We start from the raw sequence: 56,780 nt of genomic DNA, 5'->3' as shown, positions 1-56,780 counted from the left end.
CGCACCCAGGACGGCATCGTCATGGGGCTCAGGCACCGCGAACTGCCGGTCGAGGGCGTGCAGTTCCACCCGGAGTCGGTGCTGACCGAGCACGGCCACCGGATGCTGGCCAACTGGCTGGCGGAGTGCGGGGACGAGGGCGCGGTGGCGAGGTCGGCCGGGCTCGCCCCGGTGGTGGGCAGGGCCACGGCGTGACCGCGCTGCGCCCCGAGCGCGAGTCCGACACCTCGTACGGGCAGCAGTCGTACGGGGCGCCGGGCGCGTTCGAGGAGTGGCCGGGGCAGCCGGCGTACGGGAGTGCTCCGCAGGCGGGGCCGCAGCCGTACCCGCAGGGGCCCGGTCCGGGGCGCGGGCCGTTCCCGCCCGGGGCGCGGCAGCCGTATCCGGCGCCGTACGCACCGGGCCCGGAGGAGTACCAGCCGCCACCCGTGATCGACGAGGAGACCGTGGCGCTGCGGATGCCGGATCCGCCGCCCGCGGAGGACTTCAGGGCGGGCTCTGCGGGCGCCGGCGGGGCGCCGGGGACCGGATCCGCCTCCGGCGGCCGTGCGGCCCGCAGGAAGGCCGCCAAGCGCCGCCACGGACGCCATGGGGACGCCGCCGAGGCCCCGTCGGGCCGGCGGGCGGCACGAGGCAACGGGCAGGCGGTCCGGGAGGGCGCGCGGGCGCCGCTGTCCCGGGTCGAGGCGCGGCGGCAGGCGCGGGCGCGCAAGCCGGGTGCCGCGGTCGTGGCGAGCCGGGCCATCGGCGAGGTGTTCATCACCACCGGCGTGCTGATGCTGCTGTTCGTCACCTACCAGCTGTGGTGGACGAACGTCCGGGCGCACGCGCAGGCCGGCAAGGAGGCCAGCAGCCTCCAGAACGACTGGGCCAGCGGCAAGCGCAACCCGGGCACCTTCGAGCCGGGGCAGGGGTTCGCCCTGCTGCACATCCCCAAGCTGGACGTGGTCGTGCCGATCGCCGAGGGCACCAGCAGCAAGGGCGTCCTGGACCGGGGCATGGTGGGCCACTACGCGGAGGGCGCGCTCAAGACCGCGATGCCCGGCGACAAGACCGGGAACTTCGGGCTCGCGGGCCACCGCAACACGCACGGCGAGCCGTTCCGCTACATCAACAAGCTCTCCCCGGGTGATCCGATCGTCGTGGAGACGCAGGACGACTACTACGTCTACAAGATGGCCTCGATCCTGCCGGTGACCTCGCCCAGCAACACGAGCGTCCTGAACCCGATCCCCCAGGGCTCGGGATTCACCCGGCCCGGCCGCTACATCACGCTGACCACGTGCACCCCGGAGTTCACCAGCAAGTACCGGATGATCGTCTGGGGCAAGATGGTCGAGGAACGGCCGCGCAGCAAGGGGAAGCCGGATGCGCTCGTCAGTTAAGGGCAGATGACCAGTGGCAGCGACCACCGACACGAGTTCAGAAGAGCACACCGGCAGGGGGGCCCGGCCGCCCGCGGCACGACGCCGTCCCGGTCCGATCGGGATGGTGGTCAGCTTCTTCGGCGAGCTCCTCATCACCGCGGGCCTGCTCCTCGGCCTGTTCGTCGTCTACTCGCTGTGGTGGACGAACGTGGTCGCCGACCGCGCGGCCGGCAAGCAGGCCGACCAGGTCCGGGACGACTGGGCCCACGGCAGGGGCGGTCCCGGCGCGCTCGACACGAAGAACGGCATCGGCTTCCTGCACGTGCCGACGATGACCAAGGGCGAGGTGCTGGTCGAGAAGGGCACCACGAACAAGATCCTCAACGACGGTGTCGCCGGCTACTACACGGACCCCGTCAAGGCGGCCCTGCCGATGTCCGGCAAGAACGGCAACTTCTCGCTGGCCGCCCACCGGGACGGCCACGGCGCCAAGTTCCACCACATCGACAAGATCGAGAAGGGCGACCCGATCGTCTTCGAGACGAAGGACAAGTGGTACGTCTACAAGGTCTACGGCATCCTCCCCGAGACCTCGAAGTACAACGTCCAGGTCCTCGCCCCGGTCCCCAAGGAGTCCGGCAGGAAGAAGCCGGGCCGCTACATCACGCTGACGACGTGCACGCCGGTGTACACGAGCACGTACCGGTACGTCGTGTGGGGCGAGCTGGAGCGGGTCGAGAAGGTCGACGGGGAACGCACCCCGCCGAAGGAACTGCGTTGAGCTGAGCGCAGAGAGCCCGGCAACCGGAGGGGCCCGGCAGCGAGGGCCTGACGCCGAGACGGCCCGGCAGCGAAGCGCCCCGGCACTCGTGGAGTGCCGGGGCGCTTGCCGTTCACCTGCTCGGTGAGGTGGTCAGTCTTCCTCGCCGCGGCCGGTGATGCCGCCGAAGATGCCGCCTCCGCCGTTGTCACCGCCGCCGTTGTTGCCCCCGCCGCCGCCACCGGCCGTCGTCAGCGTGATCGTCTGGCCGCCGGGGTTGTCGACGTCGGTGCCGGGCTGCGGGTCCTGCTGCGTGACGATGGCGTTGTCGTCCTGCGGTCCGGACACCTGGATGTTGGTGAAGCCCTGCTGCTGCAGGATCTGCTTGGCCTGGCCCAGGGGCCGCAGCCGCACCTCCGGCACCTTCACCTTCTCCTGCTTCTTGGCCTTGCCGACCACCATCTGCACGGACGAGTTCTTGTCGACCTGCTGGTTGGCCTGCGGGGTGGTGGAGATGACCTTGCCGACCTGGTTGGGGTCGTCGGTCTCCTGCTCGGTGCAGTTGCCGACCAGGTCGTTGGCCTGCATCTGGGCCTTCGCCGCGTCACAGCTCTGGCCGACCACGTCCGGGACGGTGGACTTCTTCTCCGCCTTGGCGATGGTGAGGGTGATCGTCGACCCCTTCTCCACCTCTTCGCCGGTCGTCGGGTTCTGCTCCAGCACCGTGCCCGGGTCCTCGGGGGACGTCCGGGTCTCCGTCTTGACCTCGAAGGCGTACTTGTCGCCCTCCAGCTTGTCCTTGGCCTCGTCGATGCTCAGGCCGGTGACGCTGGGGACGCTCACCTTCGGGGCGCCGGTCGAGACGACGACCTCGATCGTGGAGTTCTTCTTGACCGTGGCCGGCGGCTTCGGGTCCTGCGAGCAGATCTTGCCCTTGCTCTCTTTCTCGCAGGGCTTGTTCGTCGTGGTCAGTTCCAGCTCGCTGTTGGTCGCCAGTCTCCTGGCGTCCTCCAGCTTCTGCCCGACCAGGTTGGGGACGGGGACCGTGTCGTTGGCCACGCCGTCGCCGCCGAACGCCCAGCGCCCGATGAGGATCGCGCCGACCAGGACGAGGATGCCGGCCACGACCAGCAGGATCGTCGAGGTGCTGGACTTGCGCTGCTGGTTGCGGCGCCGGTCGGGGCGGTCGTCGTAGCCGTAGCCGCCGTCGTCCGGGTTCATCGGGGGCAGCATCGAGGTGGCGGCCGCGCCGGAGTCCGCGCGCAGGGCCGTCGTCGGCTGGTCGTCGGGGTAGCCGCCGTAGCCGACCGAGCCCATGGCCGCGGCCGCGGCGACGGGCTGGCCGTCCAGGCAGGCCTCGATGTCGGCGCGCATCTCGTCGGCCGACTGGTAGCGGTAGTCGGGGTCCTTCGTCAGGGCCTTCAGCACGATCGCGTCCATCTCGGGCGTGATCTCGGGGTCGAAGACCGACGGGGCCTGGGGCTCCTCCCGCACGTGCTGGTACGCGACCGCGACCGGGGAGTCGCCGACGAACGGCGGGCGGACGGTGAGCAGCTCGTAGAGCAGGCAGCCCGTGGAGTACAGGTCCGAGCGGGCGTCCACCTGCTCGCCCTTGGCCTGCTCCGGGGAGAGGTACTGGGCGGTGCCGATGACCGCGGCCGTCTGCGTCATCGTCATGCCGGAGTCGCCCATGGCGCGGGCGATGCCGAAGTCCATCACCTTGACCTGGCCGTTGCGCGTCAGCATGACGTTCGCGGGCTTGATGTCGCGGTGCACGATGCCGCTGCGGTGGGCGTACTCCAGGCCCTGGAGGATGCCGATCGTCATCTCCATGGCGCGTTCCGGCAGCAGCTTGCGGCCGGAGTGCAGCAGCTCACGGAGGGTCGAGCCGTCCACGTACTCCATGACGATGTACGGGATCGACACGTTGTCGATGTAGTCCTCGCCCGTGTCGTAGACCGCGACGATCGCGGGATGGTTGAGCGAGGCGGCCGACTGGGCCTCCCGGCGGAACCGGGCCTGGAAGGAAGGGTCACGCGCGAGATCGGCGCGCAGCGTCTTCACCGCCACGGTGCGGCCGAGGCGGGTGTCATGCGCGAGGTAGACCTCCGCCATGCCACCACGCCCGAGCACCTGGCCCAGTTCGTACCGGCCGCCGAGGCGACGCGGCTCTTCCATAGCTACCTACCAGCCCTCTCCGTCGGTCCCGACCGGAAGCGTGTGCGGTCGGAGGCTGCCGTCCGGGCCTACCGTACCCGGCTCGATTTGTGTGACCTGGCCAAGCCCGTCAGCCGATACCGGACCGGTACCGCAACGTGCACCGATGTGAAGCAGACGTGAGCGGGGTCACTTCTTGCCGTTGATGACCGCCTCCATCACGCTCTTCGCGATGGGGGCCGCGAGGCCGCCGCCGGAGATGTCGTCACGCACCGCGTTGTCGTCCTCGACGACGACCGCCACCGCGACCGGCGCGTTGTCGTCGGCGTCCTTGGCGTAGGAGATGAACCACGCGTAGGGGTTCTCGCTGTTGTCCACACCGTGCTGGGCGGTACCGGTCTTGCCGCCCACCTTGACGCCGTCGATCTTGGCGTTGGAGCCGGTGCCCTTGTCGACGACGGTCTCCATCATCGACTGCAGGATCTGCGCGTTCTCCGGCGACAGCGGCTGGCTCAGCTCCTCCGGGTCGGTCTTCTCGATCGGGTCGACACCGGACGACTGGAGCTCGTCGACCATGTACGGCTTCATCAGCTTGCCGTCGTTGGCGACGGCCGAGGCCACCATGGCCATCTGCAGCGGGGTCGCGGCGGTGTTGAACTGGCCGATGGAGGACAGCGCCGTCTGCGAGGGGTTCATGTCGTCGGAGAACACCGAGGCGTTGGCCCGGACCGGCGTGAACTGCTCCTCGCCGAAGCCGAACTCCTCGGCCTCCTTCAGCATCTTCTCGTTGCCGAGGTCGGCGCCGATCTTGCCGAAGACGGTGTTGCAGGAGTACTGCAGGGCGACGCGCAGGGACGCGTTCTTGCAGGGGATGTTGCCCTCGTTGGGCAGCTTGGTGGTGGTGCCCGTCATGACCCACGGGTCCGGCGAGTCCGTCTTCTGGTCGGCGCTCGTGTAGAGCCCGTCCTCCAGGGCCGCGGCCGCGGTGACCACCTTGAAGGTGGAGCCGGGCGGGTAGGTCTCGCGCAGCGCCCGGTTGAGCATCGGGTCGTTCGTGTTGTTCTTCTTCTGCAGCTTCTGCCAGGCCTCGGTGTCCGTCGTCGTGGAGTTGCCGGCGAAGGACGACGGGTCGTACGACGGGTAGGAGGCCAGGGCCAGGATCTTGCCGGTCGACGGCTCCAGGGCGACGACGGCGCCCTTGCCGCCCTGCCGCTTCAGCCCGTTGTAGGCGGCCTTCTGGGCGGCGGCGTTCAGCGTCGTGACGACGTTGCCGCCCTGCTGCTTCTCACCGGTGAGCATGTCGAGGGTGTTGCGGAAGAACAGCCGGTCGTCGTTGCCGGTGAGGATGCCGTCCTCCAGGGACTCCAGCTGGGTCGCGCCGAAGGCCTGGGAGGCGTAGCCGGTGACCGGCGCCCACATGGGGCCGTTCTTGTAGGTCCGCTTGAACTTGAAGTCGCTGCCCGACGTCTCGACGGAGCCGGTGACCGGCTTGCCGTCGACGATGATGTCGCCGCGGGGCGAGGCGTAGCGCTCGATGGTCACGCGGCGGTTGTTCTTGTCGGACCGCAGCTCGTCGGCCTGGACGTACTGGATCCAGTTGTCGCGGATCAGCAGGGCCAGGACCAGCAGGCCGCAGAAGATCGCGATCCGGCGCAGGGGCTTGTTCATGACGGGCGGACCACCTGGGTCATCTCGACGTCGGGGTTGGCGGCGGGGGCGGGGGCCGGGCGGCGGGCGGTGTCGCTGATGCGCAGCAGGATGCCGATCAGGGCCCAGTTGGCGATCACGGACGAACCGCCGTACGCCACGAAGGGCAGCGTCATACCGGTCAGCGGGATGAGGCCCATGACACCGCCGGCCACGACGAAGACCTGGAGGGCGAAGGCACCGGACAGGCCGATGGCGAGCAGCTTGCCGAACGGGTCGCGGGCGGCGAGGGCGGTGCGCACGCCGCGCTCCACGATCAGCCCGTACAGCAGCAGGATCGCCATGACGCCGGCGAGGCCCAGCTCCTCGCCGAAGGTGGCGAGGATGAAGTCGGAGTTGGCGGCGAAGCCGATGAGGTCCGAGTTGCCCTGGCCGAGGCCGGTGCCCAGGGTGCCGCCGGAACCGAAGGCCCACAGCGCCTGCATGGCCTGCTCGGAGTGGACGATGCCGTCCTGGACGCCGGCCCGGGAGAGCTCGAACTCGCGCATCGGGTCGAGCCAGGCCTGCACACGCGTCTGGATGTGCGGCTCGAAGCTCGCCACGCTGACCGCGCCGACCGCGGACATCAGCAGACCGAAGACGATCCAGCTGGTCCGCTCGGTGGCGACGTACAGCATGATCACGAACATGCCGAAGAACAGCAGCGAGGTGCCGAGGTCGGTCTCGAAGACCAGGATGAGGATCGAGAGCACCCACACCACGAGGATCGGGCCGAGGTCGCGGCCGCGCGGCAGGTACAGCCCCATGAAGCGGCGGCTGGCCAGCGCCAGGGCGTCTCTCTTGACCATGAGATAGCCGGCGAAGAAGACCGCCAGCACGATCTTCGCGAACTCACCGGGCTGGAGCGTGCCGAGGCCGGGGATCTTGATCCAGATCTTGGCGCCGTAGATGTTCGCGCCGAGTCCCGGCACCAGCGGCAGGATCAGCAGGAACAGCGCACCGGCCATGGAGATGTACGTGTAGCGCTGCAGGACGCGGTGGTCCTTGAGGAAGATCAGCACCGCCACCAGCAGGGCCACGCCCATCGCGGAGTACAGCAGCTGCCGGGGCGCCGCCTCGACGAACGTCTTGGACGCCTGGAGCTTCTTCGACTGGTCCAGCCGCCAGATGACCACGAGCCCGATGCCGTTGAGCAGGGTCGCCAGCGGCAGCATCAGCGGGTCCGCGTACGGCGCGAACTTCCGCACGGCCAGGTGGCCGACGCCCGCGAGCAGGCCGAGTCCGAGGCCGTAGCTCAGCAGGCCGGGCGGCACCGAGCCGTTGATGGCCAGACCGACGTTGGCGTAGGCGAACACCGGGATGACGACGGCGAACGCCAGCAGGGCCAGCTCGGTGTTGCGGCGGCTCGGGGCGCCGATCGCGCCGATCGTGGACGTGTGGTGCGTCGGCGAGTGCGATGCATTCGTACTGCTCATCGTGTGACGGGGCCTCTCACGGCTTGCCTACTGCTTACCGCACAGCGAGACGACCTTCTGCTCTTCCTCCGAGAGGCTGGGGCCGGGGCTGGGAGTGGGTGCGGTCGTGGTCGGGGGCGTGGACTTCGAGGGCGCCGACGGCGAGCCCGAGGGGTTCGACGGGTTCGGCGTCGGTGTGGCTGTGGCCTTGGACGTGAAGGAGGCGGGTGTGGTTCCCGTGGTGCCCCCGGCCTCGCCCTCACCGGTCTTGGCGTTCTTCTGGCTCTCGGCTTCGCGCCGCTGCGCCTGCTTCTTGCACGCGGAGGCCTGCACCGACAGTTCCTGGATCTTCGCCCGGGCCTTCTTCAGGTCGCCCTCGGCGATGGTCGCCTTGACCAGCTTCTGCTGGTAGGGCGGCAGGTACTTGAGTTCGATCTCGGGGTGGTCCTTCTCGACCTTCGACAGCGACACCCAGGCCAGGTCCTGGCTGATGCCCCGGTACAGCGCGACGTGCTCGTCCTCGGCACCGACGTAGTACTGCGTCTGGGTCCAGCGCCAGCCGCCGTACAGGCCGCCGCCGACGACGGCGAGGGCCAGGGCGATGTAGAAGGACCTCTTGAGCCAGCGGCCCTTCCTGCGGGGCTTGTCGAAGTCGCCGTCGCCGTAGTCGAACCCGGCGGCCGGGATGTAGCCGGTGGTGTCGCCCGAGCCGGGCGGGCCGAACTCGCCGCCTCCGCCGTGTCCGCGGCCCTGGCGGCCGAGGCCGGAGGCGCGGCCGGCGGGGGTCTGCATGATGCCGTTGTCGTGCAGCTGGTGCTGGTTCTCCGCGACGGCGCCGACCACCACCGGGGTGTCGGACAGCTGCCCGGCGAGGGTGTCACCGGTGTCCAGGTCCAGCACGTCGGCGACGATGACCGTGATGTTGTCGGGCCCGCCGCCGCGCAGCGCCAGCTCGATCAGGTTCTGGACGGTCTCCTGCGGGCCCTGGTAGCTGGCGAGCGTGTCCTCCAGCGTCTGGTGGGACACCACGCCGGACAGGCCGTCGGAGCAGATCAGGTAGCGGTCGCCGGCGCGCACCTCGCGGATGGACAGGTCCGGTTCCACGTGGTCGCCGGAGCCGAGCGCGCGCATCAGCAGCGAGCGCTGCGGGTGCGTGGTGGCCTCTTCCTCGGTGATGCGGCCCTCGTCGACCAGGCGCTGCACCCAGGTGTGGTCCTGGGTGATCTGCGTCAGCACGCCGTCGCGCAGCAGGTACGCGCGCGAGTCGCCGACGTGCACCAGGCCGAGGCGCTGGCCCGTCCACAGCAGGGCGGTCAGGGTGGTGCCCATGCCCTCCAGCTGCGGGTCGTCCTCGACCATCGAGCGCAGCTGGTCGTTGGCGCGCTGCACCGCCGTGCCGAGCGAGGTGAGGACGTCGGAGCCGGGCACGTCGTCGTCGAGGGCGACGATGGTGGAGATGGCCTCGGAGGAGGCGACCTCGCCGGCGGCGGCGCCGCCCATGCCGTCGGCGATGGCGAGCAGGCGCGGGCCGGCGTATCCGGAGTCCTCGTTGCCCTCCCGGATCATGCCCTTGTGCGATCCGGCGGCGAAGCGCAGTGACAGACTCATGCGCACCTCGCCCGTCGGCTCCGGGTACAGCCGGTCGTGTCGAGCCACACTGCCCACCCTCCGGTCGGGAGCGCGCCGGGGGCCGGGGTGGGGCCCGCCGCTGCGTGCTCGCTCCGCTCGCGCCTATCCATGATGTAGCACTACTTCCGCAGCTCGATGACGGTCTTGCCGATGCGGATCGGCGCGCCCGGCGCGATCGGTGTGGGAGTCGTCAGCCGCGTCCGGTCCAGGTACGTGCCGTTGGTGGAGCCGAGGTCCTCGACGATCCACTGGCCGTCGCGGTCCGGGTAGATCCTGGCATGCCGGCTGGAGGCGTAGTCGTCGTCCAGCACGATCGTCGAGTCGTGCGCCCGGCCCAGGGTGATGGTCTGCCCCTGGAGGGCGACCGTCGTGCCGGTGAGGGTGCCCTCGGTCACGACGAGCTTGGTGGGGGCGTTGCGGCCGCGCCGGCCGCCCGTGGACTGCTGGCGCTGCGGCGGCGGCGCCTGCCGGGCGGCCTGCTGCTGCCGCCCGGCTTCGCGGCGCGATCCGCGCTGGGTGACCCGCGTACCGAACAGGTCGCTCCGGATGACCTGCACGGCCACGATCACGAACAGCCACAGAACGGCCAGGAACCCCAGCCGCATGACCGTGAGGGTCAGCTCTGACATTGCCCCCGCTTCACCCTTCGGCTTGCCTATAGATAACGGTGGTGCTGCCCACGACGATCCGCGAGCCGTCGCGGAGCGTAGCGCGGGTGGTGTGCTGCCCGTCCACCACGATGCCGTTGGTGGATCCGAGATCCTGGATCGTCGAGGGCGTTCCGGTCCGGATCTCGCAGTGCCGGCGCGAGACGCCGGGGTCGTCGATCCGCACGTCGGCTTCGGTGCTGCGACCCAGCACCAGCGTCGGGCGGGAGATCTGATGGCGGGTGCCGTTGATCTCGATCCAGTGGCGGGTGCGTCCGCCGGCGGCCGGGGCGGCAGGGGGCCGCTGGCCGCCCGCGGGCTGCGGATAGCCGTACCCGCCGGGGCGACCGCCGGGGGGCGGCGCGGCCGGCATGGGCGGGGCGCCGGCGGGCGAGGCGGCCGGCGGGTAGCCGTAGCCGCCCGGACGCGCGCCCTGCGGACCGGCGGGCGCGCCGCCGGCTCCCGGGCCGCCCTGCTGGCTGCTGGAGGAGGCGAGCGTACGGCTGCGCACCCGGTACAGACCGGTGTCCAGGTCGTCCGCCTTCTCCAGGTGCACCTTGATCGGGCCCATGAAGGTGTAGCGCTGCTGCTTGGCGTAGTCGCGCACCATGCCGGCGAGCTCGTCGCCGAGCTGCCCGGAGTAGGGGCTGAGCCGCTCGAAGTCCGGCGTGCTCAGCTCCACGATGAAGTCGTTGGGGACGACCGTCCGGTCGCGGTTCCAGATGGTGGCGTTGTTGTCGCACTCGCGCTGCAGCGCGCCCGCGATCTCCACGGGCTGGACCTCGGACTTGAAGACCTTGGCGAAGGTGCCGTTGACCAGACCTTCGAGACGCTGCTCGAACTTCTTCAGGACTCCCATGGGGCACCTCCTCCGTCGCTGCCGTCCTGTGTACCGCCCTGCGGGCCACTTGCCTGGTACTGCTTACTGATCGTATCCACGCGCCGGTCGATCGGCTGGTTCCCCCTGTCGGCCCCGCCGACAGGTGTCGACGCATGACGAAGTTCCCTGTGGAGCTCCTCTTCGAACTCCTGCTGGAGTACTGGTGCGCGCAACCGCCCGGGGTACTCCTGCCATGGATCGTAGAGGCGGCGGGAGACCAGTGTCCCGCACCCGGCTGTGGACTCGGACCCCCTCCTGGGGAGACCCGGGGTACCGGTACGAGGTTGATACGTGAACAGGTTCGCGCTGATACGTGGCAGGGACATCGATGTCTGGCACCGTCCCCGCCTGCGACGGAAAGGGATGTGAACCCACCCTCTCCAGCGTGCTAATGTTCTGGGTGTCGGAAGGCGCCGGCCCGAAAAGGACGGAGCCCAGGACACACCCAATGCGCGGGTGGCGGAATAGGCAGACGCGCTGGATTCAGGTTCCAGTGCCCGCAAGGGCGTGGGGGTTCAACTCCCCCCTCGCGCACCGTCGGAACGGGCGGCATCGATCAGATGCCGCCCGTTCGTCGTTTTCGTGGGGTGTGACGGTCCTCTCGTCGTGGCGGTCCCCTCGCGGGGATCGGGGCCTCGTTCGGAGCCGTACCGCGATCCTCGTTCGGAAGCCGTACCGCGATCCGTTGCCGTGTGAGGAAGGTCTCAGGGCCGCCCGGGGCGGGCCTGGCCCAGGGTGCGGCCCGGGGCGAAGCGGTCCTGGACGGCGGGGTCGTCCAGGAGGCGGGCCGGGTAGCCCGGGCCGGTGCGGGCGGTGAGGTCCCGGTGGTCCAGGGGGTCCCCGCAGGAGGAGCAGACGACCCGGGCCTCGGTGTCGTGACCGCAGGACGTGTGGTGCAGGACCACCGGGACGCCCTCCTCGCCGGCCAGCCAGCGGTCGCCCCAGGCGCCGAGCGCGGCCAGGACCCCGAAGAAGTCGCGGCCCTTGTCGGTCAGCAGGTACTCGTGGCGGACCGGCTCGGCCTGGTAGGCCCGGCGGTGCAGCAACCCCTGCGCCTCCAGGCGCCGCAGCCGGTCGGTGAGGGTGTTGCGGGCGATGCCGAGCGTGCCGATGAACCCGTCGAAGCGGGACTCGCCGTAGAAGACCTCGCGCAGGATCAGCAGCGTCCAGGCGTCGCCCAGGAGGTCGGCGGTGCGGGCGATGGAGCAGGGCCAGCCGTCGAACGAGGTCCGTCTCATGCGCCCCACTGTAGGAGGCCGGTCCCCGGTGGGTCTCATGATGAGATCCGAGGGACGGCCGGGGGCCGGGGCGTCACTCCCGCACGCCCGCCAGGTCGGCCGGGCGGCGGCGCAGCGCCGCCGCCGCGGGGATCAGCGCCGAGGCCACGGCCAGGGCGGCGCACGCGGTCACCGTCACGCCCAGGGCCCGCCACGGCAGGGCGACGGCGGGCGGGGCGGACAGCAGTGCCAGGGCGCCCCACAGACCGGCCAGGTGGACGGCGGTGACCAGCAGGCCGAGCAGGGCGCCCGCGGCCACGACCGTGAGGGACTCGGCACCGGTCACCTTCAGCACCTGCCACCGGGTGGCCCCGGCCAGCCGCAGCACCGTGAGGTCGCGGAGCCGGCCGGACGCCGCCATGGCCGTGGTGTTCGCCACGGAGATGCCGGTGTACAGCAGGGCGAGGCCGAGGACCAGGAGGAGGCCGAGCCGGGTGGTGCGGTCGGTGCCGGGCCGGGTCTCGCGCAGCCAGGCCTCCCGGGTGAGGACCCGGTCGGTGCCGGCGGCGCGGTGCAGGGCGGTGGACACGGCCCCGGCGTCCGCGCCCCGGGCCAGTGCCACGTCGACCCGGTCGACCGGGGCGCCGGGGGCGTTGCGCGGGGTGACATGGACGCCGTGGTCGCCGGTGCCGGTGGGCATGACCGCGGCGATCCGCAGGGTCCGCCGGGTGCCGTCGCCCAGCCAGACCGTGACGCGGTCGCCGACCCGGTGCCGCTGCCACTCCTCGTTGACGATGATCGAGTCGTCGTCGAGGGCGCTCACCGAACCGGCGGTCAGCGGCAGGCGCGACGTCGCGGCCAGGGCGCCCGGGGCCGTGGCCCGGGCTTCGGAGCGGATCAGGGCCACGCCGTCCTCCAGGACGTGCACGGCTGTCGCGGAGGAGGGCGCCACCACGGTGCCCGGCACCTGCCGCAGCCTGCGCAGGGTCGCCTCGTCGAAGCCCGCCCGGCCGCCGGGCAGCACGACGAACGCGGCGGTGGTCCGCGCACGCGCCTCGTCCGCCCCGGCCCGGTTCAGGGTCGCGGTGGTGCCGAGCAGGCAGCCGGCGAGGGCGACCGTGACCAGGACCGGGGCGGCCAGCGCGGCACTGCGGCGCCCCGCGGAGGCCGTGCTCTCGCGGACCAGCAGGGCGCTGACGCCGGGCAGTGCGGTGAGCAGGCGGGTCAGGGGCCGCAGGAGGAGCGGTGAGAGCAGGGCGGCCGCGGAGATCAGCAGCATCGGCCGGCTCACGTAGGTCTTGCGGTGGAGGAGGTCGCCCGGGTCGGTGCCCAGCGCGAGGGCCAGGGTCACCACGGAAGCGAGGAGGAGGGCCGCGCCGCACAGCAGACGGCCGCGGGTGAGGCCGCCGGTGTCGGCCGACGCCTCGCGCAGGGCCTCGGCGGGCGTGATGCGGCCGGCCCGCCAGGAGGCCGCCGCCGCCCCGGCCAGGGCCACGAGGAGACCGGTCCAGAAGGCCGCGTGGTACGGCCAGGTGTGGGTGCCGAGGGTGAACCAGGCGGGAGCCAGGTCCTCCTCGACGGCCCGGGCGACCAGGCGCGGTGCCGCCCAGGCGCCCAGGGCGCAGCCGGTGGCCGAGGCGAGGACACCCACGGCCAGGGCCTCGGCCAGGACGCCGCGGCGGATCTGGCCCGGGGTGGCGCCGGCGGTGCGCAACAGGGCGAACTCGCGGCGCCGTTGCGTGACCGCGAAGGCGAACGTGGACGCCACGACGAAGACCGACACGAACGCGGTCACGCCTCCGGCGGTGCCGAACAGGGCGTGGAGGGCGGTGAGCGCCTCGCGGTCGCGCTCGCGCGCGGGGTCGCCGAGCCGGCGCGCGTCCCCGGTGAGGACCCGGGCCGCGCCGCCCACGATCCTCCGTACGGCCGCGGGGTCGGCGTCGGTCTCCAGGCGCAGGACGTGGGACGGGCGGGGCCGCCCGTCGATCCGCACCGGGCCCAGCGCGCGCAGCTCGGCCACGGTGGCGGGCGGGATCGGGCGGGGGTGGGCGAGGCGGGCCGTGCGGACCCCGGCCGGGGTCGGTACGGCCAGGGTGTCGCGGGCCTGGACGACGACGGAGGCGGCCGGTGCGCGGTCGGGCGCGGCGGACAGGGAGGCGGCCAGGGCCGACCCCGTCACGGTGAGCAGGGCCACGCCCAGCGCGAGCGCGACGAAGCTGCCGGTGAAGACGGACCGGTGGGCGCGCAGCATGCGCAGGGTCGTGCTCAGCACGGGCGGGCTCCCGGGTGGGTCGTGCGGGGCTCCGGGCGGGGCGTACGGGGGGCGATGGCGGTGGTGACGGCGAGGCTCAGCACGGCAGGGCTCCCGGGGTGGGTCGTGCGGGGGGCGAGGGTGGTGGCGTCGGCGCCGGTCAGGTCCTCGCTGACACGGCCGTCGACGAGCACGACGACGCGGTCGGCGGACGCGGCGGCGACCGGGTCGTGGGTGACCATCACGATCGTCATGCCCTCGCGGTCGGCCAGGGCGCGCAGCAGCGCGAGCACCTCGCGGCCGGTGCGCGTGTCCAGGGCCCCGGTCGGCTCGTCGGCGAACAGCACGTCGGGCCGGGTCGTCAACGCCCGGGCGAGGGCGACGCGTTGCTGCTGGCCGCCGGAGAGCTGGGCCGGCCGGTGCCCGGCCCGGTCGGCGAGACCGACCTGCCGCAGGGCCTCACGCACCCGGTCCCTCCCGACGCGTAGGCCGGCCAGGCGCAGCGGCAGGGCCACGTTCTGCTCGGCGGTCAGGGAGGGCAGCAGGTTGAACGCCTGGAAGACGAACCCGACGCGCTCGCGGCGCAGCAGGGTCAGCCGGCGTTCGCTCAGGCCGGTCAGCTCGGTCCCGCCGACGGTGACCGAGCCCGACGTGGGCCGGTCCAGTCCGGCTGCGCACTGCAGCAGCGTGGACTTGCCGGAGCCCGAGGGCCCCATGACGGCGGTGAAGGACCCGGCCGGGAACGCGAGCGAGACCCCGCCGAGTGCGGTCACCGGCCCGTACGTCCTGGTGACGGAGTCGAGCCGGACGGCGTCGTGCGCCATGGGAACCCCCTGGTGTCGGTGTCGTTCCCACGAAACCGGGCCGGAGGGGGCCGGCGCAGTGCGGCGGGGCCCACACCCGGGGTGGGGCCAGGCATACCCCCGGCGCTCCGGCCAGGGCCATGGCCGCCGCCGCGACCGGCTCCTACGGTGATCCCCATGCACCCTCGCAACGTCTGGCAGGCCATGTCCCGCCCCGGCTACCTGCTCTCGGCGTGGCCGTGGCGGTCGGCCGCCTACCTGCTGACGGGCGCGGTGCTCGGCGCGGTGGTGCTCGTGTGCCTGGTGACCTCGCTGGTGGCCGGCGGGGTGCTGGCGGTCGTGCTGGTCGGGCTGCCGCTGCTGCTCGGCGCGGCCCTGGCCGGTGTGCCGGTGGCGGCCCTGGAGCGGTACCGGCTGCGGCTGGCCGACGCGGAGCCCGCGCGGGACCCGCACGAGCCTCCCGGCCGGCCCGGGCTGCGGGCCTGGCTGTCGGCCCGGCTGCGCGAGCGGACGACCTGGCGCGAGCTGGGCCACGCCCTGCTGTTCGCGGGCGTGCTGTGGCCGGTCGACGCGTTCGCCCTCGCCGTCTTCCTGCTGCTGCCGCTGTCCGTGGCCGCGACCCCGCTGCTCCTGGCCGTGACGGGCGAGGCGAAGGTGCTGAAGGTGTGGCTCGTCACCGACTGGACGGCCGCTGCCGGCTGGGCCGCGGCGGGTCTGGTCCTGCTCGCGGCGGGGGCCTTTCCGCTGGGCGCGGCGGCCGGGGCGCGTGCGGGGTTGGCCCGGCTGCTGGTCGCTCCGCGGGAGGCCGGGCTCGGGGCCAGGGTGGTCGAACTGACCCGGTCCCGGGTGCGGTTGGTGGACGCCTTCGAGGCGGAGCGGCGGCGCATCGAGCGCGATCTGCACGACGGGGCGCAGCAGCGGCTGGTCGCCCTGACGATGACGCTCGGCCTGGCCCGGCTCGACGCCCCGCCGGGCCCGCTCGCCGACCAGCTCGCCCGGGCGCACCAGGAGGCCGGACAGGCCCTGGCCGAACTGCGCGAGCTGATCCGGGGCATCCACCCCCAGGTCCTCGCCGACTTCGGCCTGGAGGCGGCCGTCGCCGACGCGGCCGACCGGTCGGCCGTGCCGGTGGACGTCGGTCTGGAGCTGCCCGGGCGGTTCTCCCAGGCCGTCGAGGCCGCCGCGTACTTCGTGGTGTGCGAGGCGCTCGCCAACGTCGCGAGGCACAGCGGGGCGAGCCGGGCGGAGGTGAGCGGCGGTTACCGCGACGGACGGCTGACCCTGCGGATACGCGACGACGGACGCGGCGGGGCACGGGCCCGGGACGGCGGCGGGCTGACCGGGCTCGCCGACCGGGTGTCGGTGCTCGATGGCACACTCTCCCTGTCCAGCCCGCCCGGCGGGCCGACCCTGCTGCACGTGGAGATCCCCGGTGAGCCTGCGCGTTGAGCGGCCCTTGCGGGTCGTCCTGGCCGAGGACAGCGTGCTGCTGCGCGACGGGCTCGTCGGGCTGCTCGACCGCTGCGGGCACCGGGTCGTCGCGGCCGTCGGGGACGCGCAGGCGCTCGTCGCCGCCGTCGCGGAGCACGACCCCGACGTGGTCGTCACCGACGTGCGGATGCCGCCCGGCTTCCAGGACGAGGGCCTGCACGCGGCCGTGCGGCTGCGCCGGGAGAGGCCCGGGCTGCCCCTGCTGGTGCTCAGCCAGTACGTGCAGCACCGCTACGCCGCCGAGCTGCTGGACACCGGCGACGGCACGGGCGTCGGCTACCTGCTCAAGGACCGGGTCGGCCAGGTCGAGGAGTTCGTCGAGGCGCTCGGCAAGGTGGCCGACGGCGGCACGGTCGTCGACCCCGAGGTCGTACGGCAGTTGCTGCGGCGCCGCCGCGACCCGCTGGAGCGGCTCACCCCGCGCGAGCGCGAGGTGCTGGCGCTGGTCGCGGAGGGCCACTCCAACGGTGCCGTGGCGCGCCGGCTGGTGGTCTCCGAGGCGGCCGTGGGCAAGCACATCTCCGGCATCCTCACCAAACTGGACCTGCCCCCGGCGGACGACACCCATCGCCGGGTGCTGGCGGTCCTGGCCTATCTGCGGGCGTAGGACGGCCCGGGGCTGTCGTCGTGCCCGGGCAACGGACGGCCCGGGGCCCGTTCGCCCCCGCCGTCCCACGCCCGCGGAACGGGCCGTGTCCGAGGCCGGCTGCCCACCCAGCGCCCTGCCCGTGGCCGACAACGCGTGAAGCAATGGCCGAAACATGCGGGACGCCCCGTGCTCCGGGCGTCCGGATCGCACCATGGTGGCCCGACCTCCGGACCGAGGAGCCACGTCATGGCACAGCAGGGCTGCCCCTTCCTGAAGATCGATCCGTCCGGCCGCGACCTCTACGGAGAGATCGCCCGCATACGCACCGGCGGCCCGGCCGTCGAGGTCGAACTCCCCGGCGGGGTACGGGCCTGGTGGATCAACGGGCTGGAGCTGAACAAGCGGCTCCTGGCCGGGCCCGAGACCAGCAAGGACGCCTACCGGCACTGGCCGGCCTGGATCAACGGGGACATCTCCCGCACCTGGCCGCTGGCCATCTGGGTCTCGGTGCGCAACATGGTCACCGCCTACGGGGAGGACCACACCCGGCTGCGCAGGCCGATGGCCGCCGCCTTCACCCGCCGCCGCGTCGACGCGCTCCTGCCCCGCGTGCGGGAGATCGTCGACCGCGCGCTGGACCGCCTGGCGGCCCTCCCGCCGGGCCGAGTCGTCGACCTGCGGGCCGAGTTCGCCGCTCCCGTGCCGCACGAGGTGGTGTGCGAGCTGTTCGGCGTACCGCGCGGCGCGGACGGCCCGCGGGCGGCGCTGTACCGCATCATCGGCCGCTTCTTCGACACCGCGATCTCCCTCGAGGACGCCCAGGCCAACGCCGTCGACCTCTACGACACGCTGACCGCGTTCCTGCGCGACAAGCGCGCGCACCCGGCCGACGACCTGACGACGGCCCTCATCGCCGCCCGGGACCAGGGCGAGCTCAGCGAGCAGGAGCTGATGGACAACCTGATCCTGCTGCTCACGGCCGGTTTCGAGACGACCGTCAACCTCATCGACAACACGGTGCACAGCCTGCTCGCCCACCCGGACCAGCTCGCCCTGGTCCGCTCCGGGCGCGCGAGCTGGGAGGACGCCTTGGAGGAGTCGCTGCGCCTGGAGGCCCCGGGCGCGATGTCGGGGCTGCGGTACGCCGTCGAGGACATCGAGATCGAGCCGGGGCTGACCATCCCGCGGGGCGATCCCCTCGTGGTCTCCTTCGCCGGTGCCGGACGCGACCCCGAGCGGCACGGGCCGGACGCCGACCGGTACGACCTCACCCGTCCGACCAGCCGGGACCACGTCTCCTTCGGGCACGGGGTACACCACTGCCTGGGCCGGCCCCTGGCCGTGGCCGAGGCGACGGTGGCGCTGTCGTCCCTGTTCGCGCGCTTCCCGCGGCTGGCCCTGGCCGACCCCGCGCACCCGCCCCGGCGGCTGCGGTCGATCATCTCCACCGGCCACGAGAGCCTGCCGGTGCTGCTGCACGGGCCGGAGTCCGGGCCGGGGGTCCGGGAGCAGCCGGGGCGGTCCTAGCCGGCGGTCCGGGAGCAGCCGGGGTGGTCCTAGCCGGTCAGGGGGCCGTCCGGTTGCCGAAGTAGGAGCGGTACCAGGGCGCCGCGCGGGCGAACCCGGCCGCGAACCCCTCGCCCGGCGGGCAGTCCAGGTCCTTCCAGAAGGCGTCGTCGGCGAACCAGTGGTCGACGGTGAGCATGCCGAGATGGTGCAGGGCCTGCCGCGAGCCCGCGGCCCGCTGCAGGGCGGTGGCCACGTCCACCCGGGCGTCGTCGGAGGGCCTGGCGACCTCGGTGCACACGGCCCCGACCAGGTCCGTGGCGAGGACCGGCTCGGGGTGGTTCACGTGGTGCGCGCCGGCGGCGTACCGGGGGGAGAGGGACGCGGCCACCACCGCGCGGGCCAGGGTGCCGACGTCGATCATCGACTGGAGCGCGTCGCAGCCGGTGAGCGTGGCCGACAGTGCGTCCATCAACCGCACCAGCCCGGGGATCACCCAGCGGTCGCCCTCGCCGTACACCAGGTGCGGACGCAGGACCAGGCCGCCCGCGTCCAGCACGTGCCGTTCGGCGGCGGCCCGGCTGCGGCTGGTGGGCGAGGCCGGGGCGATCGGGGCCTCGGCGGGGCCCACCCCCCGGAAGGGTCCCCGGCCGTGGACGGCGGCCGTGCTCACGTACACGATCCGGCGCACACCGGCGCGCACGGCCTCCTCCACCAGGGCGCGGGTCCCGTGGTCGTTGACGGCCGCCGCCGTGCCCGGGTCGCCGCCGATCCTGGAGGCGCAGTGGACCAGGACGTCGATGCCGGCGCAGGCACCGCGCAGGGAGGGCGGGACGGCCAGATCGCCGCGCACGTGCCCGGGGCCGGGCGGGGCCTGGCGGGACAGCAGCCGGACGCGCACGTCCGGCCGGCGCCGCGCCTCGGCGGCCACCCGGCTGCCGATGAATCCGCTCGCGCCGGTGATCAGAAGACGGGTCGTCATCCCAGGGACCGTACCGGCACCGTCCGTGCGCAGGTCAGTACGGCCGTGAACACACTCTCGCCGCCCTGGCGTCCGGTGACCCGCACCGTCACCTCCCGCCGGTCGTCCGCGCCGAGCACCTCGGTCGCGAGCAGGCAGGGCTCGTGCAGTTCGGTGTAGCGGGCGAAGACGACCGACAGGGAGCGGGGCAGGAAGGGGCGCAGGCCGGACGCGGCGGCGGCCGCCTGGCGGGCCGCCTCGAACAGGGCCATGCCGGGGACGTGGTCGTTGGGCCGGGGGAAGAGGTTCGGGTGGCCGGTGTCCACCCGCAGCCGCCAGACGCCGGGGCGGCCGGTGGGGGCCAGCAGGACGTCCGCGGCGCGGGAGCGGCCCACGACCTCGGGGGCCAGGCCCGGCAGCGGCGGCACGGGGGTGTCCCAGGCGTCGAGACGCCCGGCGCGCAGGCGGCGGTAGGCGAGCGGCGAGGTGCAGCCGGTGCTGCCGGTGCCGCGGGCGACGAAGCGGCCCGCGCGGCGGAACTCCATCGTGGTGCGCATGCTCGCCAGCCCGCGGCCGCGGCGGCGCACCTCGGAGCACTCGACGTCGATCTCCACCGGCTCGTCCGCCTCCGCCAGCCGGAGCGCGGCGGGGTCCGTGCCGACCGCCAGGTCCCCCATGACGAAATGGGTGTCGAGCGGGGCGCCGAACTCGGCGTGCGCCAGCACCATCGAGGCCTGGCGCAACGTTTCTCCCACGATCATCGGATCCTGGTGCCGCCCGTCGACGGGTCCGAAGAAGGCGTGGGCGGCGGGCCAGTACGCGGTGAAGCGGAAGCGGGTGTCCGAGATTCGGTGCCACCGGGCGGGGAAGACGTCCGTCTCGGAGGTGCGATGGGCGAGTTCGCGGGTGACGGTCGTCTGCGGGGGACGGGGGTCGCGGCGCGGCGGCGTGGGTCCGACGGCCACGAGATCCCGGTCCGCGGGGTGACGCCCGGCTCCCGTCCGGGCCTGCGTCAGCGCGCTCGAAGGGCCTGTCTCCGGCACGGGAACCCCCCGGGATCGGCTGCGTGGCTGCGGTCGGCGTCCGACTAAGGTACGGACGCGCCGGTCGTTTTCAAAGGCGCGCCGGTCCTTTTCGAAGGGTGGAGCACACCGCCCGGACAGGGTCTCCCGCCGCCGACGCAGGGCGATGTCGTGCGACGTCACCAGGACAGACGGAGATCAGGAGGCACCCGATGATGCGCCAGGAGCGCGCGATCCGTACGCGGCGGACCATCCTGGAGGCGGCCGCGGCCGTCTTCGACGAACGCGGCTACACGTCCGCGACGATCGGGGAGATCCTGGAGCGGGCGGGCGTCACCAAGGGAGCCCTGTACTTCCACTTCGGCTCCAAGGAGGAGCTGGCGGCCGGTGTCTTCGAGGAGCAGCTCACGCTGACGCTGCCGCCGCAACCGATCAAGCTCCAGGAACTCGTCGACTCCGGGCTGGTGCTGGCCCGCCGGCTGAAGTCGGAGCCCCTGGTACGGGCCAGCGTGGGGCTCGCCCTCGACCAGGGGGCCGTCGACCTGGACCGGGAACCGGCCTTCCAGATGTGGATCGACCAGAACGCGCGGACGCTGGGCGAGGCCAAGGAGCGCGGCGAGCTGCTGCCGCACGTCGACGTGGCGGCCACGGCGGAGCTGCTGGTCGGCAGTTTCTCGGGGGTGCAGCTGCTGTCCCAGCTGCGCTGCCAGCGGCAGGACCTGGAGGAGCGGGTCCTGGTGCTGTTCGAGCACTTCCTGCCGAGCATCGCCGTGCCCGCGGTGCTGGCCCGGCTCGAGGTCTCGGCGGACCGGGGGGAGAGGCTGCTGGCGGGGGACGGCGACGCGGCAGCGGCGCGGGCGCGGGGTGAGTCCGGGGGCTGAGGGGGCGCGGGGTGAGGGGACAGCCGCGGGGTTGTCCACAGGGTCTGCCGCGGTTCGGGCGTCAGTTGTCCACAGGGTCTGCCGCGGTTCGGGAGCCGGTTGTACCGTCGGCAGGAGTTGATGTTCGTGCGGGTACGGGGGAGGCGGTCGCGATGACCGGGACAGACAGCGGATCGACGACCGGTGGCGGGCACGGGGCGGCGCACCGGCTGCCGCGGGTGCGCGGGTTCGCCCAGTGGCCCGCCGAGGGGTCGCCGAAGCGCGAGGGCAAGGCCCTGCGCGGGCGGACTCCGCGCCGGGCGCACGCCGCCCTCGACCTCGACGCCTCCCGCCCCGACGCACTGGGCGCGGTCGAGGAGTCGGGCCGCGGCCGGCTGCCGGCGCTCGCCCCGATCCGGGTCGGCCGCATGGCCGCCTCGCCGTTCTCGTTCCTGCGCGGCTCCGCCGGTCTCATGGCGTACGACCTGGCCCGCACGCCGACGACCGGCATCCTCGCGCAGATATGCGGGGACGCCCACGCGGCCAACTTCGGCCTGTACGGCGACGCGCGCGGCGGACTCGTCATCGATCTGAACGACTTCGACGAGACGGTGCACGGCCCCTGGGAGTGGGATCTCAAGCGCCTGACGACCTCCCTGGTGCTCGCGGGCCGGGAGGCGGGCGCGGACGAGGACCAGTGCCGCAACGCGGCGCACGACACGGCGGGCGCCTACCGCCGCACCATGCGGCTGCTGGCCGGACTGCCCGTGCTGGACGCGTGGAACGCCATCGCGGACGAGCAGCTCGTGTCCCACGCCGACGCCCACGACCTGCTCGGCACGCTGGAGCGGATCTCGGACAAGGCCCGCCACAACACGAGCGGCCGCTTCGCGGCCAAGTCGACCGAGGCCACCGAGGACGGCGGGCGCCGCTTCGTCGACGCCCCTCCGGTACTGCGGCGCGTACCCGACGAGGAGGCCGCGGCGGTCGCGCTCTCCCTGGAGGAGTACGTCGGCACCCTGCCGGAGGACCGGCTGCCCCTCCTCGCCCGGTACGCGGTGCAGGACGTGGCGTTCCGGGTCGTCGGCACCGGCAGCGTCGGCACCCGGTCCTACGTCGTGCTGCTCCTGGACCACCGCGGTGAGCCACTGGTGCTGCAGGTGAAGGAGGCGCGGGCGTCGGCCCTGGTGCCGCATCTGCTGACCGCCGGCGTCGAGGTGCCGGAGGCCGGGCACGAGGGCCGCCGGGTGGTGCTGGGGCAGAAGCGGATGCAGGTCGTGAGCGACAACCTGCTGGGCTGGACGACGGTCGACGGGCGGGCCTACCAGGTCCGGCAGTTCCGCAACCGCAAGGGCAGTGTCGATCCGGCGGCCCTGGCGGCCGACCAGCTCGACGACTACGGCCGGATGACCGGCGCGCTGCTGGCCCGGGCCCACGCCCACAGCGCCGACCCGCGGCTCGTCGCGGGCTACTGCGGGAAGAACGAGGAGCTGGACGAGGCGGTGGCCGACTTCGCCGTCGCCTACGCCGACCGCACCGAGGCGGACCACGCGGATCTGCTGGCGGGCATCAGAGCGGGGAAGATCGCGGCGGAGACGGGGGTGTAGGCAGGCCCCGCCGGACTGCGCAGCCACGGGCCCGGCCGCTGTCCGGCCGGGCGCCGGGAATCGGTGCGCGGACGCGGGCGGGGCGTGGCCTACGCTGGTCGGGTGACGACCCCGGAAGCTGAGCAGGATGGCGGCGACGCCGCCCGGCCCGAGGCGCGGCTGGAGCGGGCCGTACGGGCCGCCGAGCAGGCGCTGATCGAGTACGAGATCGCCGTCGAGACCTTCCGTGTCGAGGTCGAGAACTTCTCCCGGCTGCACGAGCAGAAGCTCGGGCCGCTGTACGCCCGCCTGGAGGAGCTGGACGCCAGGATCCTGGAGGCCAGGGCCGCCCGCACCGGCGACCAGGACGACCGGCGCCGCGCGGAGGAGGCCCGGGCCCGCCTCGCCCCCATCCCCGGCGTCGAGGAGCTGCTGAACGGCTGGATGGACGACAGCGGCCTGTTCCCGGAGGCCGCCGCCATGCTCACGGACCAGCCGGTCCGGCCCCCGAAGCGGGTCCGCCCCAGCGAGGAGGCCCGCAAGCTCTACCGCGACCTCGCCCGCAAGGCCCACCCCGACCTCGCGCAGGAGGAGGAGGAGCGCGCGCGGCGGGAGGAGTTCATCACGCGGGTCAACGCCGCCTACGCCCGCGGCGAGGAGAGCGAGCTGCGGGAACTCGCCGCCGAGTGGGCGAAGGGACCCGAGCTGAAGCGGGGACCGAGCCGCGCCGAGGAGCTGTACGCGCGCCTCGAATGGCTCGCCCAGCGCAAGGAGCTGCTGGCCCTGCTCGCCAAGGAGCTGGAGGACAGCGCGATCGGGCACATGCTCCAACTGGCCCCGGACGACCCGGACCGGCTGCTGGACGAGATCGGGCAGCAACTGCTCACCCAGGTCGACGAGCGGGAGACCGAGCTGGCCGCGCTGCTCGGCGAGGGCACGGGCTGAGTTCCGGGCCGGACCGCCGCGGCGGGTGGTTCCGGTAGCGTCGGGCGCATGAATTTTGGAGCTGGTGTGCCCACGGTCGCGGTCGCGGACCTCAAGGACGGCGACTTCCTGCTGGACGTCCGGGAGGACGACGAGTGGAAGGCCGGTCACGCCGAAGGCGCGCTGCACATCCCCATCAGTGACTTCGTCGCCCGGTACGGGGAGCTGACCGAGGCGGCCCCGCAGGACGGCCGGGTCCATGTGATCTGCCGGTCCGGAGGGCGTTCCGCCCAGGTCACGATGTACCTGGCCCAGCAGGGCATCGACGCCGTGAACGTCGAAGGCGGCATGCAGGTGTGGGAGGCGGCGGGCCGCCCGGTGGTGACGGACGACGGACAGCAGGGGTTCGTCCTCTAGGTCCCTGCGTCGACCGGTGCCGGTGCCATGCCTGTACCTGTGCCATACCTGTGCCGGGCCGGATATGGGTGAGGCGGCTGCGCGCGCGAGGCGAGGCGGACTCCCCCCGGCGAGGCGAGGCGGACTCCCGCCCGCGAGGGGACGGCCGCCGTCCGTGACACGAAGTGGTGGCTCCCGCCCGCGCGGCGATGGCCACGCCCGGCGATGTGCGGCGACGGCTTCCACCGGCGACGCGAGGCCGTGGGCGCCGTAGCCGTAGCCGTAGCCGTAGCCGTAGCCGTAGCCGTAGCCGTAGCCAGGCCGTGCCGGATGCGTCGTTCGCGTCCCGCGGCGGCCGGGACCGCCGTACGGTCGACCCGCGGGCGATGTGGCGACGGCCACGGCCGTGGACCGGTGACGGGGGATGTGCCGGGGCGGTCCGGCTGAGTACCGTGCCGTGGCCGGAGCCGCGCGGTGGTGCGCGGCGGCACGACGCCCTCGCGACCGGGCGGGCGGAACGACGGACCGTGATCGGGAACGGGGCGGAATGGACGCGTACGACGAGGGCTCGACGACCCGGCACGCGCCGGGCGGGCCCGGGCCCGGAGGGCCGGACGGGGACCCGTCCCCCGGTGCGCCACCCGCGTCCGGCGTCCCCGCCGGACCCCGCCCCGGCATCGCCGGTCTCCCCCTCGGCTACCGGATCGCCGTCGCGGTGGCGCTGGCGGTCGTCGCGATCGGGGTCTGCGCGCACATCGGGATGACCTTCCTGCACGTCGCTCCGGCCAACACGCTCACCCGGCAGCACGGCAAGGCGGTGGACGACTGGATCTACCCGGAGTTCGAGCAGAACTGGAAGCTGTTCGCGCCGAACCCGCTCCAGCAGAACATCTCGGTCCAGGTCCGGGCCCAGGTCCGGGGGCGGGACGGCGCGGCGGTGACCACCGGCTGGTACGACCTGTCCGCCGAGGACGGCCGGGCCATCGACGGCAACCCGCTGCCCAGCCACACCCAGCAGAACGAAGTGCGCCGCGCCTGGGACTTCTACGTGGCCACGCACGACAGCCGGAACCGGCCGGTGGGAATGCGCGGCGCGCTCTCGGAGGCGTACCTGCGGCGGATCGCGGTGCTGCGCCTGGACCGGGCCGACGCGGTGCGTGCCACGACGGGCAGCGAGGGGGCCGTGGAGCGCGTCCAGTTCCGCTCCCGCACGAGCAACGTGCCCCCGCCCGAGTGGAGCCGGGAGAAGGTGGCGACGACGCCGTCCTACCGTGAGCTGCCCTGGTGGAGGGTGCCGCAGGACGAGGCCGAGGGGGGCGTGGGATGAACCGCTGGTCCCTGGCCGTCTCGCGCGGTGTCGCCCGGGTCACGGAGGCGGCCCTCGGCCCGTACCAGACGGCGATCGTGCGCATCGGCCTCGGCGCGACCTGGCTGCTGTTCCTGCTGCGCGAGATCCCGCACCGCGGGGAGCTGTACGGCCCGGACGGCCCCTGGAGCCGGGACCTCGCCGAGCAGCTGATCGGCTCGAACGGGTCCTTCACCGCCCTCATGTGGTTCGACGGCCGGATCTGGTTCGAGGCCGTCTACGCGCTGGCCGTCCTAGCGGCGGCCCTGCTGATGCTGGGCTGGCGCACCCGCACCATGTCGGTGCTGTTCATGGTGGGGGTGCTGTCGCTGCAGAACCGCAGCGTCTTCATGGGCGACGGCGGCGACAACGTGCTGCACCTGATGTCCGTCTACCTGGTGTTCACGCGCTGCGGCCGGGTGTGGTCCCTGGACGCCCGGCGCGCCGCACGCGACGAGGCGGCCCGGGCCCGGGGCGAACGGGTCACCGACCGGACGGGCCCGGCCCTGTGGGCGGTGCTCGGGGCGGCACTGATCGCGGTGACCCTGTCCGGGCGGATGGAGGGCGACTGGCTGATCCCGGCCCTGCTGTGGACGGTGTGGGCGGGGCAGGCCCTGTGGTGGCTGGTGGGGCGGCTCGCCCCGAACGGTGAGCAGCGGCACCTGCTGGACGTCGTCGGCGACATCGTGCACAACGGCGCGCTGCTCGTGATCATGGCGGAGACGTGCCTGATCTACGCGACGGCCGGCTGGTACAAGATCCAGGGCTCGCGCTGGCAGGACGGCACCGCGGTCTACTACCCGCTGCACCTGGAGTACTTCTCGCCCTGGCCCGCCCTCGCCGACCTGCTGTCGGCCAGCGGCACGATGGTCATGCTCGTGACGTACGGGACGGTCCTGGTGCAGGTCGCCTTCCCGTTCACCCTGCTCGACCGGCGGGTGAAGAACGTGCTGCTCGCCGTCATGATCACCGAGCACGTGGCGATCGCCGTCGTCCTGGGGCTGCCGTTCTTCTCGCTGGCGATGATCGCGGCGGACGCGGTGTTCCTGCCGACGGGCTTCCTGAAGCGTCTGGGAGGGGCGACGGCCCGGGCGCGGGACCGGCTGCTGCGGCGCGGCCGGCGGGCACCGGTGCCCGGGCAGCGCGCGCCGCGGGACACCGATGCCGCGCACGTAGGCTTCCGGACATGACCGACCCCGTCACCCTCTGGCACCGGATCGCCGCCGAGACCGTCCTGCTCGACGGCTTCCACGCCCTCAAGCACGCGCTGCGCTTCGGCGCCGAGGTGCCGGTGGCGGTCACCGCCGACCGGGCGGCCACGCTCGCCCTGGCCGGCGAACTGGCCCCGGACGTGCGGCAGGCGCTGGACGGCCTGCTGACCCAGGTGCCGCAGGAGACGTACGCCTCGCTCGTGCCGCGCCCGCACCCGACGGCCGTGGCCGCCCTCGCCGTCCGCCCCTCGCGCGCCTCGCACCTGGAGAAGCTGGCGCACACCCCGCGCACGGCCCCGGTCGTGGTCCTGGACAACCCGCGCAACCTGGGCAACGCCGGCGCGGTGATCCGCCTGGCGGCGGGGTTCGGAGCGACCGGTGTGGTGACGACCGGGACGGTGGACCCCTGGCACCCGACCGTCGTGCGCGGCGGTGCGGGCCTGCACTTCGCCACGGTGGTGGAGCGCCTGACGGTCGGCGAACTCCCGCCGGGGCCCCTCTTCGCCCTGGACCCGGAGGGCGACGACCTCCGGGGTGTGACGCTCCCGGACGACGCCGTCCTCGCGTTCGGCTCGGAACGCACGGGCCTGTCCCCCGAACTGCGCGCCCGGGCCGACCACTTGCTGTCCCTGCCCATGCGCCCCCAGGTCAGCAGCTACAACCTGGCGACGAGCGTGGCGATGACCCTGTACCACTGGAGCTGCGGTGCGATCGGTGAACAGGCGGCTTTGAATCTTTGACAAAGTGGTTGCCTCTTAACCTGGTTGCTCACCGGTTGCCCCGTACTCCCAACAGGTAAAGGCTGGTTATCGGGGAGGTTCTTCGAGAACGAACACATCCGGAGGCGACCATGTCGCACCTGACTCCGATCGACCACGAGGTCGAGCACACATCAACTGTCCCGGCCAATTACGGGAAGAAGGTCAACCTCTTCGTCCGGCAGTACGAGGCCTACGGATCCGGAGGCACCCACAAGCCGGTCCTCATGCTCCACGGCAGGAGCGTCCCGGCCCTTCCCGGACTGGACGTCGTGCTCCCTCCGAAGGGCAGCTCTCCGCACCCGGACACCAGCCTCAGCTGGGCCCAGGCGCTGGCGGGCCGGGGATACGACGTATACGTCATGGATCTGCAGGGTTCCGGGCGCTCCCCGCGTCCTGAGATGCACGATCCGTGCAATGCCAATCCGGCCCAGCGGGGCCTTCTGAAGGACAACCCCGGTACGGCGGACTGCGACCCGACAGCGAACTACCCGCATCAGCTGGGCAACTCGAAGAGCGAATGGGACGAGCTGGGCACCGTCGTCGCGTTCGTCAGGGACCGGAGCAACGACGAGAAGGTCTCCTTCATCGGCTGGTCGGCGGCGTCCTTCGTCATGGGGCCGTATGCGCTCCAGCACCCCGGGGATGTGGCGAGTCTCTTCCTGCTGGCACCCATGTTCCCCCCGAACGGCCGGTGGTCGGCCGACAGCGCCCACCCCTTCGCTCCCCCTCCCGGGACGCCGCTGCCCACGCAGCCCGAGTCGCAGCCGGCTGCCGTCTTCGGCTTCCCGATGAACCTGACCAGCAAGACGACACTGCAAGCGGGCATCGGCGACAAGGAAGTGGCCGACGCCGTGTGGCAGGCCGTCCTCGACAGCGACAGCGTCGGCAGGGAGTGGGGCGGCTCGGTACCGGGGCAGCCCGAGGGCGTCATGCGGTGGCGCAACTCCTACTGGTGGGGCTGGAACGACAAGACAGTGCCGCAAGGCTCCGTGCTCGGGGGAACCGTGCCGGTGTGCATCGTCTACGGAGACCGTGACACGACGGCCAACACGCCTCCGGAGATGGGGCCGCTGCTGCACTTCTCCGTCCCGAAGCTGTACAAGGCCGTCCCCGGAGGCGGGAAGCTGATGTTCCGCATGGAGGGCTGGGACCACAACCCGGTCTGGGAGCGCGGAGCGGCGAAGGTTCTGCAGCACATGTCCTGGAAGTGGCTCAAGGACAAGAGGGTGTACGACGTCAAGGACGGCAGCTGGGCCATCGACGTGGACGGCGTGCTGACCGAGGTGCTGTGACGCTCGGCGCCGTGTGACGGCGGCGGCGGGGTGACGGGGGCGAGTCGGGTGACGCCCCGGCGGCCCGGCCGGTCGTCTCCCGGCGCGGCGCGCTCCGAGAGCCGCGTGCCCCGCGCGGGCACGCCCTGACGGTGCGTGCCCGCGCTCCTGCTCCGATCGCCCGGGGCCCCCGGATCGTCAGGCCTCCCTGCGTACCTCGACGACCCGGAAGCGGTTGGCGACGAAGGCGCCGTCGCACAGGGCCGCGCTGGCCGCCGGGTTGCCGCCCGAGCCGTGGAAGTCGGAGAAGGCGGCCGTCTGGTTGACGTACACCCCGCCCGTGAGGTTCAGCGACAGCTGCGCCGCCTCCTCCAGGCACACCTCCTGGACGGCCTGCTCGACCTCGGGGTCGGTGGTGTACGCGCCGACCGTCATCGCGCCCTTCTCGCGGATGGTGCGGGCCAGCAGCTCCACCGCGTCCGTGACCGAGTCGACCGCGACGGCGAAGGACACCGGGCCGAAGCACTCGCTCATGTAGGCGGCCTCCGCGTCCGGCTTGGCCCCGTCGAGCTTCACGACGACCGGCGAGCGCACGACCGCCCCCGGGAAGTCCGGGTTGGTGATCTCGCGGGACGCCAGGGCGACCTCGCCCAGGCCGGCGGCGGCCTCCAGCCGGGCCTTCACGTCCGGGTTGACGATCGCGCCGAGCAGGGCGTTGGCGCGGGCGTCGTCGCCGAGCAGCCCGTCCACCGCCCGGGCCAGGTCCGCGACGACCTCGTCGTAGGACTTGGCGCCCTGGTCGGTGGTGATGCCCTCGCGCGGGATCAGCAGGTTCTGCGGGGTCGTGCACATCTGGCCGCTGTACAGGGACAGCGAGAACGCCAGGTTGGACAGCATGCCCTTGTAGTCGGACGTGGAGTGCACGACGACCGTGTTGACGCCGGCCTTCTCGGTGTAGACCTGCGCCTGGCGGGCGTTGGCCTCCAGCCAGTCGCCGAACTCGGTGGAGCCGGTGTAGTCGATGATCCGGATCTCGGGGCGCAGGGCGAGCGTCTTGGCGATGCCCTCGCCGGGGCGCTCGGCGGCCAGCGCGACCAGGTTCGGGTCGAAGCCGGCCTCGGCCAGCACCTCGCGGGCGACCTGCACGGTGAGCGCGAGCGGCAGCACCGCGCGCGGGTGCGGCTTGACCAGCACCGCGTTGCCGGTGGCGAGGGAGGCGAACAGGCCCGGGTAGCCGTTCCACGTCGGGAACGTGTTGCAGCCGATCATCAGGGCGATGCCGCGCGGGACCGGCGTGAACTGCTTGGTGAGGGCCAGCGGGTCGCGCTTGCCCTGGGGCTTGGTCCACTCGGCGTTGTCGGGCGTGCGCACCTGCTCCACGTACGCGTAGGCCACCGCCTCCAGGCCGCGGTCCTGGGCGTGGGGGCCGCCCGCCTGGAACGCCATCATGAACGCCTGGCCGGAGGTGTGCATGACCGCGTGCGCGAACTCGTGCGTCCGGTCGCTGATGCGCTTGAGGATCTCCAGGCAGACCACCGCGCGCTGCTCGGCGCCCGCGTCGCGCCAGGCCCGCTGCCCGGCCTTCATAGCGGGCAGCAGCACGTCGAGGTCCGCGTGCGGGTACGTCACGCCCAGGTCGACGCCGTACGGGGACGTCTCGCCGCCCACCCAGTCGTCCGTCCCGGGCTGGCCGAGGTCGAGGCGGCTGCCGAGCAGGGCGTCGAAGGCGGCCTTGCCCGCCGACGCATCCAGGCTGCCGTTCTCCCCGTAGGCCTTCGGGTGCTCGGGGTGGGGGGACCAGTAGGCGCGCGTGCGGATCGCTTCCAGCGCCTGGTCGAGGGTGGACCGGTGCCGGGCGATCAGCTCGTGCGCCGAGAGTGCGGCGGTCATGGATGACCAACTCCTCGTCTCAAGAACTCCTCGTCGAGTTCATGACCTGGGCAGAAACCTGGGCAGGAACACTCGGACAGGGCTAGAGTAACCGAACGATCGGTCGGTTCAAGGGGGTCCGCCGCATCTGTGGAAAACCCCGTGCGGGAGGATCGCGCACATGACAGCACTCGACCTCAGCAGCCCCGTGGCGGTCGTCGGCACCGGCACCATGGGCCAGGGGATCGCCCAGGTCGCGCTGGTGGCGGGCCATCCGGTGCGGCTGTACGACGCCCTGCCGGGGCGGGCGCGGCAGGCGGCCGACGCCATCGGCGCCCGGCTGGACCGGCTCGTCGAGAAGGAACGGCTCTCGGGCGCCGACCGGGACGCCGCCCGCGCCCGGCTGCTGCCCGCCGAGACCCTCGCCGAGCTGGCCGGCTGCGCGCTGGTCGTCGAGGCGGTCGTGGAGCGGCTGGAGGTCAAGCAGGCGCTGTTCCGCGAGCTGGAGGACGTGGTCGACGACCACTGCCTGCTCGCCACCAACACCTCGTCCCTGTCCGTCACCGCCATCGGCGGCGCCCTGCGCGTGCCCGGCCGGTTCGTGGGGCTGCACTTCTTCAACCCCGCGCCGCTGCTGCCGCTGGTGGAGGTCGTCTCCGGCTTCGCCACCGACGTCACCTCGGCCACGCGCGCGTACGAGACCGCACGGGCCTGGGGCAAGACGCCGGTGGCCTGTGCGGACACCCCGGGCTTCATCGTCAACCGCATCGCCCGGCCCTTCTACGCCGAGGCCTTCGCGGTGTACGAGGCGCAGGGCGCCGACCCGGCGACCATCGACGCCGTGCTGCGCGAGTCGGGCGGCTTCCGGATGGGCGCCTTCGAACTGACCGACCTGATCGGCCAGGACGTCAACGAGTCGGTCACGCGCTCGGTGTGGGAGTCCTTCTTCCAGGACGTGCGCTTCACCCCGTCCCTCGCCCAGCGGCGCCTGGTCGAGTCGGGCCGGCTGGGCCGCAAGACCGGCCACGGCTGGTACGACCACCGCGACGGCGCGGAGCGCCCCGAGCCGGACACGGCGGAGCACCGGCAGCCGCCCGCGTACGTCGTCGCCGAGGGCGACCTGGGGCCGGCCGGCGACCTGCTGGCGATGATCCGCGAGGCGGGGATCGAGGTCCGCGACGAGGACGAGGACAACGGCACCCGGCTGGTGCTGCCGAGCGGCGGCCAGCTGGTCCTCGCCGACGGGCAGACGTCGGTGGAGTTCCGCGACGTCGTCTACTTCGACCTCGCCCTGGACTACCGCAAGGCGACCCGGATCGCGCTGTCCGCCTCCCAGGACACCTCGCCGCGCACCCTCGCCGAGGCCACCGGCCTGTTCCAGGCGCTCGGCAAGGAGGTCAGCGTCATCGGGGACGTGCCCGGCATGATCGTCGCCCGCACGGTGGCGCGGATCATCGACCTCGCGCACGACGCCGTCGCCAAGGGCGTCGCCACCGAGGAGGACGTCGACACCGCGATGCGCCTCGGTGTGAACTACCCCCTGGGCCCCTTCGAATGGAGCCGCCGGCTCGGCCGCTTCTGGGCCTACGCACTCCTGGACGACCTGCACCTGCGCGACCCCTCGGGGCGCTACGCGCCGTCCCTCGCGCTGTACCGCCACGCCCACGCCTCCGACAAGCGGGAGGGCCCTGCCTCATGACCACGGCCAGGCGCGACACGTACACGCCCGACACCCTGCTGTCCGTCGCCGTCCAGGTGTTCAACGAGCGCGGCTACGACGGCACCTCCATGGAGCACCTGTCCAAGGCGGCCGGCATCTCCAAGTCGTCGATCTACCACCACGTCACCGGCAAGGAGGAGCTGCTGCGCCGGGCCGTCAGCCGCGCCCTCGACGGCCTGTTCGGCATCCTCGACGAGGAGCACGCGCGCGTGGGCAGCGCCGTGGAGCGGCTGGAGTACGTGGTGCGGCGCATGGTCGAGGTGCTCATGGCCGAACTGCCCTACGTGACGCTGCTGCTGCGGGTGCGCGGCAACACCGACACCGAGCGGTGGGCCCTGGAGCGGCGCCGCGACTTCGACCACCGGGTCGCCGACCTGCTGAAGGCGGCCGCGGCGGACGGGGACGTGCGTGAGGACGTGGAGGTCCGGCTGGTGACCCGGCTGGTCTTCGGGATGATCAACTCCATAGTGGAGTGGTACCGGCCGGACGGCCGCGGCATGGGCGAGCGCGAGGTGGCCGACGCGGTGGTGCAGCTGGCGTTCGGCGGGCTCCGCAGGAGCGGCTGACGCGCGCGGGAGCGGCCCGGCTCAGCCCTGCGGCTCCAGATCCTCCTCCTCGAACACCAGCAGCGTGCGCGAGCTCAGCACCTCCGGGATCGCCTGGAGCCGGGTCAGCACCAGCTCCCGCAGCGCCCGGTTGTCCGACACGTGCACCAGCAGCAGCACGTCGAAGTCCCCGCCCACCAGGGCGATGTGCGAGGCGCCGGGCAGCTGCCGGAGCTGCTCGCGCACCGTGCGCCAGGAGTTCTGCACGATCTTCAGCGTGACGTACGCGGACGTCCCCTGACCTGCCCGTTCGTGATTGACGCGGGCGCCGAAGCCGCGGATGACCCCGTCCTCGACCAGCCGGTTGATGCGCGCGTAGGCGTTGGCCCGTGAGACGTGGACGCGCTCGGCGACCGACCGTATCGAGGCGCGGCCGTCCGCCTGGAGCATGCGCAGGATGTCCTGATCTATGGCGTCCAGCGGCCGGGGCGCCGCAGCGCCTCCGTCCTCGCGGCCGTCGGCCATTTGTTCAGATGCCACCTGCGCCCGCCTCCCGGTGATGGACGTACTGCGTCCATCTCAGGTTGTGGAGAACCGTTTGTCCACAGCCTGGGGCCACCCGTAGCCAAAATGTGCCGACGACCGAACAATCGGTAGGTGAGGCGCGTCACAGGCGACGTGCCTCCAAGCCGCTCCCACGAGGAGGTGCCGTCATGACGGTCATGGAGCAGCGGGGCGCGTACCGGCCGACCCCGCCGCCCGCCTGGCAGCCCCGCACGGATCCCGCGCCGCTGCTGCCGGACCCGGAGCCCTACCGCGTCCTCGGCACCGAGGCGGCCGCGAAGGCCGACCCGGAGCTGCTGCGCAGGCTCTACGCGGAGCTGGTGAAGGGCCGCCGCTACAACGCGCAGGCCACCGCCCTCACCAAGCAGGGCCGTCTCGCGGTCTACCCCTCCACGACCGGCCAGGAGGCCTGCGAGGTCGCCGCCGCGCTGGTCCTGCAGGAGCAGGACTGGCTCTTCCCGAGCTACCGCGACACGCTCGCCGTGGTCGCCCGGGGCGTGGCACCGGCCGAGGCGCTGACGCTGCTGCGCGGCGACTGGCACACCGGCTACGACCCGTACGAGCACCGGGTCGCGCCCCTGTCGACCCCGCTGGCCACGCAGCTGCCGCACGCCGTGGGCCTCGCGCACGCCGCCCGCCTCAAGGGCGACGACGTGGTCGCGCTGGCCATGGTCGGCGACGGCGGCACCAGCGAGGGCGACTTCCACGAGGCGCTGAACTTCGCCGCCGTCTGGCAGGCCCCGGTCGTCTTCCTCGTGCAGAACAACGGCTTCGCGATCTCCGTCCCCCTGGCCAAGCAGACCGCCGCCCCGTCCCTGGCCCACAAGGCCGTCGGCTACGGCATGCCCGGCCGCCTGGTCGACGGCAACGACGCCGCCGCCGTGCACGAGGTGCTCTCCGACGCGGTGCGCCACGCCCGCGCGGGCGGCGGTCCCGTCCTGGTGGAGGCGATCACGTACCGCATGGACGCGCACACCAACGCCGACGACGCGACCCGCTACCGGGGCGACGCCGAGGTCGAGGCCTGGCGCGAGCACGACCCGATCCGGCTGCTGGAGCGCGAGCTGACCGGGCGCGGCCTGCTCGACGAGGCCGGCATCGAGGCCGCCCGCCAGGACGCCGAGACCATGGCGGCCGCCCTGCGCGAGCAGATGAACCAGGACCCGGTCCTCGACCCGATGGACCTGTTCACCCACGTCTACGCCGAGCCCACGCCCCAGCTGCTGGAGCAGCGCGAGCAGCTGCGGGCCGAGCTGGAGGCCGAGGCCGGGCCGGAGGAGGGCACGCACCGATGACCACCGTCGCCGTCAAGCCGGCCACCATGGCGCAGGCCCTCACGCGCGCCCTGCGCGACGCCATGGCCGCCGACCCCGCCGTGCACGTCATGGGCGAGGACGTCGGCACCCTCGGCGGTGTCTTCCGGGTCACCGACGGACTCGCCAAGGAGTTCGGCGAGGACCGCTGCACCGACACCCCGCTCGCCGAGGCGGGCATCCTCGGCACGGCCGTCGGCATGGCCATGTACGGCCTCAGGCCGGTCGTGGAGATGCAGTTCGACGCGTTCGCCTACCCCGCGTTCGAGCAGCTCGTCTCGCACGTGGCCAAGATGCGCAACCGCACCCGCGGCAAGATGCCCCTGCCGATCACGATCCGCGTGCCCTACGGCGGCGGCATCGGCGGCGTGGAGCACCACAGCGACTCCTCCGAGGCGTACTACATGGCGACCCCGGGGCTCCACGTGGTCACGCCCGCGACCGTCGCCGACGCCTACGGGCTGCTGCGCGCGTCGATCGCCTCCGACGACCCGGTCGTCTTCCTGGAGCCCAAGCGGCTCTACTGGTCGAAGGACTCCTGGAACCCCGAGGAGCCCGCGCCGGTCGAGCCCCTCGGCCGGGCGGTCGTGCGCCGCCCCGGCAGCAGCGCCACGCTCATCACGTACGGGCCGTCCGTGCCCGTGTGCCTGGAGGCCGCCGAGGCCGCCCGGGCCGAGGGCTGGGACCTCGAGGTCGTCGACCTGCGGTCCCTGGTGCCCTTCGACGACGAGACCGTGTGCGCCTCGGTGCGGCGCACGGGCCGCGCGGTCGTCGTCCACGAGTCGGGCTCCTACGGCGGCCCGGGCGGCGAGATCGCCTCGCGGGTCACCGAGCGCTGCTTCCACCACCTGGAGGCGCCGGTGCTGCGCGTGGCCGGGTTCGACCTGCCGTACCCGCCGCCGATGCTGGAGCGTCACCACCTGCCGGGCGTGGACCGGATCCTGGACGCCGTGGCGCGTCTGCAGTGGGAGGCCGAGAGCTGATGGCACAGGTCCTGGAGTTCAAGCTGCCCGACCTCGGTGAGGGACTGACCGAGGCGGAGATCGTGCGCTGGCTGGTCGAGGTCGGCGACGTCGTCGCGATCGACCAGCCCGTCGTGGAGGTCGAGACGGCCAAGGCGATGGTCGAGGTGCCGTGCCCCTACGGCGGTGTGGTCACGGCCCGCTTCGGCGAGGAGGGCACGGAACTGCCCGTCGGGGCCCCGCTGATCACGGTGGCGGTGGGGGAGCGCCCGGCGTCCGGCGACGGCGGGGACGCGGCCGTGTCCGGCGAGGCCCCCGCGGCCGCCGGTGCCGAGGGCTCCGGGAACGTCCTGGTGGGCTACGGCACCTCCGAGGCACCGGCGCGGCGGCGCAGGGTGCGCCGGACCGGGCCGGTGCAGGGCACGGCGCCCGGGCGCACCGGCGCCGCCGCGGGCGGAGCGGGCTCCGCGCCCGCCGTGAACGGCCGGGGCGCCGTTCCCGCGGTGAACGGTCGGGCTGCCGCCCCCGCGGCCCCGCAGGCCGAGGACGGGCCGGTCCCCGTGATCTCGCCCCTGGTACGCCGCCTCGCCCGGCAGAACGGCCTCGACCTGCGCGAGCTGACCGGCTCCGGGCCGGACGGGCTGATCCTGCGGGCGGACGTCGAGTACGCCCTGCGCGCGGCCGGGCAGGGCACCACGGCCGCACCGGCGGCGCAGCCCCGGCCGGGCACGGGCCGGGCCCCGGCCACCGCGGCCGCACCGCGGGGCGCGGGCCCGATCGCCGACGCGCCGCGGCCGGCCGCGCCCCGGTCCTCCGCGAACGCGGCACCCGGTGAGATCCGCACGCCGCTCAAGGGCGTGCGCGGCGCCGTGGCCGACAAGCTCGCGCGCAGCCGCCGCGAGATCCCGGACGCGACCTGCTGGGTGGACGCGGACGCCACGGAGCTGATGCGGGCCCGGGCCGCCATGAACGCGGCCGGCGGGCCGAAGGTCTCCCTCCTGGCCCTGCTGGCCCGGATCTGCACGGCGGCGCTCGCCCGCTTCCCCGAGCTGAACTCCACGGTCGACACGGAGGCCAGGGAGATCGTCCGGTTCGACCACGTGCACCTGGGCTTCGCGGCGCAGACCGACCGGGGGCTCGTCGTCCCGGTCGTCCGGGACGCGCACGCGCGCGACGCCGAGTCGCTGACGGCGGAGTTCGCGCGGCTGACCGAGGCGGGCCGGTCGGGGGCGCTGACCCCCGCCGACCTCACCGGCGGCACCTTCACGCTGAACAACTACGGCGTCTTCGGTGTCGACGGCTCCACCCCGATCATCAACCACCCCGAGGCCGCCATGCTCGGCGTCGGCCGCATCGTCCCCAAGCCGTGGGTGCACGAGGGCGAGCTGGCGGTGCGTCAGGTCGTCCAGCTCTCCCTGACGTTCGACCACCGGGTGTGCGACGGCGGCGTGGCGGGCGGCTTCCTGAGGTACGTGGCCGACTGCGTGGAACAGCCGGCGGTGCTGCTGCGGACGCTCTGATTCCGTCCGGCCCGTGAGCCGGTGTCCGTGACCGTGTCGCCTCCCCCGCGTTCCGTGTGATCGCGGGGGCACGCATACTCGGTGGCGTGACCGCCGACGAGCCCACCGGCACGCCCCGCGCCGGCACCGGTCCGGCGCCCCGCGCCGCTACCCGTGCAGCGCCCCGGGCCGGTACCGGCCGCGCGCGGGGGACGGACCCCGCCGCGCACGACGCCGTCGTGCTCGCGGGCGGTGCCGCCCGGCGCCTGGGCGGCGCGGACAAGCCCGGGGTGCGGGTGGGCGGCCGCGCGCTGCTCGACCGCGTCCTCGCCGCGTGCCGGGACGCCCGCACGACCGTCGTCGTCGCCGCGCCGAGACCCACCGCCCGGCCCGTCACCTGGGCCCTGGAGGACCCGCCCGGCGGCGGCCCGGTCGCCGCCCTCGACGCCGGGCTGCGCCACACCGCCGCCGGGGACGTCGTGGTGCTCTCCGCCGATCTGCCGTTCCTGAGCGGGCCGACCGTCGCCCGGCTGCTGGAGGCGCTGCGCACGAGCGGCGCCGACGGTGCGCTGCTGACCGACCCCGACGGCCGCGACCAGCCGCTCGTGGCCGCCTATCGCGCGCCGCGGCTGCGCGAGGCCCTCGCACTCCTGCGGGAACGGCACGGCACGCTCGCCGGCCTCCCCCTGCGGCGCCTCACCGCCGAGCTGCACCTCACCCGGGTCCCGGACCCCGTCGCGTCGTTCGACTGCGACACCTGGGACGACATCGCCACCGCCAGGGCACGCATCAGGGAGCATGGGCACGTGTTGGATGACTGGATTTCCGCCGTCAAGGACGAACTGGGGCTCGACCTCGACGTCGACACCCGTGGACTGCTCGACCTCGCCCGCGACGCCGCCCACGGGGTGGCGAGGCCGGCGGCACCGCTGACCACGTTCCTCGTCGGCTACGCCGCCGCGCAGGCCGGGGGCGGTCCCGAGGCGGTCGCCGAGGCCGCCCGCAAGGCCGCGGCCCTCGCCGAACGCTGGGCGCGGGAGACCACGGGAGCCCCCGGGCAGGCCCGGGACGACGCCGCCCCCGCGCAGCCCCAGGGCGACGTCGCCCCCGACGCCACCCCTGACACCCGTCCGGACGCCGGATGACCCCGCCCGGCACCCGCGCCGGCGAGGACGCCGAGGATCTCGACGTCGAGGAGGTGCTCGCCCTCGTGCGCAACAGCAGTGACAGCACCCTCGGCGGCCGGGGCCACAGCCCCGGCGCGCACCACCACGCCCCGGGGGACCAGGGACCCGCCGGGCCCGCCGCGCAGGGAGACGCCGGTACCCCCGCTCCGGGGCACGGGCGCGGTCATCGCGCCACGCCCTGGTCTGAGGCCCGCTCCCTGGCCGAGCGCACCGCGCGGGCCACCGTCCGGGCCGCCCGGCGCGAGCCCGTCTCCGTGCCCCTGGACGACGCCCTGGGCCTGACCCTGGCCGCCCCGCTCGACGCCCTCACCGACCTGCCCTCCTTCGACACCTCCGCGATGGACGGCTGGGCGGTCTCCGGCCCCGCCCCCTGGGCCGTCCGGGACGAGGACGTCCTCGCCGGGCACGCCGCTCCCGCCCGCCTGACCGACGGCGAGGCCGTGCCGATCGCCACCGGCGCCCGGATCCCGGCCGACACCACGGCCGTCCTGCGCAGCGAGCACGGCCGCACCGACGACAAGGGCCGGCTGCACGCCACCCGGGACGTCGTCACCGGTCAGGACATCCGCCCGCGCGGCCAGGAGTGCCGCGCGGGTGACCAGCTGCTGCCCGTCGGCACCCTCGTCACCCCGGCCGTCCTCGGACTGGCCGCGGCGGCCGGGTACGACACCGTCACCGCCGTGCCCCGCCCCCGGGTGGACGTGCTGGTCCTCGGCGACGAACTGCTCACCGAGGGGCTGCCGCACGACGGCCTGATCCGGGACGCCCTCGGCCCCATGCTGCCGCCGTGGCTGCGGGCGCTCGGCGCCGAGGTCACCGCCGTCCGGCGCGTCCGCGACGACGCCGGTGCCCTGCGCAAGGCGATCACCAGCTCGCGGGCCGACGTCGTCGTCACCACCGGCGGCACGGCCGCGGGGCCGGTCGACCACGTCCACCCCACCCTGGAGCGCATCGGCGCCGACCTCCTCGTGGACGGCGTCCAGGTCCGGCCCGGGCACCCCATGCTGCTGGCCCGCATCAGCGAGACGCAGCACCTGGTCGGTCTGCCCGGCAACCCGCTCGCAGCCGTCTCCGGGCTGCTCACGCTCGCCGAGCCGCTGCTGCGGATCCTCTCGGCCCGTCCCGCCCCGGAGCCGTACACGCTGCCGCTGGGGGACGCCGTGCAGGGGCACCCGTACGACACCCGGCTCGTCCCCGTGGTGCTGCGCGGTGACCGGGCGATGCCGCTGCACTACAACGGGCCCGCGATGCTGCGCGGGATCGCGGCGGCCGACGCGCTGGCCGTCGTACCCCCGGGCGGCGCCCGTCCGGGACAGGAGGCGGAACTGCTCGACATGCCCTGGGCGTCCGCAGGAATCGGGGTGTGTTTCACGTGAAACTTCCGGGCCAGGACGCCATCGCCCGCCAGGCCGACGAGCACCTGGTGACCCATCGGGTGAAACTCCCGCGGCGCGTCGTGGAACACCCGATCCGCCAGGTCGCCAAGCGCCTCTCCATGGCCCTGGTGGTCCTCGTGCTGACCGCGCTGATCGTCTACGCCGACCGGGACGGCTACAACGACAACGCGGGCGGCGGCATCACCCTTCTCGACGCCTTCTACTACGCGACCGTCACCCTCTCCACCACCGGGTACGGTGACATCACCCCGGCCAGCGAGAGCGCCCGGCTGACGAACATCCTCGTCATCACGCCCCTGCGCGTGCTGTTCCTGATCATCCTGGTCGGTACGACCCTCGAAGCCCTCACCGAACGCACCCGGGAGGAGTGGCGACTGACCCGCTGGAGGTCCACCTTGCGCGATCACACCGTCGTCATCGGCTTCGGCACGAAGGGCCGCTCCGCGATCCGGACCGTCTGCGCGACGGGCCTGAAGAAGGAACAGGTGGTCGTCGTCGACCCCAGCTCCAAGGTGATCGACGCCGCGACCGCCGAGGGCTACGCCGGCATCGTCGGTGACGCGACCCGAAGCGACGTCCTCAAGCGGGCCGAGGTCCACAAGGCGCGCCAGATCATCATCGCGACCCAGCGCGACGACACCGCGGTGCTGGTGACCCTGACGGCCCGGCAGCTCAACCGCGGGGCGAACATCGTCGCCGCGGTCCGCGAGGAGGAGAACGCCCCGCTGCTCAAGCAGTCCGGCGCCGACGCGGTCATCACCAGCGCCAGCGCCGCCGGCCGGCTGCTCGGTCTGTCCGTGCTCAGCCCGTCGGCCGGCATGGTGATGGAGGACCTCATCCAGCAGGGCAGCGGTCTCGACATCATGGAACGCCCGGTCGTGAAGGCCGAGGTGGGCAAGACTCCCCGGGAGGTCGACGACCTGGTGGTCAGCGTCATACGCGGTCACCGGGTGCTCGGCTACGACGACCCGGCCGTCGGCCGGCTGGAGCTGACCGACCGGCTCATCACCATCGTGCGCAAGACCCCGGCCACGCAGGTGGCTCCGGACATCCGCCCGATGCCCCCGATGCCGCGCAACACGTAGCCGCGAGCACCGGCGCACCCGCGGCCGGAGACAGCAGCGGCCGGCCGTCCCGCACTCCGCGTGCGCGACGGCCGGCCGGTGTCCGCGGGGCTACTTGCGGTTGTACAGCCGCATCGTGACCGGCCCGAAGACCGCGACGAAGAGACCCGCCCAGCCCAGTGACCAGGCCACCTCGTCGGCCGGCCAGTCACCGGCCATCAGCCCGCGCACCGCCGAGGCCAGATGCGTGATGGGGCTGTTGTTGACGAACGCCTGCAGCCAGCCCGGCATGGTGCTGGGGTTGACGAACACGTTGGACAGGAACGTGAGCGGGAAGATCACCATCATGCTGACGCCCATCACCGACTTCTCGGTGCGCAGCAGGAGCCCGAACATCGTCCAGATCCACGAGAACGCGAACGAGAACAGCACCAGCAGGGCGATCCCGGCGAGCACGCCCGCCGGCCCGCCGTCCGGGCGGTAGCCGAGGATCATGCCGACGGTGAGCATCACGATCGAGGCGATCGTGTACCGCAGGGCGTCCCCGAGCAGGTAGCCGACCATCGTCGAGGGCCGCCAGATCGGCAGGCTGCGGAACCGGTCGAAGACGCCCTTCTCGATGTCGGTGTTGACCGAGACGCCCGTGTACATCGTGATCATCACGACGGACATCACGAGGATGCCCGGCAGCAGGAACTGGATGTACTCCTCCGGTGAGCCGGCCAGCGCCCCGCCGAACAGGTACGTGTACATCAGCACCATCATGATCGGGAACGCTGTGACGTCGAAGAGCTGCTCCGGCACGTGCTTGATCTTGAGGATGGCCCGCCAGCCGAAGGTCATCGAGGCCGACCAGGCGCTGGGGCGCGGCGGCCGCTCCTTGGAGATGAGCAGCGCGGCGAGGGACTCGGCGCTGACCGGGGCGAGTTCCTTGCTCTCGGTGGTCGTCGCGGTGCTCATGCCGCCACCTCGTCCTTCGGGTCGTCGGAGCGGTCGGAGGAGTCGTGCGTGTCGTGCCCGGTGAGGGCGAGGAACACCTCGTCCAGGCTGGGCTGGCCCAGCGAGAAGTTGTCGACGGTGATCCCGGCGCGGGCCAGCTCGCCCAGGGCCCGGGAGGCCTGCGCGGCGGCGGAGTCGTCGCCGGCCGCGGTGAGCCGGGCGGTCAGGGCCACCGGGTCGGGCTCCGGCTGGACCCGCGCGCCCAGGGTGCGGCGCAGCAGGTCGCCCGCGAGGTCCCGTTGGTCCGGGTCCCGTAGCCGCAGATGGACCGATCCCGCGCCGACGGACGACTTCAGCTCGCCCTTGGTGCCCTCGGCGATCACCCGCCCGCGGTCGATGACGGCGATCCGGGACGCCAGCTGGTCGGCCTCGTCCAGATACTGCGTGGTCAGCAGCACGGTCGTGCCCTGGGCGACGACCGCCCGCACGATGTCCCACACCTGGTTGCGGCTGCGCGGATCCAGGCCGGTCGTGGGCTCGTCGAGGAACAGCAGGTCGGGGGTGTTGAGGATGGACGCGGCGATGTCGATGCGGCGCCGCATGCCGCCCGAGTAGTGCTTGACCTGCTTGGCGGCTGCCTCCGTCAGCCCGAAGGCCTCCAGCAGCTGTGCCGCGCGGTCCCGGGCGGCCCGCTTGTGGTGGCCGAGGAGCCGGGCCAGCAGGACCAGGTTCTCCGTGCCGGTCAGGTCCTCGTCGACGGAGGCGTACTGGCCGGTGAGGCTGACCCGGCCGCGCACCTCGTCGGCCTCGCGGACGATGTCGTGACCGAAGACATGGGCCTGGCCCCCGTCCGGACGCAGCAGGGTGGCGAGCATCTTCACGGTGGTGGTCTTGCCGGCGCCGTTCGGGCCGAGGACGCCGTAGACCGTGCCGGCCGGCACGGACAGGTCCACTCCGTCGACGGCCCGGGTCGCGCCGAACGTCTTCACCAGGCCGGCGGTCTCGATCGCCAGGCCGGACGTCTGCGTGCTCATGCTTCGGGTCCTTCCGCGTACGGGGGCTACGCATGGAGAGACCTTCACCGTCGCCCAAACTCATCGCTCCCGCACATGGATTTCCGCCGCAGCCCGCCCGGGGCCGCGCGGGGAAGGGCCGGCGGGACCCAGGGGGCACCGCCCGGGAACGGATCGGACTCGGCCCGCGAACGGGGGGTACGGTCCCCTTCATGCATGCGATCACGATTCCCGAACCTGGTGGGCCCGAGGCGCTGGTCTGGGACGAGGTCCCCGACCCCGTGCCCGGCGAGGGCGAGGTCCTGGTCGAGGTGACGGCCGGCGCCGTCAACCGGGCCGACATCCTCCAGCGGCAGGGCTTCTACGACCCGCCGCCCGGCGCGGTCCCCTACCCGGGCCTGGAGTGCTCCGGCCGCATCGCCGAGATCGGCCCGGGCGTCTCCGGCTGGAACGTCGGCGACGAGGTGTGCGCGCTGCTCTCCGGCGGCGGTTACGCCGAGAAGGTGGCCGTCCCGGCCGGGCAGCTGCTGCCGGTGCCCGAGGGCGTGGACCTGAAGCAGGCGGCGGCGCTGCCCGAGGTGGTGTGCACCGTCTGGTCCAACGTCTTCATGGTCGCCCACCTGCGCCCCGGCGAGACGCTGCTCGTGCACGGCGGCTCCAGCGGCATCGGCACCATGGCCATCCAGCTGGGCAAGGCCGTCGGCGCCCGGGTGGCGGTCACGGCCGGCACGAAGGAGAAGCTGGAGCGGTGCGCCGAGCTGGGCGCCGACATCCTGGTCGACTACCGCGAGCAGGACTTCGTCGAGGAGGTCAGGAAGGCCACCGACGGGGCCGGTGCCGACGTCATCCTGGACAACATGGGCGCGAAGTACCTGGACCGCAACGTGCGGGCCCTCGCGGTCAACGGCCGGCTCGCGATCATCGGCATGCAGGGCGGGGCGAAGGGCGAGCTGAACATCGGCGCGCTGCTCGCCAAGCGCGCCGCCGTCACCGCGACGTCCCTGCGCGCCCGGCCGGCGCAGGAGAAGGCGGCCATCGTCGCGGCCGTGCGCGAACACGTCTGGCCCCTGTTGGCCGGCGGCCGCGTGTGCCCGGTCGTCGACCGGGAGATCCCGATGCCGGACGCGGCGACGGCCCACCGGGTGGTGGAGGAGAGCGGCCACGTCGGCAAGGTGCTGCTGATCGCGCCGTAGGCGCGGACCGAATGGTGCGCGGGGCGGCTGCCGGCGGGCGGCCGTCCCTACCCCCGCCGCAGCCGCAGCCCGACGAACGCCAGGCCCAGGCCCAGGCCGATCAGCACCAGGCCGCTGCCGAGCGGCAGGATGCGCAGGACCGGGGTGGCGGGACTCTCGGCGGTGGCGGCCTGGCGCACCGGCTCGTCCTCGTCCGCCGGCTCGGGCGGCTCGGGGACGGGCTCGCGGGGCACCTCGGGCGGGACGGTGGCGTCGGTGACGCCCGGCGCCTCCGAGGCGGCCTCGGGACGCCCCGGGCGTTCCCGCCCCTGCCCGGCCCGGCTTCCCGCCCGCGAGGGCTCGGCGGAGCCGGACGGGACGGGCGGGACGGTGGGGGACGCGACGGCGTCCTCGTCGTCAGGGGCGAGGACGGCGGCGTGGGACGGAGCGGCGCCGTACGGTGCGGCGACCGCGCCCGCCCCCAGGGCGAGTGCCAGTACCGCCGCCCGCAGGGCGCGTTGCCATGGAGTCACGGGGGTGACCCCCTCCCGCCGTGCCCCGGTGGGGCAGAACGGCATGTCGGGTCATGTTCAGGCAATCAGCCTCACACCGCTCCCGGGGACCGGCACTCCGGATTCGGCCGACGGGCGGAACCGGGCGGCGGGCCCGTCGGGAACCGGCTGCTGCGCCTCACCCGGGAGAGGGAACCGTCGGTGGCGGGGCAACCCGCGCCGTGCGTCGTCCGTCTTCCCGCCGGACGGTGGATCAGCTGCCCGCGGGGGCACCACGAAGGGGAGGTGCAGGCGTGCGAGAGAATGGCGGCATGGAGATGCCGAGGAACGAAAGGTCGCCGGAGAACCCGCAGATCCTGGTCGTGGGCCAGGACGGCATGGCGCTCAGCGGCGGCGGCGGGGACGAGGACTCCCGCGAGACCCCGGTCACGGAGCAGGTCGAGCAGCCGGCGAAGGTCATGCGCATCGGCAGCATGATCAAGCAGCTGCTCGAGGAAGTGCGCGTGGCTCCCCTCGACGAGGCCAGCCGGGTCCGGCTCAAGGAGATCCACGCCAGCTCGGTGAAGGAGCTGGAGGACGGCCTGGCGCCCGAGCTGGTGGAGGAGCTGGAGCGGCTCTCCCTGCCGTTCACGGACGAGGCCACGCCCAGCGACGCGGAGCTGCGCATCGCGCAGGCGCAGTTGGTGGGCTGGCTGGAGGGGCTGTTCCACGGGATCCAGACGACGCTGTTCGCCCAGCAGATGGCGGCCCGCGCCCAGCTGGAGCAGATGCGCCGGGCCCTCCCGCCGGGCGTCGGCGGCCACGAAGGGCTCGACGAGCAGCAGCCCGGCGGCCGTTCGGGCGGCCCGTACCTGTAGCCGGCGGCGATCCCCGTCCACGACAAGGGCCCGGCGGCTTCCGCCACCGGGCCCTTCCTCATGTCGGACCGTCAGGACGGGGGGTTGCCCGTCGAGACGTTGAGCACGATCGTCGGCATGTCCTTGGGGTCGACGTCGGTGCCCTTGGACGGGAACTGGTTCATGACCGTGCCCTCGCCGTAGGTGTTCTCGTCGACCTTCTCGGTGCTGACCTGCCAGCCGGCCGCCTGGGCGCAGGCCTTGACGGACTGGATGTCCTTGAACTTGAAGCTCGGGATCTCGATCTTCTCGGGGTCGTTGTAGGACTCCTGCGGCTCCGTGCACTCCTCGGTCTCGATCGTCCTCGAGCGGTCCGGGCCGCGGTAGCCGGGCTTCTTCTGCGCCGAGGCCGACGTGCTGGGGGTGCCACCGCCCTTGTCCTCCTTGCCGCCGCCGTTCACCAGCAGCGCCGTGACCAGGCCGCCGACGGCGAGCAGGGCCACGACCACCGCGCCGACGATCACCGGCTTGCTGCCCTTGCCGCCGCCCTGCGCGCCGGACGGCGACTGCGGGGAGAGGGTGTAGGGCGGCGGGGTCGACGGGCCGGGCTGCGGGGCGTAGCCGGCCGGGGTGGGCGCCTGGTAGCCGCCCTGCTGCGGGTAGCCGTACGCCGGGGCCGGGGTGCCGTACGGGTTCGGGGGCGGGGTCGGCTGGTACGGCGTCTGCACCTGGCCCGAGGGGGCCGGGTGCGTCTGGTCGACCGGCGGGAACACCGCCGAGCCGACGCCCGAACCGCTCGGCGCCTGCGTGCCCGGCACGATGCTCGGCGGCGCGGCCTGGAAGGAGGCCGCCACCCGCAGGCACTCGTCGCGCATGGCCTCGGCGCTGGGGAAGCGCTCGTTCGGGTTCTTCTTCAGCGCCCGGGAGATCAGCGCGTCCACCGCCGGCGGCAGCGCGCGGTTGATCGAGGAGGCGACCGGCGGCTCCTCCTGCACGTGCGCGTAGGCGATGGCCAGCGGTGAGTCCGCCTCGAACGGCAGCCGCCCGGTGACGAGCTGGAAGAGCATGATGCCGACCGAGTACAGGTCGGAACGGGCGTCCACACCGCGGCCGAGGGCCTGTTCGGGGGAGAGGTACTGCGGGGTGCCGACGACCATGCCGGTCTGCGTCATCGACGTCACGCCGGACTGCATGGCGCGGGCGATGCCGAAGTCCATGACCTTGACGACGCCGCGCTTGGTCATCATCACGTTGCCCGGCTTGATGTCCCGGTGGACCAGGCCCATCTCGTGGCTGATCTCCAGCGCGGCCAGCACGTCACCGGTGATCTTCAGCGCCTTGTCGGCCGGCATCGCGCCCTGCCGGCGCACGTCCTCGTCGAGCACGGAGCCGAGCGGGCGGCCCTCCACGTACTCCATGACGATGTAGGGCGTCGTCATGCCGTCGACGGTGTCCTCGCCGGTGTCGAAGACCGAGACGATGTTGGTGTGCGTGAGCTTGGCCACGGACTGGGCCTCGCGGCGGAACCGCTCGCGGAACGCCTGCTCCCGGCCGAGGTCGGTGTGCAGGGTCTTGATCGCGACCTGCCGGTCGAGCACGCTGTCGTAGGCGAGGTGGACCGAGGCCATGCCGCCCTGACCGAGCAGGTCGCGCAGCTGATAGCGGCCACCGGCGAGCGCCCGCCCCGTGTACTGGCCCTGTGCGCCGTCCTGGCTCATGTTCCCTGTCCCCCGTAGCCCCCGCAGGCGCCGCCGACCTGTCGCTGGTCCGTCGTGATCCACACCGTCATTCCCGGCCAAGTCTGCCCCAGGGCACCGACACGTCAAGCTCGGTGCCCGTTCCGTGACCGTACGCGCAAGAAGCGTCGCGGAAGCGTTACCGGGGGCGTGCGGCCCTCCACGGAATTTGCACGACAGTGCGGAGTGAAGGTTTCATGACCGGTCCGTCTCGTGCCCGTCCCGGGCACCCGTCTCGCACCTCGGGCTTGCGCGGAGGCTGTAGCGTGGCCGACGGAGACCGTAACAACACCGCGCGCACCGCGGGCAGAAACGACGGCGAGGACTGATGGCACAGCAGCAGCGCGCTCAGGGCCCGTCCGACCCCGAGGCGACTGGCGGCGGCATGTCGGACGCGCCGGACAACTGGGGCAACGGCGGGCTCGTCGGGGACGGCCGGTACCGGCTGACCCACAGGCTCGGCCGGGGCGGCATGGCCGAGGTGTTCGCTGCCGAGGACGTCCGGCTCGGGCGCACGGTCGCCGTCAAGCTGCTGCGCGCGGACCTCGCCGAGGACCCCGTGTCCAAGGCCCGCTTCACGCGCGAGGCGCAGTCGGTCGCCGGCCTCAACCACCATGCGATCGTCGCCGTGTACGACTCCGGCGAGGACGTCGTCGGCGGTCAGTCCGTGCCGTACATCGTGATGGAGCTGGTCGAGGGCCGCACCATCCGCGACCTGCTGCTCAACGCCGAGGCGCCCGGGCCCGAGCAGGCGCTGATCATCGTCTCCGGGGTCCTGGAGGCGCTCGCCTACTCGCACCAGCACGGGATCGTGCACCGCGACATCAAGCCCGCCAACGTCATCATCACGCACAACGGCGCCGTGAAGGTGATGGACTTCGGCATCGCCCGCGCCCTGCACGGCGCGTCCACGACGATGACGCAGACCGGCATGGTGATGGGCACCCCGCAGTACCTGTCCCCGGAGCAGGCCCTCGGCAAGGCCGTCGACCACCGTTCCGACCTGTACGCGACCGGCTGCCTGCTCTACGAACTCCTCGCGCTGCGCCCGCCGTTCACCGGTGAGACCCCGCTGTCGGTGGTCTACCAGCACGTCCAGGACATCCCGACCCCGCCCTCCGAGGCCGCCGACGCCTGCCCGCCGGAGCTGGACGGCCTCGTCATGCGCTCGCTGGCCAAGGAGCCCGACGACCGCTTCCAGACGGCCGAGGAGATGCGCGGCCTGGTCCAGTACGCGCTGCAGATGCTGTACGACCAGGGCGGCCACACCGGCACCTGGAACACGGGGCCCGTCGTCATGCACGAGGGCCGCAACACCCCCTCGGGCGGCTTCGCGCAGACGGCCGTGATGGGCCACCCGGGGGACGCCTCGGGCACCACCCAGATCCCCTCGCCGATCCTGCCGGCCGGCTACGGCGGCGGGGACGACGGCGGTTTCGAGGGCCACGGCAACAAGGGCAGCGGCCGCGGCAAGCTGTGGATCCTCGCCGTCCTCGCGGTCATCGCCGTCGCCGCGGGCGTGGCCCTGGCGCTGCAGAACACCGGCGGCGACAAGGAGGAGCCGGGCAAGAAGCAGTCGCCGACCTCGTCGCAGACCACGGAGGACAAGCAGCCCAGCAAGAAGCCGAGCGACGAGCCGACGGACGATCCGACCGGCAGCACCTCCGACGGCGGTACCGGAACGGGCAGCGGCAACGGCGACTGGACCCCGTCGTACACGCCCTCCTACACGCCGTCCCAGAGCGCGCCGCAGTCGCCCACGGGGCGGCCGTCGAATCCGCCGACCACCGCGGAGCCCACCGGCGAGCCCACGGGCGGCGGCGAGCCCACCGACCCGGAGACGCCGCCGGACGACACGGGCGGCACCGACGCGGGCGGCACCACCGACGGTGCCGCGGGCGGCCCCGGCGGCGAGACCGGCGGCTGATCCGGCCGAAAGGCGGCGGCTGATCCGGCTGCCGGCGACGACACCCTCCACGCGCGCGTGGGGCCCGGGAACGGGCCCCACGCGCGCGTGCCGTTTCACCGCGCCCGGAAGTTGGCTCTTCCCGTGACCTGGGTCACCGGGTTAACGTGCGGTAGCTCCGGCCTCCTGCAAGGCTGTGACCAGGGCCCCTTCCACCCCTTTCCGATTTACTTGGATATCCAAGCAAAATCGCAGGTCAGGAGGGGTTTCACAGAAATGTGGCGCACTGGGTAACGTGCTTTCTGCAGGGCGCTCGCCGGGGCACCTGTCACGCCTGCCCCCGGCTGAGCGGCACCCACCCCGTGCCCGTGGCCGAGAGCAGGTGAGCCGCTCCCCCACGCTCCAAGCGAGCAGGGGGGACCCCCAGGCCCACCGGCAACCCCGGGAGCCGGACCGACGGAGGAGCACACGTGACCGTGGAGAGCACTGCCGCGCGCACACCGCGACGCAGCGCCGGAAGCAAGGCCGGCACCACCGGCACCAAGCGCACCACCCGCACCACCGCCAAGAAGGACGCGGCCGCCACGGGCGGCGAACCGCAGCTCGTGCAGCTGCTGACGCCCGAGGGCGAGCGGGTCAAGAACGCGGAGTTCGACAAGTACGTCGCCGGTGTCACCGCCGAGGAGCTGCGCGGCCTCTACCGCGACATGGTGCTCACCCGCCGCTTCGACGCCGAGGCCACCGCCCTGCAGCGCCAGGGCGAGCTGGGCCTGTGGGCCTCGCTGCTCGGCCAGGAGGCCGCCCAGATCGGCTCCGGCCGTGCCCTGCGCGACGACGACTACGTCTTCCCGACCTACCGCGAGCACGGCGTGGCCTGGTGCCGCGGGGTGGACCCGACCAACCTGCTCGGCATGTTCCGCGGGGTGAACAACGGCGGCTGGGACCCCAACGGCAACAACTTCCACCTCTACACGATCGTCATCGGCTCCCAGACGCTGCACGCCACCGGCTACGCGATGGGCGTCGCCAAGGACGGCACGGACAGCGCGGTGATCGCCTACTTCGGCGACGGCGCCTCCAGCCAGGGCGACGTGGCCGAGTCGTTCACCTTCTCCGCGGTCTACAACGCCCCGGTCGTGTTCTTCTGCCAGAACAACCAGTGGGCCATCTCCGAGCCGACCGAGAAGCAGTCCCGCGTGCCGATCTACCAGCGCGCCCAGGGCTTCGGCTTCCCCGGCGTCCGGGTCGACGGCAACGACGTGCTCGGCTGCCTCGCGGTCACCCGCTGGGCGCTGGAGCGGGCGCGCAGCGGCGAGGGCCCGACCCTCGTCGAGGCGTTCACGTACCGCATGGGCGCCCACACCACCTCCGACGACCCGACCCGCTACCGGGGCGACGAGGAGCGCCAGGCCTGGGAGGCCAAGGACCCGATCCTGCGCCTGCGCCGCTACCTGGAGTCCTCGAACCACGCGGACGAGGGATTCTTCGCGGAACTGGAGACCGAGTCCGAGGCGTTGGGCAGGCGAGTGCGCGAGGCGGTCCGTGCCATGCCGGACCCGGACCACTTCGCGATCTTCGAGAACGTCTACGCGGACGGACACGCGCTGGTCGACGAGGAGCGCGCCCAGTTCGCCGCATACCAGGCGTCCTTCGCCGACCAGGGGGGTAACTGAGATGGCCGAGAAGATGGCACTGGCCAAGGCGATCAACGAGTCGCTGCGCCGCGCCCTGGAGTCCGACCCCAAGGTCCTGATCATGGGTGAGGACGTCGGCAAGCTGGGCGGCGTGTTCCGCGTGACGGACGGCCTGCAGAAGGACTTCGGCGAGAGCCGCGTCATCGACACCCCGCTCGCCGAGTCGGGCATCGTCGGCACCGCGGTCGGCCTGGCACTGCGCGGCTACCGCCCGGTGGTGGAGATCCAGTTCGACGGCTTCGTCTTCCCGGCGTACGACCAGATCGTCACGCAGCTCGCGAAGATGCACGCCCGCTCGCTGGGCAAGGTCAAGATGCCCGTCGTCGTGCGCATCCCCTACGGCGGCGGCATCGGCGCGGTCGAGCACCACTCGGAGTCCCCCGAGTCGCTGTTCGCCCACGTGGCGGGCCTGAAGGTGGTCAGCCCGTCGAACGCCTCGGACGCGTACTGGATGATGCAGCAGGCCATCCAGAGCGACGACCCGGTGATCTTCTTCGAGCCCAAGCGCCGCTACTGGGACAAGGGCGAGGTCAACACGGAGGCCATCCCGGGCCCCCTGCACAAGGCCCAGGTGGTCCGCGAGGGAACCGACCTGACCCTGGCCGCCTACGGCCCGATGGTGAAGCTCTGCCAGGAGGCCGCCGACGCGGCCGCCGAGGAGGGCCGGAACCTGGAGGTCCTCGACCTGCGCTCGATCTCCCCGGTCGACTTCGACTCGATCCAGGCGTCGGTGGAGAAGACCCGCCGCCTGGTCGTGGTCCACGAGGCGCCGGTGTTCTTCGGCTCGGGCGCGGAGATCGCCGCCCGGATCACGGAGCGCTGCTTCTACCACCTGGAGGCCCCGGTGCTCCGGGTCGGCGGCTACCACGCCCCGTACCCGCCGGCCCGCCTGGAGGAGGAGTACCTGCCGAACCTGGACCGGGTGCTGGATGCCGTCGACCGCTCGCTGGCGTACTGAGGAGAGGGTCGTGACGACGATGACGGAAGCGTCCGTGCGCGAGTTCCAGATGCCCGACGTGGGCGAGGGGCTCACGGAGGCGGAGATCCTCAAGTGGTACGTCCAGCCCGGTGACACGGTCACCGACGGGCAGGTCGTGTGCGAGGTCGAGACGGCGAAGGCGGCCGTCGAGCTGCCCATCCCCTACGACGGCGTGGTGCGGGAGCTGCACTTCCCGGAGGGCACGACGGTCGACGTGGGCACGTCGATCATCGCCGTGGACGTGAGCGGCGGTGCCGCGCCCGCCGCCGAGCAGCCGGCCGCCGAGGAACCCGCCGCACCGCCCCGGGCCGCCCAGCCGGCCGAGGAGCCGAAGGCCGAGGGCTCGGGCCGCCAGCCGGTCCTGGTCGGCTACGGGGTGGCGACCTCCTCCACCCGCCGCCGGCCCCGCAAGGCCCAGCAGGCCCCGGCCCGGCCGGCCGCCACGGCACCGCAGTCCGAGCTGAACGGCCACGCCCCGGCGCCCGTCCCGGCCCCTGCGCCCGCCCCGGCGACCGCCCCCGCGGGCGGGGACCGGCCGCTGGCCAAGCCCCCGGTGCGCAAGCTCGCCAAGGACCTGGGCGTCGACCTGACGACGGTCACGCCGACGGGTCCGGACGGCATCATCACGCGTGAGGACGTGCACGCGGCGGTCGCCGCCGCCACCGCCGAGGCTCCCGCGCCGGCCGCCCCGGCTCCGGCCGCGGCCGCCCCGGCCCCGGCCTCGTACGACACCTCGCGCGAGACGCGCGTCCCGGTCAAGGGCGTGCGCAAGGCCACGGCGGCCGCGATGGTCGGCTCGGCGTTCACCGCGCCGCACGTCACCGAGTTCGTCACGGTCGACGTGACGCGCACGATGAAGCTGGTCGAGGAGCTGAAGCAGGACAAGGAGTTCGCGGGCCTGCGCGTGAACCCGCTCCTGCTGATCGCCAAGGCGCTGCTGGTCGCGATCAAGCGCAACCCGGAGATCAACGCGTCCTGGGACGAGGCCGCTCAGGAGATCGTGGTCAAGCACTACGTGAACCTGGGCATCGCGGCCGCGACCCCGCGCGGCCTGATCGTGCCGAACATCAAGGACGCCCACGCCAAGACGCTGCCGCAGCTGGCCGAGTCGCTGGGCGAGCTGGTCGGGACGGCGCGGGAGGGCAGGACGTCCCCGTCGGCCATGCAGGGCGGCACGGTGACGATCACCAACGTCGGCGTCTTCGGCGTCGACACGGGCACGCCGATCCTGAACCCGGGCGAGTCCGCGATCCTCGCGGTCGGTGCGATCAAGCCGCAGCCCTGGGTGCACAAGGGCAAGGTGAAGCCCCGTCAGGTGACCACGCTGGCTCTGTCGTTCGACCACCGCCTGGTCGACGGCGAGCTGGGCTCGAAAGTCCTGGCCGACGTGGCCGCGGTCCTGGAGCAGCCCAAGCGCCTGATCACCTGGGCCTGACCCATATGAGGAAGGGGGCTCGCCACCGGCTGTGGCGAGCCCCCTTCCTCGTGCCCTGTCCTCGGGCGGGTCCTACTTGGTGAAGCCGTAGTTCAGCAGCTTCGTCGCGTCCGTCTGGCGCGTGGTCGCGTTGGTCGAGGCGAGGACCGTGCCGATGACCGTCTTGCCGCTGCGCGTCGCCGCGAAGACCAGGCAGTACTTGGCCTCCGGGCCGGAGCCCGTCTTCACGCCGATCGCGCCGCTGTAGCTGCCGAGCAGCGGGTTGGTGTTCGTCCACGGCGCCATGGTCCGCGTGCCGCCGGACCTGGTGGTCGTCTTCGCCGTGTACTTCTTCGTCTTGACGACCGTGCGGAACGTGGAGTTCTTCATCGCGGCGCTGGCGAGCTTCGTCAGGTCGCGCGGCGTGGAGTAGTTGCTGCCCCTGCCGATGCCGTCGAACGAGTCGAAGTGGGTGTTCTTCAGACCCAGGTTCTTGGCCGTGGTGTTCATCTTGCCGATGAACGACTGCACGCGCTTGGCCCGCGTGGAGCCGGTGCCGTACTTGTCGGCCAGCGCGTACGCGGCGTCGCAGCCGGACGGCAGCATCAGCCCGTACAGCAGCTGGCGGACGGTGACCTTGTCGCCGACGATCAGCTTGGCGTTGGACGCCCAGTTGTTCTCGACGATGTAGTCGCTGTACGCCTTCTGGACCGTGACCTTGCTGTCCAGGTTGAGGTTCGACTGCTTCAGCACCACCAGGGCGGTCATGATCTTGGTGGTCGAGCCGGTCGAGCGGCGGGTGTCGGCCGCCTTGGTGTAGAGCGACTTGCCGGTCGCGTTGTTCATCACGTAGCCGCCCTTGGCGGCGATGGAGGGCGCCGAGCCCGCGGCGTGCGCCGGCGCGACGGTGAGCGCACCGGTCGCGAGCATGGCGCCGGTGGTCACCGTGACGGCCGCGGCTCTGCGCAGACGAGTGCCCATAATGCCGGTTATCAAGTCAAGTACCCCGATTACGTCGAATGCCCCATCGGTGCGGCCGAGTTGAGGACGAGGGCAAAGGGGCCGCACGTGTCTGACTCGTAACTAGCACAGGAGGTTGCGCTGTTGGCGGGAGGGGTCCCTGCTTTGCCACGGATGTGTGACATCCGGGTCCGCATACTGGACGGATACATCCATGCACACCTGATGTATCTATCCTGTTCGTATGACTGTGGCCGTGAAGCAACCCCCCGCCGCCGACCGTGTCTACGCCCACGTCAAACAGGCCGTCCTCGAGCGCCGGTACGAAGGCGGGACCCTCCTCACCGAGGGCGAGCTCGCCGAGGCCGTCGGGGTGTCGCGCACGCCGGTGCGCGAGGCGCTGCTCCGGCTGGAGGTCGAGGGGCTGATCCGGCTCTACCCCAAGAAGGGCGCCCTCGTCCTGCCCGTCTCCGCGCAGGAGATCGCCGACGTGGTGGAGACCCGGCTGCTCGTCGAGGAGCACGCGGCGCGCAAGGCCGTCCCCGCGCCCCACGGACTCATCGAGCGCCTGGAGGAGCTGCTGGCCCGGCAGAAGAAGCAGGCCGCCGCCGGTGACTTCGCGGGCGCCGCCGTCACCGACCGCTGCTTCCACGCCGAGATCGTCCGCAGCGGCGGCAACGAGATCCTCTCCCGCCTCTACGACCAGCTGCGCGACCGCCAGCTGCGCATGGGCGTCGCCGTCATGCACTCCCACCCCGACCGCATCGCCAAGACCCTCGCCGAGCACGAGGAGATCCTCGACGCCCTGCGCGCCGGGGACGCCGAGGCGGCCGTCGGTGTCGTCCACCGGCACGTCGGCTGGTTCTCCCACCTGGCCCGCGGGGAGGTCCGATGAGCTCGGCCGCGCTGCCGGAGGATCCCCCGGGCGGCCGCCGGGCCGTGGCCGTCTGGGGCGTCGGCGTCTCGGTCTACTTCGTCGCGGTCATCTTCCGCACGTCCCTGGGCGTCGCCGGCCTCGACGCCGCCGACCGCTTCCACGTCAACGCCTCCGCGCTGTCCACCTTCTCCATCCTGCAGCTGCTGGTCTACGCGGGCATGCAGATACCCGTCGGGCTGCTCGTGGACCGGCTCGGCACCAAGAAGGTGCTGGCGCTGGGCGCGGTGCTGTTCACCGCCGGGCAGCTCGGCTTCGCGTTCTCCCCCTCCTACGGCATGGCCCTGGCGTCCCGGGCCCTGCTCGGCTGCGGTGACGCGCTGACGTTCATCAGCGTGCTGCGCCTGGGCAGCCGCTGGTTCCCCGCCCGGCGCGGGCCCCTCGTCGCCCAGTTCGCGGGACTGATCGGCATGGCCGGCAACCTGGTCTCCACCCTCGTGCTGGCCCGGCTGCTGCACGGCGTCGGCTGGACGGCCGCCTTCGCGGGCAGCGCCGCCGCCGGGGCCGTGGTCTTCGTCCTCGTGGTGCTGTTCCTCAAGGACCACCCCGAGGGCCACGCGTCCCCGCCCGTCCCGCACCAGGGCGCCGCCTACGTGCGGCGGCAGATCGCCGCGGCCTGGCGGGAGCCGGGGACCCGGCTGGGACTGTGGGTGCACTTCACCACCCAGTTCCCCGCGATGGTCTTCCTGCTGCTGTGGGGCCTGCCCTTCCTCGTCGAGGCCCAGGGCCTGACCCGGGCCACGGCCGGTGAACTGCTGACCCTGGTCGTGCTGTCCAACATGGTCGTCGGCCTCGTCTACGGCCAGGTCGTCGCCCGGCACCACGAGGCGCGGCTGCCGCTCGCGCTCGGCACGGTCGCGGCCACGGCCGTCCTGTGGGCGGCGACCCTCGCCCACCCGGGCGCCCACGCCCCCATGTGGCTGCTGATCGTCCTGTGCACGGTCCTGGGCGCCTGCGGACCCGCCTCCATGATCGGCTTCGACTTCGCCCGCCCGGCCAACCCGCCCGAACGGCAGGGCACCGCCTCCGGCATCACCAACATGGGCGGCTTCGTGGCCTCCATGACCACGCTGTTCGCGATCGGCGCCCTGCTGGACGCCACCGGCGACGACTACCGCATCGCCTTCTCCGTGGTGTTCGTGCTGCAGGCGGCCGGTGTCACCCAGATCCTGCGGCTGCGCGGGCAGGCGGCCCGCCGGGAACGCGAGCGGCTGGTGGCCAGCCGCGTGGAGACGGTGCACGTACCGGCGTAGGCCAGGGCGGTGCGCACGCGCCCGTCCCGGGCGCCGGCGGGCTCAGGCCGCGGTGCGCACCGGGACGAGCGTGAGGTACGCCAGGCCCAGGACGCCGCGGTAGGTCAGCCAGGCGGCCCGGTGCCGGTCCGCCTGGCGCCGGATCTCCCCGGCCTCGGGGTGCGAGGGGTGCGCGGCGAGCCACACCTCGGTGTCCGCGAGGTACGCCGCCTCGAACTCCTCCCACTCGTCCGGGCTCGCGGTCTCCGTCCACTCGGGCCGGAAGCCCGCGGCGATCGCCGCGTCGACCAGACCCGCCAGGTCGGGATGGTCCGCGGCGGTGGCGCCGGGCCACATGCGCGACAACTCGCCGGGGGTCGGGGCGCGCTGCCAGAACCCCTCGCCGAGCAGGACCCGTCCGTCGTCGGTGACCAGCCGGCGCAGCTCGGCCAGGGCCTCGGGCAGCCCGCTGCCGAGCGCCTGGCTCGCGCCGACGCACAGCACGAGGTCGGCGGGGCCGCGTGGGGTGCCGGTGGCGGACTCCTCCAGGAAGCGGACCCGGGAGGCGAGTCCGCGCTCCTCGGCGGCCCGCCGCCCC

Annotated in this window: 49 protein-coding genes and 1 tRNA gene (2 of these 50 only partly in view); 31 read left to right on the top strand and 19 right to left on the bottom strand. The window is 73.0% G+C overall.

Features of this window, described 5'->3' with window-relative positions; genetic code table 11:
• The 3 genes in view from ACFYWG_RS26125 to ACFYWG_RS26115 are tightly spaced (at most 13 nt apart) and all read left to right on the top strand, a layout consistent with a single transcriptional unit that may run on beyond the window.
• Positions 1-195 carry the 3' portion of an aminodeoxychorismate/anthranilate synthase component II gene (locus ACFYWG_RS26125; RefSeq protein WP_376325646.1) on the top strand. It extends 444 nt beyond the left edge of the window, so the window shows 195 of its 639 coding nt (coding positions 445-639); the start codon falls outside the window, past its left edge; the stop codon is at positions 193-195.
• Positions 192-1,385, top strand: a complete 1,194-nt coding sequence (locus ACFYWG_RS26120; RefSeq protein WP_389203891.1) for a class E sortase — start codon at positions 192-194, stop codon at positions 1,383-1,385. Before ACFYWG_RS26125 ends, ACFYWG_RS26120 begins: the two co-directional genes overlap by 4 nt.
• A gap of 13 nt (positions 1,386-1,398) precedes the next feature.
• The gene (locus tag ACFYWG_RS26115; RefSeq protein WP_383511516.1) at positions 1,399-2,148 is read left to right on the top strand and encodes a class E sortase; all 750 of its coding nucleotides are present in this window, start codon (positions 1,399-1,401) and stop codon (positions 2,146-2,148) included.
• A gap of 132 nt (positions 2,149-2,280) precedes the next feature.
• On the opposite strand, the gene pknB is transcribed toward ACFYWG_RS26115, so the two are convergent.
• From pknB to ACFYWG_RS26085, 6 genes are all read right to left on the bottom strand, one after another.
• On the bottom strand, positions 2,281-4,305 hold the full coding sequence (gene pknB, locus ACFYWG_RS26110) for a Stk1 family PASTA domain-containing Ser/Thr kinase (RefSeq protein WP_385411660.1): 2,025 nt from the start codon (positions 4,303-4,305) through the stop codon (positions 2,281-2,283).
• 168 nt (positions 4,306-4,473) lie between these two features.
• The gene (locus tag ACFYWG_RS26105) at positions 4,474-5,952 is read right to left on the bottom strand and encodes a peptidoglycan D,D-transpeptidase FtsI family protein (protein WP_389203889.1); all 1,479 of its coding nucleotides are present in this window, start codon (positions 5,950-5,952) and stop codon (positions 4,474-4,476) included.
• Positions 5,949-7,406, bottom strand: a complete 1,458-nt coding sequence (locus tag ACFYWG_RS26100) for an FtsW/RodA/SpoVE family cell cycle protein (protein ID WP_376325638.1) — start codon at positions 7,404-7,406, stop codon at positions 5,949-5,951. The genes ACFYWG_RS26105 and ACFYWG_RS26100 overlap by 4 nt, the downstream gene beginning before the upstream one ends.
• Before the next feature lie 27 nt (positions 7,407-7,433).
• The gene (locus tag ACFYWG_RS26095; protein WP_376325990.1) at positions 7,434-8,993 is read right to left on the bottom strand and encodes a Stp1/IreP family PP2C-type Ser/Thr phosphatase; all 1,560 of its coding nucleotides are present in this window, start codon (positions 8,991-8,993) and stop codon (positions 7,434-7,436) included.
• 140 nt (positions 8,994-9,133) lie between these two features.
• A complete protein-coding gene (locus ACFYWG_RS26090) occupies positions 9,134-9,643 on the bottom strand; it encodes an FHA domain-containing protein (protein WP_376325636.1) in 510 nt (169 codons plus the stop codon).
• 10 nt (positions 9,644-9,653) lie between these two features.
• Complete coding sequence (locus ACFYWG_RS26085) at positions 9,654-10,520, bottom strand: FhaA domain-containing protein (protein WP_383504074.1); 867 nt, start codon at positions 10,518-10,520, stop codon at positions 9,654-9,656.
• A gap of 471 nt (positions 10,521-10,991) precedes the next feature.
• Here ACFYWG_RS26085 and ACFYWG_RS26080 point away from each other — a divergent pair.
• Positions 10,992-11,075 (top strand) — tRNA-Leu (locus tag ACFYWG_RS26080).
• A gap of 170 nt (positions 11,076-11,245) precedes the next feature.
• On the opposite strand, the gene ACFYWG_RS26075 is transcribed toward ACFYWG_RS26080, so the two are convergent.
• From ACFYWG_RS26075 to ACFYWG_RS26065, 3 genes are all read right to left on the bottom strand, one after another.
• Entirely contained in the window at positions 11,246-11,779 is a 534-nt protein-coding gene (locus ACFYWG_RS26075; RefSeq protein WP_376326425.1) for a winged helix-turn-helix transcriptional regulator, read from the bottom strand.
• A 73-nt stretch (positions 11,780-11,852) separates the two neighbouring features.
• Positions 11,853-14,030: an FtsX-like permease family protein gene (locus ACFYWG_RS26070; RefSeq protein ID WP_389203888.1), complete on the bottom strand. Its 2,178-nt coding sequence runs from the start codon at positions 14,028-14,030 to the stop codon at positions 11,853-11,855.
• Complete coding sequence (locus ACFYWG_RS26065) at positions 14,024-14,833, bottom strand: ABC transporter ATP-binding protein (RefSeq protein ID WP_389203887.1); 810 nt, start codon at positions 14,831-14,833, stop codon at positions 14,024-14,026. Before ACFYWG_RS26065 ends, ACFYWG_RS26070 begins: the two co-directional genes overlap by 7 nt.
• A gap of 183 nt (positions 14,834-15,016) precedes the next feature.
• Between ACFYWG_RS26065 and ACFYWG_RS26060 the strand changes: the two genes are divergently transcribed.
• From ACFYWG_RS26060 to ACFYWG_RS26050, 3 genes are all read left to right on the top strand, one after another.
• Complete coding sequence (locus tag ACFYWG_RS26060; protein WP_389203987.1) at positions 15,017-16,261, top strand: sensor histidine kinase; 1,245 nt, start codon at positions 15,017-15,019, stop codon at positions 16,259-16,261.
• A complete protein-coding gene (locus ACFYWG_RS26055) occupies positions 16,251-16,910 on the top strand; it encodes a response regulator (protein WP_385412124.1) in 660 nt (219 codons plus the stop codon). Before ACFYWG_RS26060 ends, ACFYWG_RS26055 begins: the two co-directional genes overlap by 11 nt.
• Positions 16,911-17,138: 228 nt before the next feature.
• Positions 17,139-18,419: a cytochrome P450 gene (locus tag ACFYWG_RS26050; RefSeq protein WP_389203886.1), complete on the top strand. Its 1,281-nt coding sequence runs from the start codon at positions 17,139-17,141 to the stop codon at positions 18,417-18,419.
• Positions 18,420-18,456: 37 nt separating this feature from the next.
• Here the strand turns inward: ACFYWG_RS26050 and ACFYWG_RS26045 are convergent, their stop codons facing one another.
• Together ACFYWG_RS26045 and ACFYWG_RS26040 are read right to left on the bottom strand one after the other, a co-directional pair.
• Positions 18,457-19,380, bottom strand: coding sequence for an NAD-dependent epimerase/dehydratase family protein (locus ACFYWG_RS26045; protein WP_389203885.1), 924 nt, complete (start codon positions 19,378-19,380; stop codon positions 18,457-18,459).
• Positions 19,377-20,324, bottom strand: a complete 948-nt coding sequence (locus ACFYWG_RS26040; RefSeq protein ID WP_389203884.1) for a ScbA/BarX family gamma-butyrolactone biosynthesis protein — start codon at positions 20,322-20,324, stop codon at positions 19,377-19,379. The genes ACFYWG_RS26045 and ACFYWG_RS26040 overlap by 4 nt, the downstream gene beginning before the upstream one ends.
• A gap of 269 nt (positions 20,325-20,593) precedes the next feature.
• Here ACFYWG_RS26040 and ACFYWG_RS26035 point away from each other — a divergent pair, with 269 nt between their 5' ends.
• The 8 genes from ACFYWG_RS26035 (at position 20,594) to ACFYWG_RS26000 (ending at position 28,756) form a co-directional block, all read left to right on the top strand.
• On the top strand, positions 20,594-21,262 hold the full coding sequence (locus ACFYWG_RS26035; protein WP_383504068.1) for a ScbR family autoregulator-binding transcription factor: 669 nt from the start codon (positions 20,594-20,596) through the stop codon (positions 21,260-21,262).
• A gap of 152 nt (positions 21,263-21,414) precedes the next feature.
• Complete coding sequence (locus tag ACFYWG_RS26030) at positions 21,415-22,848, top strand: DUF2252 domain-containing protein (RefSeq protein ID WP_389203883.1); 1,434 nt, start codon at positions 21,415-21,417, stop codon at positions 22,846-22,848.
• 102 nt (positions 22,849-22,950) lie between these two features.
• Complete coding sequence (locus ACFYWG_RS26025) at positions 22,951-23,772, top strand: hypothetical protein (protein WP_383504066.1); 822 nt, start codon at positions 22,951-22,953, stop codon at positions 23,770-23,772.
• 66 nt (positions 23,773-23,838) lie between these two features.
• Complete coding sequence (locus ACFYWG_RS26020; protein WP_333932315.1) at positions 23,839-24,168, top strand: rhodanese-like domain-containing protein; 330 nt, start codon at positions 23,839-23,841, stop codon at positions 24,166-24,168.
• Positions 24,169-24,694: 526 nt separating this feature from the next.
• Entirely contained in the window at positions 24,695-25,474 is a 780-nt protein-coding gene (locus ACFYWG_RS26015) for a DUF5819 family protein (protein WP_385411685.1), read from the top strand.
• A complete protein-coding gene (locus tag ACFYWG_RS26010; RefSeq protein ID WP_389203882.1) occupies positions 25,471-26,682 on the top strand; it encodes an HTTM domain-containing protein in 1,212 nt (403 codons plus the stop codon). Before ACFYWG_RS26015 ends, ACFYWG_RS26010 begins: the two co-directional genes overlap by 4 nt.
• Positions 26,679-27,443, top strand: a complete 765-nt coding sequence (locus tag ACFYWG_RS26005; protein ID WP_383504063.1) for a TrmH family RNA methyltransferase — start codon at positions 26,679-26,681, stop codon at positions 27,441-27,443. The genes ACFYWG_RS26010 and ACFYWG_RS26005 overlap by 4 nt, the downstream gene beginning before the upstream one ends.
• Positions 27,444-27,553: 110 nt before the next feature.
• Complete coding sequence (locus ACFYWG_RS26000; RefSeq protein WP_389203881.1) at positions 27,554-28,756, top strand: alpha/beta hydrolase; 1,203 nt, start codon at positions 27,554-27,556, stop codon at positions 28,754-28,756.
• A gap of 177 nt (positions 28,757-28,933) precedes the next feature.
• Here ACFYWG_RS26000 and paaN read toward each other — a convergent pair whose 3' ends face one another.
• Positions 28,934-30,625 (bottom strand): phenylacetic acid degradation protein PaaN, encoded by a 1,692-nt coding sequence (gene paaN, locus ACFYWG_RS25995; protein ID WP_389203880.1) that lies wholly within the window; start codon positions 30,623-30,625, stop codon positions 28,934-28,936.
• A gap of 160 nt (positions 30,626-30,785) precedes the next feature.
• On the opposite strand from paaN, the gene ACFYWG_RS25990 reads away from it, so the two are divergent.
• Complete coding sequence (locus ACFYWG_RS25990) at positions 30,786-32,303, top strand: 3-hydroxyacyl-CoA dehydrogenase (RefSeq protein WP_385411695.1); 1,518 nt, start codon at positions 30,786-30,788, stop codon at positions 32,301-32,303.
• Positions 32,300-32,890: a TetR/AcrR family transcriptional regulator gene (locus ACFYWG_RS25985; protein ID WP_376326450.1), complete on the top strand. Its 591-nt coding sequence runs from the start codon at positions 32,300-32,302 to the stop codon at positions 32,888-32,890. Before ACFYWG_RS25990 ends, ACFYWG_RS25985 begins: the two co-directional genes overlap by 4 nt.
• 21 nt (positions 32,891-32,911) lie before the next feature.
• Here the strand turns inward: ACFYWG_RS25985 and ACFYWG_RS25980 are convergent, their stop codons facing one another.
• Positions 32,912-33,394, bottom strand: a complete 483-nt coding sequence (locus tag ACFYWG_RS25980; protein WP_376326746.1) for an Lrp/AsnC family transcriptional regulator — start codon at positions 33,392-33,394, stop codon at positions 32,912-32,914.
• Between the two features lie 188 nt (positions 33,395-33,582).
• Between ACFYWG_RS25980 and pdhA (ACFYWG_RS25975) the strand changes: the two genes are divergently transcribed.
• The 6 genes from pdhA (ACFYWG_RS25975) to ACFYWG_RS25950 all read left to right on the top strand — a co-directional run bounded on the left by pdhA (ACFYWG_RS25975) (position 33,583) and on the right by ACFYWG_RS25950 (position 40,876).
• Positions 33,583-34,728, top strand: coding sequence for a pyruvate dehydrogenase (acetyl-transferring) E1 component subunit alpha (gene pdhA / locus ACFYWG_RS25975; RefSeq protein WP_376326452.1), 1,146 nt, complete (start codon positions 33,583-33,585; stop codon positions 34,726-34,728).
• On the top strand, positions 34,725-35,729 hold the full coding sequence (locus tag ACFYWG_RS25970; RefSeq protein ID WP_383504058.1) for an alpha-ketoacid dehydrogenase subunit beta: 1,005 nt from the start codon (positions 34,725-34,727) through the stop codon (positions 35,727-35,729). Before pdhA (ACFYWG_RS25975) ends, ACFYWG_RS25970 begins: the two co-directional genes overlap by 4 nt.
• Entirely contained in the window at positions 35,729-37,228 is a 1,500-nt protein-coding gene (locus ACFYWG_RS25965) for a dihydrolipoamide acetyltransferase family protein (RefSeq protein WP_389203879.1), read from the top strand. The genes ACFYWG_RS25970 and ACFYWG_RS25965 overlap by 1 nt, the downstream gene beginning before the upstream one ends.
• Before the next feature lie 86 nt (positions 37,229-37,314).
• Positions 37,315-38,352 carry an NTP transferase domain-containing protein gene (locus ACFYWG_RS25960; protein ID WP_389203878.1) on the top strand — a complete coding sequence of 346 codons (1,038 nt, stop codon included), beginning with the start codon at positions 37,315-37,317 and terminating at the stop codon, positions 38,350-38,352.
• Positions 38,349-39,770: a molybdopterin molybdotransferase MoeA gene (locus ACFYWG_RS25955; protein ID WP_389203877.1), complete on the top strand. Its 1,422-nt coding sequence runs from the start codon at positions 38,349-38,351 to the stop codon at positions 39,768-39,770. Before ACFYWG_RS25960 ends, ACFYWG_RS25955 begins: the two co-directional genes overlap by 4 nt.
• Positions 39,767-40,876, top strand: coding sequence for a potassium channel family protein (locus ACFYWG_RS25950; RefSeq protein ID WP_383504054.1), 1,110 nt, complete (start codon positions 39,767-39,769; stop codon positions 40,874-40,876). The genes ACFYWG_RS25955 and ACFYWG_RS25950 overlap by 4 nt, the downstream gene beginning before the upstream one ends.
• A gap of 90 nt (positions 40,877-40,966) precedes the next feature.
• On the opposite strand, the gene ACFYWG_RS25945 is transcribed toward ACFYWG_RS25950, so the two are convergent.
• Entirely contained in the window at positions 40,967-41,815 is an 849-nt protein-coding gene (locus tag ACFYWG_RS25945) for an ABC transporter permease (protein WP_389203876.1), read from the bottom strand.
• A complete protein-coding gene (locus tag ACFYWG_RS25940; protein ID WP_389203875.1) occupies positions 41,812-42,828 on the bottom strand; it encodes an ATP-binding cassette domain-containing protein in 1,017 nt (338 codons plus the stop codon). The genes ACFYWG_RS25945 and ACFYWG_RS25940 overlap by 4 nt, the downstream gene beginning before the upstream one ends.
• A gap of 191 nt (positions 42,829-43,019) precedes the next feature.
• Here ACFYWG_RS25940 and ACFYWG_RS25935 point away from each other — a divergent pair, with 191 nt between their 5' ends.
• Positions 43,020-44,000 carry an NAD(P)H-quinone oxidoreductase gene (locus tag ACFYWG_RS25935; RefSeq protein WP_385411718.1) on the top strand — a complete coding sequence of 327 codons (981 nt, stop codon included), beginning with the start codon at positions 43,020-43,022 and terminating at the stop codon, positions 43,998-44,000.
• Positions 44,001-44,047: 47 nt separating this feature from the next.
• Here the strand turns inward: ACFYWG_RS25935 and ACFYWG_RS25930 are convergent, their stop codons facing one another.
• Complete coding sequence (locus ACFYWG_RS25930) at positions 44,048-44,512, bottom strand: hypothetical protein (RefSeq protein ID WP_389203874.1); 465 nt, start codon at positions 44,510-44,512, stop codon at positions 44,048-44,050.
• A 290-nt stretch (positions 44,513-44,802) separates the two neighbouring features.
• Here ACFYWG_RS25930 and ACFYWG_RS25925 point away from each other — a divergent pair, with 290 nt between their 5' ends.
• Entirely contained in the window at positions 44,803-45,348 is a 546-nt protein-coding gene (locus ACFYWG_RS25925) for a bacterial proteasome activator family protein (RefSeq protein WP_376326468.1), read from the top strand.
• Between the two features lie 71 nt (positions 45,349-45,419).
• Here ACFYWG_RS25925 and ACFYWG_RS25920 read toward each other — a convergent pair whose 3' ends face one another.
• Positions 45,420-47,045 carry a protein kinase gene (locus tag ACFYWG_RS25920; RefSeq protein ID WP_383504049.1) on the bottom strand — a complete coding sequence of 542 codons (1,626 nt, stop codon included), beginning with the start codon at positions 47,043-47,045 and terminating at the stop codon, positions 45,420-45,422.
• Positions 47,046-47,391: 346 nt separating this feature from the next.
• Between ACFYWG_RS25920 and ACFYWG_RS25915 the strand changes: the two genes are divergently transcribed.
• The 4 genes from ACFYWG_RS25915 (at position 47,392) to ACFYWG_RS25900 (ending at position 53,077) form a co-directional block, all read left to right on the top strand.
• Positions 47,392-48,990, top strand: coding sequence for a protein kinase (locus tag ACFYWG_RS25915; protein WP_383504048.1), 1,599 nt, complete (start codon positions 47,392-47,394; stop codon positions 48,988-48,990).
• A 449-nt stretch (positions 48,991-49,439) separates the two neighbouring features.
• Entirely contained in the window at positions 49,440-50,642 is a 1,203-nt protein-coding gene (gene pdhA, locus ACFYWG_RS25910; RefSeq protein ID WP_376326474.1) for a pyruvate dehydrogenase (acetyl-transferring) E1 component subunit alpha, read from the top strand.
• A 1-nt stretch (position 50,643) separates the two neighbouring features.
• Positions 50,644-51,621, top strand: a complete 978-nt coding sequence (locus ACFYWG_RS25905; RefSeq protein WP_376326476.1) for an alpha-ketoacid dehydrogenase subunit beta — start codon at positions 50,644-50,646, stop codon at positions 51,619-51,621.
• A gap of 10 nt (positions 51,622-51,631) precedes the next feature.
• Complete coding sequence (locus ACFYWG_RS25900) at positions 51,632-53,077, top strand: dihydrolipoamide acetyltransferase family protein (protein ID WP_389203873.1); 1,446 nt, start codon at positions 51,632-51,634, stop codon at positions 53,075-53,077.
• 72 nt (positions 53,078-53,149) lie between these two features.
• Here ACFYWG_RS25900 and ACFYWG_RS25895 read toward each other — a convergent pair whose 3' ends face one another.
• Entirely contained in the window at positions 53,150-54,037 is an 888-nt protein-coding gene (locus ACFYWG_RS25895) for a D-alanyl-D-alanine carboxypeptidase family protein (protein ID WP_376326478.1), read from the bottom strand.
• 223 nt (positions 54,038-54,260) lie between these two features.
• On the opposite strand from ACFYWG_RS25895, the gene ACFYWG_RS25890 reads away from it, so the two are divergent.
• Both ACFYWG_RS25890 and ACFYWG_RS25885 read left to right on the top strand, forming a co-directional pair.
• Positions 54,261-54,911 carry a GntR family transcriptional regulator gene (locus ACFYWG_RS25890; protein ID WP_383505607.1) on the top strand — a complete coding sequence of 217 codons (651 nt, stop codon included), beginning with the start codon at positions 54,261-54,263 and terminating at the stop codon, positions 54,909-54,911.
• Positions 54,908-56,203, top strand: coding sequence for a nitrate/nitrite transporter (locus ACFYWG_RS25885; protein WP_389203872.1), 1,296 nt, complete (start codon positions 54,908-54,910; stop codon positions 56,201-56,203). The genes ACFYWG_RS25890 and ACFYWG_RS25885 overlap by 4 nt, the downstream gene beginning before the upstream one ends.
• Positions 56,204-56,245: 42 nt before the next feature.
• Here ACFYWG_RS25885 and ACFYWG_RS25880 read toward each other — a convergent pair whose 3' ends face one another.
• Positions 56,246-56,780: the 3' portion of an SAM-dependent methyltransferase gene (locus ACFYWG_RS25880; RefSeq protein WP_385411739.1), read on the bottom strand. It continues 209 nt past the right edge of the window; the window shows 535 of its 744 coding nt (coding positions 210-744); the start codon falls outside the window, past its right edge; it ends in the stop codon at positions 56,246-56,248.

It is taken from the genome of Streptomyces sp. NPDC003456 (assembly GCF_042878735.1).
GTDB lineage: Bacteria > Actinomycetota > Actinomycetes > Streptomycetales > Streptomycetaceae > Streptomyces.
The sequence above is the reverse complement of the archived record's forward strand: the minus strand, read 5'-3'. Positions and strand labels throughout refer to the sequence as shown.

Coding starts and splice junctions, on each gene's coding strand:
- pknB (WP_385411660.1), bottom strand. CDS start 4,305: ATGGAAGAGCCGCGTCGCCTCGGCGGCCGGTACGAACTGGGCCAGGTG.
- ACFYWG_RS26105 (WP_389203889.1), bottom strand. CDS start 5,952: ATGAACAAGCCCCTGCGCCGGATCGCGATCTTCTGCGGCCTGCTGGTC.
- ACFYWG_RS26100 (WP_376325638.1), bottom strand. CDS start 7,406: ATGAGCAGTACGAATGCATCGCACTCGCCGACGCACCACACGTCCACG.
- ACFYWG_RS26095 (WP_376325990.1), bottom strand. CDS start 8,993: ATGAGTCTGTCACTGCGCTTCGCCGCCGGATCGCACAAGGGCATGATC.
- ACFYWG_RS26090 (WP_376325636.1), bottom strand. CDS start 9,643: ATGTCAGAGCTGACCCTCACGGTCATGCGGCTGGGGTTCCTGGCCGTT.
- ACFYWG_RS26085 (WP_383504074.1), bottom strand. CDS start 10,520: ATGGGAGTCCTGAAGAAGTTCGAGCAGCGTCTCGAAGGTCTGGTCAAC.
- ACFYWG_RS26075 (WP_376326425.1), bottom strand. CDS start 11,779: ATGAGACGGACCTCGTTCGACGGCTGGCCCTGCTCCATCGCCCGCACC.
- ACFYWG_RS26065 (WP_389203887.1), bottom strand. CDS start 14,833: ATGGCGCACGACGCCGTCCGGCTCGACTCCGTCACCAGGACGTACGGG.
- ACFYWG_RS26060 (WP_389203987.1), top strand. CDS start 15,017: ATGTCCCGCCCCGGCTACCTGCTCTCGGCGTGGCCGTGGCGGTCGGCC.
- ACFYWG_RS26050 (WP_389203886.1), top strand. CDS start 17,139: ATGGCACAGCAGGGCTGCCCCTTCCTGAAGATCGATCCGTCCGGCCGC.
- ACFYWG_RS26045 (WP_389203885.1), bottom strand. CDS start 19,380: ATGACGACCCGTCTTCTGATCACCGGCGCGAGCGGATTCATCGGCAGC.
- ACFYWG_RS26035 (WP_383504068.1), top strand. CDS start 20,594: ATGATGCGCCAGGAGCGCGCGATCCGTACGCGGCGGACCATCCTGGAG.
- ACFYWG_RS26030 (WP_389203883.1), top strand. CDS start 21,415: ATGACCGGGACAGACAGCGGATCGACGACCGGTGGCGGGCACGGGGCG.
- ACFYWG_RS26015 (WP_385411685.1), top strand. CDS start 24,695: ATGGACGCGTACGACGAGGGCTCGACGACCCGGCACGCGCCGGGCGGG.
- ACFYWG_RS26010 (WP_389203882.1), top strand. CDS start 25,471: ATGAACCGCTGGTCCCTGGCCGTCTCGCGCGGTGTCGCCCGGGTCACG.
- ACFYWG_RS26005 (WP_383504063.1), top strand. CDS start 26,679: ATGACCGACCCCGTCACCCTCTGGCACCGGATCGCCGCCGAGACCGTC.
- ACFYWG_RS26000 (WP_389203881.1), top strand. CDS start 27,554: ATGTCGCACCTGACTCCGATCGACCACGAGGTCGAGCACACATCAACT.
- paaN (WP_389203880.1), bottom strand. CDS start 30,625: ATGACCGCCGCACTCTCGGCGCACGAGCTGATCGCCCGGCACCGGTCC.
- ACFYWG_RS25990 (WP_385411695.1), top strand. CDS start 30,786: ATGACAGCACTCGACCTCAGCAGCCCCGTGGCGGTCGTCGGCACCGGC.
- ACFYWG_RS25985 (WP_376326450.1), top strand. CDS start 32,300: ATGACCACGGCCAGGCGCGACACGTACACGCCCGACACCCTGCTGTCC.
- ACFYWG_RS25980 (WP_376326746.1), bottom strand. CDS start 33,394: ATGGCCGACGGCCGCGAGGACGGAGGCGCTGCGGCGCCCCGGCCGCTG.
- pdhA (WP_376326452.1), top strand. CDS start 33,583: ATGACGGTCATGGAGCAGCGGGGCGCGTACCGGCCGACCCCGCCGCCC.
- ACFYWG_RS25970 (WP_383504058.1), top strand. CDS start 34,725: ATGACCACCGTCGCCGTCAAGCCGGCCACCATGGCGCAGGCCCTCACG.
- ACFYWG_RS25965 (WP_389203879.1), top strand. CDS start 35,729: ATGGCACAGGTCCTGGAGTTCAAGCTGCCCGACCTCGGTGAGGGACTG.
- ACFYWG_RS25955 (WP_389203877.1), top strand. CDS start 38,349: ATGACCCCGCCCGGCACCCGCGCCGGCGAGGACGCCGAGGATCTCGAC.
- ACFYWG_RS25945 (WP_389203876.1), bottom strand. CDS start 41,815: ATGAGCACCGCGACGACCACCGAGAGCAAGGAACTCGCCCCGGTCAGC.
- ACFYWG_RS25940 (WP_389203875.1), bottom strand. CDS start 42,828: ATGAGCACGCAGACGTCCGGCCTGGCGATCGAGACCGCCGGCCTGGTG.
- ACFYWG_RS25935 (WP_385411718.1), top strand. CDS start 43,020: ATGCATGCGATCACGATTCCCGAACCTGGTGGGCCCGAGGCGCTGGTC.
- ACFYWG_RS25925 (WP_376326468.1), top strand. CDS start 44,803: ATGGAGATGCCGAGGAACGAAAGGTCGCCGGAGAACCCGCAGATCCTG.
- ACFYWG_RS25920 (WP_383504049.1), bottom strand. CDS start 47,045: ATGAGCCAGGACGGCGCACAGGGCCAGTACACGGGGCGGGCGCTCGCC.
- ACFYWG_RS25915 (WP_383504048.1), top strand. CDS start 47,392: ATGGCACAGCAGCAGCGCGCTCAGGGCCCGTCCGACCCCGAGGCGACT.
- ACFYWG_RS25905 (WP_376326476.1), top strand. CDS start 50,644: ATGGCCGAGAAGATGGCACTGGCCAAGGCGATCAACGAGTCGCTGCGC.
- ACFYWG_RS25895 (WP_376326478.1), bottom strand. CDS start 54,037: ATGGGCACTCGTCTGCGCAGAGCCGCGGCCGTCACGGTGACCACCGGC.
- ACFYWG_RS25890 (WP_383505607.1), top strand. CDS start 54,261: ATGACTGTGGCCGTGAAGCAACCCCCCGCCGCCGACCGTGTCTACGCC.
- ACFYWG_RS25885 (WP_389203872.1), top strand. CDS start 54,908: ATGAGCTCGGCCGCGCTGCCGGAGGATCCCCCGGGCGGCCGCCGGGCC.